We start from the raw sequence: 57,671 nt of genomic DNA on the forward strand, positions 1-57,671 counted from the left end.
GTCGCGCTGGCCCTGGCGATGAACAGCATCATCTCCCTCAAGGTCCGCTCCACGTTCCAGTCCATCGTGTACCTCCCCCACTTCTTCTCGTGGGTCCTCGTCGTCACCGTCTTCGTCCAGGTCCTCGGCGCCGACGGCCTCGTCTCGAACTGGATCATGGACGGCGGCGGGGAACGGCTCGACTTCACCTCCAACCCCGACACCTTCACCTTCCTGGTGTGGATGCAGTGGGCGTGGAAGGACGCCGGCTGGGGCATGATCATCTTCCTGGCCGCCTTGGCGTCGATCAACCCGAGCCTCTACGAGGCCGCGGCCTCCGACGGCGCGAACCGGTGGCGCAGGATGTGGCACATCACCCTGCCCGGTATCCGGCCGGTCATCATCCTGCTGCTCATCCTCCAGATCGGCGGCATCCTCTCGGTCGGCTTCGAGCAGTACCAGCTGCAGCGCCAGGCCGTGGGCTACCAGGCCACGGAAGTGCTCGACACCTACGTGTACTACCAGAGCATCGTCGGCAGCCAGGGCGAGTCCTTCGGCACCGCGGCGGGCCTGTTCAAGGGCGTGATCGGACTGATCCTCATCCTCGTCGCCAACAACATCGCGCACCGCCTCGGAGAGCAAGGGATCTACCAGAAGTCATGACCGCCACCGCGATTCGCCAACCCCGCCGCAGCAAGCGCCCCGTCTGGGACGAGGAGCCCTCGCTCGCCGGCAAGGCCGTCAAAGCCCTGTTCCTCATCTGCTACGGCGCGGCCATCGTCCTGCCGCTCTGGGCCGTCGTGGCCACCAGCTTCGCGAGCGAGGACGCCCTCAACCGCGCGGGCGGCAACCTGCTGATCCTGCCCACCGAAGTGAGCTTCCAGGCCTACCAGGAGATCTTCTCCGGCGGCGCGCTCACCGACTCGCTGGTCCTGACCACCACCCTCACCATCGGCGGCACCGCGATCAGCATGGTCCTCACCATCTGCGGGGCGTACGCGCTGTCGCGGACCGGCTCGCTGCTGCACCGCCCGATCCTGTGGTTCATCCTGCTCACGTTCCTGTTCGGACCGGGTATGTTCCCCAGCTTCCTGGTGGTGCAGAAACTCGGCCTGTTCAACTCGTACTGGTCGCTCATCCTGCCCGGGGCCGTGCAGACCTTCAACATCATCATCCTGCGCGCGTTCTTCATGAACTCGATCCCCGGCGAGCTCATCGACGCCGCCAAGATCGACGGCGCCGGCGAGTTCCGCACCCTGTTCCGGATCGTGCTGCCGATGTCCAAGGCGATCCTCGCCGTCATCGCGCTGTTCTATGCGGTCGGCTACTGGAACATGTACTTCGCGGCGGTGCTCTACACGCCGGGCCTGGAAGTCCAGCCGATCCAGGTGGTGCTGCAGCGGATGCTCATGTCCACCCAGGGGCTCCCCGAAGGCGCCCAGGCCGCCGCCCAGTACCGGGACCAGGGCGAATCGGCGCCGACCGCCGCACTCAAGATGGCCGTGGTCGTCTGCACGATCATCCCGATCGTGATCATGTACCCGTTCATCCAGAAGCACTTCACGAAAGCCGTGATCACCGGCGCCGTGAAGGGTTGACCCGCGGTCTGTGAGGGTTCCGCAGGGGGAGGGCGTCCGGATCTGTGCAGGGTCCGGACGCCCGTGCTCCTCTTCCCCACGCAGACAACGCATTCGCCCCGATTGCGCGGCAGCGTCAGCGCGCCGCCCCAACGACTCCGACCTCTCACTATCAGTCCATAAGGAGAACACCGTGCGACGACGCACTTTCGCCACCTCCCTCGGCGCGGCCGCGGTCGCGGCCGGCGCCCTGCCGACTTCGGCCTTCGCCGCGCCCAGTACGCAATGCGAGGACGCCTACACCTGGAAGAACGCCGCGATCAACGGCGGCGGGTTCGTGCCGGGCATCGTCTTCAACGAGACCGAGGCCAATCTCATCTACGCCCGCACCGACATCGGCGGATGCTACCGCTGGCAGGAGGACTCGCGGACCTGGAAGCCGCTCCTGGACTGGGTCGGCCGCGACAAGTGGGGCTACACCGGCGTGGTCTCGATGGCCACCGACCCGGTCGACACGAACCGCGTCTACGCCGCCGTCGGGACTTACACCACGGACTGGGACACCAACAACGGCGCGATCCTCTACTCCGACGACAAGGGCGACACCTGGGGCGTCGCCGAGCTCCCGTTCAAGCAGGGCGGCAACATGCCCGGCCGCGGCATGGGCGAACGCTTGGTCGTCAACCCGGCCGACAACGCCGAACTGTACCTGGGCACTCCCAGCGGCAACGGCCTGTGGCGCTCGAAGGACTACGGCCGCACCTGGGCGAAGGTCGAGGAGTTCCCGAACCCCGGCAACTTCGTCATCGACCCCGCGAATCCTTACAACGCGGACAACCAGGGCGTGATCTGGATCGACTTCGACCAGATCGGCGGCAAGATCTATGTCGGCGTCGCCGACCCGGCCGACCCGCTGTACGTCTCCGAAGACGGCGGCGCGACCTGGCAGGCCGTCCCCGGCGCAGCCGAAGCCCTCGGTTCGGTCGACGGCAACCGCACCATCCCCAAACAGTCCGCAGTGGACAACACGAACGGGTTCCTGTACGTCATCACCAGCCACGACCCCGGCCCGTACAACGGCGGCACTGCTTCCGGCCGCGGCGGTAAGATCTCCCGGCTGGCGACCGAGACCGGCGAATGGACCGACGTCACCCCCGGGTACAACCCCGGCCGCTCGATCCCCGGCTTCGGCGGGATCACCGTCGACCGTCAGAACCCTGGCACCCTAATGGCATCCACCTGCAACAACTGGTGGCCCGACGAGATCCTCTTCCGCTCCACCGACTCCGGCGCTACCTGGCAGACCAGTTGGGACTACGCCGAGGGCCAGGACCGCCACGACCGGTTCGACATGGACAAGTCCGGCAGCCCGTGGTTGTCGTGGAACGGCGAGGACCAGGGGCCCGCGTACGCGGTCAAGCACGGGTGGATGATCGAGGCCTTCGCGATCGACCCGCACAATTCCGACCGCCTCATGTGGGGCACCGGCGCGACCATCTGGGGCACCGACGAACTGACCCAGTGGGACTCGCAGGGCGAACTCATCGGCGAGAACGAAGCCGGTCAGCGCGTCGCCCTGCCGATCGAGAAGTTCACCGTCGGCGTGCGCGCCGAGGGCGTCGAGGAGTGCGCGACCCTCGACCTCGCCGCGATCGGCGGGACGCTCCTCTCGGCCGTCGGCGACGTCGCCGGGTTCGTCCACACCGACCTCGACCGGGCCGAGACGATGATCAACCTCGGCTATTCGACGGGCACCTGCGTGGACTTCGCCCAGTCGAAACCGGACCTCCTCGTCGCCACCGGCAACGTGCACGGCAACGAGAAGGGCCACGTGGGGGTTTCGACCGACCGCGGCAAGACCTGGGCGAACACGACGCGGGTCGAAAGCGTCCCCGGCGACGGCCACGGCGGCACCGTGGCGGTCAACGCCGACGGGTCCGCGATCCTGTGGTCCCCCGACGGCACCGAGGTCACCCCGGTGTACAGCAACGACCTGGGGAAGACCTGGAACCCGGTCGAAGGACTCCCGGCGGGGGCGAAGGTCCGCTCCGACCGCGTCAAGGCCTCGGTCCTGTACGCCTTCTCTGGCGGCGTGTTCTACCGCAGCACCGACGGCGGCAAGACCTTCGCCGACACGGGTGCGACCGGCCTGCCCCCGGGGGCCGTCGAGGACTTCGGGGCCGTTCCCGGCCACAAGAACCACGTCTGGCTCGCCGGGCGCGGCGACGAGAAGGAAGGCATCGGCGGGGGCATGTGGCGCTCCAAGGACGGCGGCACCACCTGGAAGAAGATCACGGTGTTCGAGACGGCGGAGTCCGTCGGTTTCGGCAAGGCCGCCAAGTCATCCGGATACCCGGCGATTTACACCTCCGCAGTGATCGGCGGCAAGGCCGCGATCTACCGCTCGACCGACGGCGGCTCCAAGTGGTCCCGCATCAACGACGACGACCACCAGTGGGGCTGGTCGGGATCCGCCATCACCGGTGACCCGCTCGTCTACGGCCGTGTCTACCTCACCACGAACGGCCGCGGCATCATCTACGGCGACATCGCCTGACAAGACGAGAGCCGCCCCGCCGAGAGGCGGGGCGGCCCCCGAGACCCACCCCTCGCAACCAACACGAAGGAGAAAACATCGTGCGACGACGCACATTTGCCGCCTCCGTCGGCGCGGCCGCAGCCGCGACAGCAGTGGCGGTCGGCACCCTGCCGGCCTGGGCTCGAAACAACGACAGGCCGAAGCAGGCCGACACCTACACCTGGAAGAACGTCGCGATCAACGGCGGCGGGTTCGTGCCGGGCATCGTCTTCAACGAGACCGAGCCGGGCCTGATCTACGCCCGCACCGACATCGGCGGGTGCTACCGGTGGCAGGAGGACTCCCGCACCTGGAAGCCGCTCCTGGACTGGGTCGGCCGCGACAAGTGGGGCTATTCCGGCGTGGTCTCGATGGCCACCGACCCGGTCGACACGAATCGGGTCTACGCCGCGGTCGGCACCTACACGATCGACTGGGACCCCAACAACGGCGCGATCCTCTACTCCGACGACAAGGGCGACACCTGGGGCATCGCCGAGCTGCCGTTCAAGCAGGGCGGCAACATGCCCGGGCGCGGCATGGGCGAACGCCTCGCCGTCAACCCGGTGCACAACTACGAGCTGTACCTGGGCGCACCCAGCGGGAACGGCCTCTGGCGCTCGCACGACTTCGGCCGCACCTGGGCGAAGGTCGAGAACTTCCCCAACCCCGGCGACTTCGTGGTCGACCCGTCGAATCCGACGCTCGCCGACAACCAGGGCGTGATCTGGATCGACTTCGATCAGATCGGCGGCAAGATCTATGTTGGCGTGGCCGACCCGGCCGACCCGCTGTACGTGTCCGAGGACGCCGGCGCAACCTGGCAGGCCGTCCCCGGCGCCGCCGCGGCGCTCGGCGATGCCGACGGGAACCGCACCATCCCCAAGCAGTCCGCAGTGGACAACACGAACGGCTACCTGTACGTCATCACCAGCTGGGATCCCGGCCCCTACAACGGCGGCCCCTCCTCCGGCACAGGCGGTCGGATCCAGCGCCTGTCGACCCAGACCGGCGAATGGACCGACGTCACCCCGCCCTACAACCCCGGCCGCCCGATCCCAGGCTTCGGCGGCATCACGGTCGACCAGCAGAACCCCGGCACTCTGATGGCGTCCACCTGCAACAACTGGGGTCCCGACGAGATCCTGTTCCGCTCCACCGACTCCGGCGCGACCTGGTCGCTGAGCTGGGACTACGCCGAAGGAGAGGACCGCCACGACCGCTTCGACATGGACAGCTCGGGCAGCCCGTGGCTGTCGTGGAACGGCGAGAACCAGGGACCGCAGTACGCGGTCAAGCACGGGTGGATGATCGAGGGCCTGGCCATCGACCCGCACAACTCCGACCGGATCATGTGGGGCACCGGCGCGACCATCTGGGGCACCGAGGAACTGACCCGATGGGACGCCCAAGGCGACCTCATCGGCGAGAACGAGGCCGGCCAGCGCGTCCCGCTGCCGATCGACAAGTTCACCGTCGGCGTCCGCGCCGAGGGCGTCGAAGAGACCGCCTCCCTCGACCTCGCGGCACTCGGCGGGACGCTCGTCTCGGCCGTCGGCGACATCGCCGGGTTCGTCCACACCGACCTCGGCCGGGCCGAACCCATGATCGACACCGACTGGTCCACGGGCACCAGCGTCGACTTCGCCCAGTCCGACCCGGACGTCGTCGTCGGCGCCGGCAACGTGCACGGCAACGAGAAGGGCCACGTCGGCGTCTCCACCGACCGCGGCAAGACCTGGAGGAACGCCGCACGCGTCGAAGGCGTCCCCGGCGACGGCCACGGCGGCACCGTCGCGGTCACCGCCGACGGGTCCAGGATCCTCTGGTCGCCGAGCGACACGGAGATCACTCCGGTCTACAGCACCGACCTCGGCGCGACCTGGAACCCGGTCCAAGGACTCCCGGCGGGGGCGAAGATCCGGTCCGACCGCGTCGAGCCGTCGGTCCTGTACTCGTTCTCCGGCGGCACGTTCTACCGCAGCACCGACGGCGGCGCGACGTTCACCAGCACGGGAGCGACCGGCCTGCCGACCGCGGGGGTCGAAGACTTCCGTGCCGTCCCGGGCCACAAGAACCACGTCTGGCTCGCCGGGCGCGGCGACGACACCAGTGGCGCCGCGGGCGGCATGTGGCAATCCACGGACGGCGGTACCCGCTGGACCCGCATCGCCGCCTTCGACACGGCCGAATCCGTCGGTTTCGGCAAGGCCGCCAGCCAATCCGGTTACCCGGCGATCTTCACCTCGGCCGTGAAGGACGGCAAGGCCGCGATCTACCGCTCGACCGACGGCGGCGCCACCTGGACCCGCATCAACGACGACGTCCACCAGTGGGCCTACTCCGGGTCCGCCATCACGGGCGACCCGCTCGTCTACGGCCGCGTCTACCTCACCACCAACGGCCGCGGCATCATCTACGGCGACATCGCCGCCTGAGGCCGACCCGTTCCACTCCACCGATCCGGGGTGTCCGGACTCCCCTCCGGGCACCCCGGATCCCCCTCATCCGCACAGTCCACCTACAAGGAAGTAGCAAGGCATGTCAACAGTCATGCAATGGCGCCGCGGCACGGCGGCGGTCTTCGCGATCGCGCTCGCGCTGGCCTCCGCGCTGATGGTCTTCATGTCCCCCAAGGCTGCGCAGGCCGCCCAGCTCACGCAGATCACGAACTTCGGGAACAACCCCGGCAACCTCCAGATGTACGTGTACGTGCCCGACAACGTCGGGCCGAACCCGGCGATCGTGGTCGCCTCCCACTTCTGCACCGGGTCCGCGCAGGCGATGTTCGACGGCACCCAGTTCGACGAGCTGGCCGGCCAGTACGGCTACATCGTCGTCTACCCGTCCGTGACCCGCGAGAGCAAGTGCTTCGACGTCGCGTCGCAGGTCTCCCTCTCGGGCACCGGCGGCGACTCGGTCAGCATCAAGTCGATGGTCGACTACGCACTCGCCAACTACGGCGCCGACCCGAACCGGATCTTCGCCACCGGCATCTCCTCGGGCTCGATGATGACCAACGTCCTGCTCGGGGTCTACCCCGAGGTGTTCAAGGCCGGATCGTCGTATGCCGGTGTGCCTTTCACCTGTTTCGCCGGCAGCGGCGAGTGGAGCACCGCCTGCGCGACCGGGACGATCAACCGCACCCCGCAGCAGTGGGGCGATGCGGTCAGGAACGCCAACCCCGGCTACAACGGCCCGTGGCCGCGCATGCAGATCTTCCACGGCACCGAGGACGAGGCGCTCTACTACCCGAACTTCCAAGAGCAGATCGACCAGTGGACCAACGTCAACGGCACCGACCTGACGCCCGAGTACACCGACCACCCGCAGTCGAACTGGACCCGCACCCGCTACGGCAGCACGGGCGGCCAAGCCCTGGTCGAGGCCATCAGCATGCAGGGCGTCAACCACGGCCTGCCGCACCAGCCTCTCGAGACGCTCCGCTTCTTCGGCCTCGCGCCGGCGAGCAGCGGTCTGATCGTCGGCACGGCCTCGAGCCGCTGCGTGGACGTCCCGAACTCGCCGGCGGCGAACGGGACGCAAGCGGTGCTGTGGGACTGCAACGGCGGCGTCAACCAGACGTTCACCCGCACCTCCGCCGGCGAGCTGCGGGTCGGCGACAAGTGCCTCGAAGCGCAGGGCTGGGGCACGGCCAACGGCACCAATGCCGTGGTCTGGGACTGCACGGGCGGCGCGAACCAGCGCTGGAACGTCAATGCCAACGGCACGTTCACCAACGTCCACAACGGACTGTGCTTGGACGCCAGCGGCGGTGCGACCGCCAACGGCACCAAGCTCATCCTCTGGCCCTGCAGCGGCACCTCCAACCAGCAGTGGAGGCTCGGCTAGCGACGACCACAGCCCGGGGCGGTCGAGCGACCGCCCCGGGCTGTGCTGTATCTGCAGGATGGTGAAAACCGACCACTGGTCGGTGAATGCGGACCTTCCCGCGGCCCGTCTCTGCTTCTAGGCTCGGCTGCGGCGGCCCGGGGGCCGCGATCGAAAGGACGGCATGCTCACCTACAAGCTCATCCACCCTCCGCTCCTCGCCGCGCTCGCAGCGGCCGGGCACGGCTCGCGGATCCTCATCGCCGACGGCCACTTCCCGTGCTCGACTCATACGAACCCGGCGGCGGCGATGATCCATCTCAACCTGCGCCCCGGCCTGCTCGACGTCGACCAGGTCCTCGAGACCCTGCTCGACGCCGTGCCGATCGAGCACGCGGCCGTCATGGCCTCGGACGGCGCGCACGTCCCCGCCCATGACGGCTACCGCGCCGCGCTCGGCGACGTGGTCCCGTTCGAGCAGGTCGAGCGGTTCGCGTTCTACGACCTCGCCCGGACAAGCGACGTCGCCGTCGTCATCGCCACCGGCGACCAGCGCCAGTGGGCGAACCTGCTGCTGACCGTCGGCGTCGCCGGCGTGACACCTCGAAAGGAACACTGAACCATGACCGGTAAGCACCGCGAGAACCTTCCCGAATGGGCGCGTGAGGCCAGCCTCGGCATCTTCATCCACTGGGGAGCGTACGCGGTCCCCGCCTGGGCCGAGCCGGAGCACATTGCGGGCGAAGCGGAACCCGAAGGCGGGTGGTTCAAGCACAGCTCCTATGCCGAGTGGTACGCGAACACCATCCGCATCGACGGGTCGCCTGCCGCCTCGTACCACGCGGAGGTCTACGGATCGGCGCCCTACGAGGACTTCCTCGACCAGTGGCGGGCCGAGAACTACGACCCCGCCGCATGGGCGCGGCTGTTCAGCGCGCTCGGTGCGGACTACGTCGTGCCCGTCACCAAGCACCACGACGGAGTGACGCTGTGGGACGCCCCGGGCAGCAAAGGGTGGAACACCGTCGACCGCGGCCCGAAGCGCGACCTGCTCGGCCCGCTCGCCGAAGCCGTACGCGCAGAAGGCATGCGCTTCGGCGTCTACTACTCCGGCGGCCTCGACTGGTCGATCACCGACTTCCCGCCGATCAGGGACGCCGAGGATCTCTTCCACCGGTATCGCCCCAACGACGCGGCCTACGCGGCTTACGCCACCGCGCACGTCCGGGACCTGATCGACCGCTACGCGCCGTCGGTGCTCTGGAACGACATCGAATGGCCCGAGGCCGGCAAGGAGGACGGCTCGCTCGCCGAGCTGATCGCCCACTACCGCGACGCCGTCCCCGACGGGATCGTGAACGACCGCTGGGGCGCCGACGTCTGGGACTACCGCACGAGCGAGTACTCGATGGCCGCGGAGCACGAGACCGGGATCGGCTGGGAGCACAACCGCGGGCTCGGATCCTCCTTCGGCTACAACCACGTCGAGGACGAATCACTCACCTTGAGCCCGCGCGCGCTGGCGAAGCACTACGCGGACGTGGTCTCGCGGGGCGGGCGGCTGCTGCTCAACGTCGGCCCCGACGCGTCCGGCCGCATCCCCGAGGTCCAGCTGCGCACGCTCACCGGTGTGGCCGAATGGATGTCCTCGATCAAGCCGTACACCGCCGACCGGAGCTTCCCCGAGGTCGCCGTGTCCGCCGAGGCCGACAACTGGTGCCGCACTTGGGTGAGCGGCGACCGGCTCGTCGTCGTCGCCGACCGGCCCGAGGACGTGAAGGTCACCGCGCCCGGCTACGAGACCGTCGCGATCGCGCTCCCTGCATAGTCGTCACGGCGGGCCGGGGCGCGGTGCCCCGGCCCGTTCGCGTCACTGGTGCAGCCGCCGGTAAGCGGCGGGAGGCATGCCGCACTCGGCCCTGAACGCGGCGTAGAAGCGGCTCACCGAGCTGAAGCCCGACTCGGCGGCCACGTCGGCGATCGGCAGGTCGGTCGTGATGAGCAGCCGGCGGCCCTCGGCGAGGCGGCATCCGGTGAGGTAGTCCCAGATCGTCGTGCGCACGATCTTGCGGAAGTGGGCCATCGCGTAGTTGGGGTGGAGATTCGCCGCCGCGGCGACATCGGCGACCGTCAGCGGTTCGCGGAAGTGCTCAGCGAGGTGGCGGACCATGGCGACGACGTGGCGCAGCGCCGGGTCGCCGCCGGTGTACGGCGGTACGGGCTCCCCCGGGGCGTCCAGCGCGAGGCGGCGCACCCGCGCCTCGACCTCGAGGAGCAGGATGCGGCGCCGCTCGGGCTGCGCGCCGTCCAGGTCGGCGGCCCACTGCGTGAAGTTCGCCGGGTCCGAGGCCATCGCGGCCGAGGGCGGGGCGATGAGCGGCTTCCCGGACAGCAGGCGGCCGACCAGCGCGGTCGGCAGCCCCCAGCCCAGGAACGTCGCGAACGGGACGTGCACCCAGTGGGCCCTGGTGGCGGCGTTGGCGACGAGCTGGTGGGGCACGGCCGCCCAGAAGGCGGCCACGGAGCCCGGGCCGATCTCGACGGGCTCGCCGCCGAAGAGGTAGAGCATCGTGCCGCCCTCGGCGACGAAGTTGATCTCCAGGTCGTCGTGCTGGTGGGCGGTGTCCATCAGGACGGGCCGCCCGGCCCACCCGACCAGCTCTGAGGGCTGGACCGCGATCTGAGTATCCAAGAAACACTCGCTCGTATCGATGAAGACTTCTCGGATCAAAACTAATACGTTCATGGAGGCGTCCGGCACCGGCCGTTCGGCCATCGACCTACGACCAAGGAGTCCAACCGTGTTCGCTATCGGTATCGTCGGGGCCGGCCAGTTCGCCGGCGGTTTCGCGAAGCTGTTCGACGCCCACCCCGGCGTCTCCCGCGTCACCGTCACCGACGTGATCGCCGACCGGGCCTCGACCCTCGTCGCCGAGCTCGGCCTGGCCGGCGCGGAGGACGACTTCGACGCCATGCTCGCCTCCGATGTGGACGCCGTCGCGATCTTCACGCAGCGGTGGACCCACGGCCCGCTCGTCGTCAAGGCGCTGCGCGCGGGCAAGCACGTCTACTCCGCGGTGCCGATGGCGTTCACCGTCGAGGAGATCGGCGCGATCATCGACGCCGTCAAGGAGACCGGCCTCACCTACATGATGGGCGAGACCAGCCAGTACAACCCCACCACGGTGCTCGCCCGGCAGAAGGCCTCCGAAGGCGCGTTCGGCCGCCTCTTCTACGCCGAGGGCGACTACGTGCACGACATGGACCACGGCTTCTACGCCGCGTACCAGTACAGCGGCGGCGCGGACTGGAAGCGCACGGCCAGCTTCCCGCCCATGAAGTACCCGACCCACGCCATCGGCGGCGTCCTCGGCGCCTGGGACACCCACGCCGTCAGTGTGAGCGCGATCGGCGTGCCCGACCAGCGCGGGGACGGCGTCTTCGACAAGTCCGTGAGCATGTTCGACAACGACTTCTCGAACGCCACCGCGCTGTTCGAGACGGCCGACGGCGCCAGCTTCCGCACCAACGAGTTCCGGCGCGTCGGCCTCGCCCACTGGATCCCCGAGTCCCGCTTCAACTTCTACGGCACCGAGGGCATCCTCGAGCAGAACTCCCGCGCCACCTTCTGGCACAACCGGTCCAAGGAGCTGGAGGACGTGACCGAGCTGGTGCAGCCGGGCTGGGCGACCGGCGCGGACGACCCGATCCTCGCGAAGGTCGACCCGGCGCTGCACGACTCGTTCATCTCCGGGCACGCGCCGGTGCACGACACCTCGGCGCTCCCGGTCGAGTTCAAGGGACTCGGCAACGGGCACATGGGCAGCCACCACCTGCTCGTGCACGACTTCGTGACCGCCGTCAACGAGCGGACCCTGCCGACCGTCAACGCCTGGGTCGCGGCGCGGTACACGCTCCCCGGCATCATGGCCCACGAGTCCGCGCTGCGCGGCGGCGAGCGGCTGCGCATCGACGACTTCGGCGACGCGCCGCAGTAGCGTCCCGCTGATGTGAACGCCCGGAGGCGACTCCGGGCGTTCGCCGTGTCAGGCGCGCGGCGGCGCGGTCGACTCCCGGACCACCAGCTGCGGCTTGACCACTGAGGACTTCAGGTCGGTCTTGCCTTGGAGCCGCTGCGACAGCAGGTTGAATGCGCGCGCTCCCAGATCCTCGAAGTCCTGCTCCACGGTCGTCAGGGAAGGGCGCCAGAGGGACACGAGCGGCTGTCCGTCGAAGCCGGCGATGGAGACGTCCCCCGGGACGTCGATGCCGCGGTCGGCCAGCGCCCGCATGACGCCGAGCGCGATCTCGTCGTTGCCGCAGAACACGGCGGTCACGTCGTCGCGTCCGGCGATGCGCTCGCCCCAGCGGTAGCCGGAGACGGCGTCCCATTCGGAGTTCATGACCGGCGGGACCTCGGCGCCCGCGTCCTGGAGGGCGGCGCGCCAGCCCTCGGTGCGGCCGGAGACCTTGCCGCCGGTGGGCCCTTCGATGTGGTGGACGGTCCGGTGCCCTTGGCGCAGCAGGTATTCGGTGACCTGGCGGCCGCCCGCGGCCTCGTCGATGAGCGCGGCCACCGGGCCGCCCGGCGGGCGCGACGCGCCTCCGGCTGCGACGACCGGCAGGGACTCGGGCAGCGCCCGCGCGACCTTCATGCCGGCGGCGCGGAATTCGAGGACGATCGCTCCCCCGATGGGCTGGGAGAGGGCGAGGTCCACTGCGCGCGCCACCGCTTCGTCCTCGTCTGAGGAGAGGATGGTGATCGAGATGGACATGCCCGCCTGCTGCGCCGCGGTCTCGATGCCGCGCAGGGTGTTGGCGTAGCCGTAGCTCGAGGTCGTGGCCTCCGCGATGATCGAGATGAGGTTCGACTGGCTCAGCCGCAGGGAGCGGGCGGCGCTGTTGGGCCGGTAGCCGAGCTCCTTCACCGCAGCGTTGACGCGCGCGACCAGATCCGGGGCGACGTTCTTGGTCCCGTTGAGCACGCGGGAGACGGTGGGGACCGAGACGCCCGCCGCCTTGGCGACGTCGGCGAGGACAGGGGCGCGGTACGACTTCGAGGAGGCCATGGCATTGAGGATACGAGACGTTCCGGGCGTTCCGCGCACGGGATCCCTCGTCGAGATAATCGTTATCTCAGATATCGAGCCGAGCCAAGATCATTTCCGAGGCTTCCTCAGGCGTAACATGATCCGATCTACCTGGTCATTCGTTGCTGCTTCGGGCTGCTCCTATCGAGACATAGAAAGCCCTTTCCATCCTGATCATTGACCGCCATCGATCGTGTTGATAACCTTCTCTCGACGCTGGGCAACGAAGGCCGACCCTTCCGGCACCACGGGCCTTCCTCCCATCCGTCGAACCAGAGTCATCAAACCTCAGGGACATCAGTAGGAGGACCCCTCTCATGGTCGAATTCTCTCGCCGCAACTTCCTCGGTGCCGCAGGCGCGGCAGCCGCGGCGACCGCCGTCGGCGCCACCGCCGCGGGCTGCTCGGACAACGCCGGCACCGCGGCCGGCGGCGACTACGACATGCCGACGTACCAGCCCGCGCCCGAACTGGACGTGCAGCCGTACTACGAGACCGACACGCCGGGCATGCAGAACATCTACACCGAGCAGGTGCAGACGTACTTCAAGTCGGTCGAGCGCGAGCCCGCCTCCGGCGGCAAGGTCAGCTGCTTCCAGCTCACCTGGGGCGACCCCTCGAAGCCCCTGGACGAGAACCCGTACTGGCAGGAGCTCAACGAGCGCCTCGGCGTCAGCTACGAGCCGCAGTTCGTGCCCCAGCCGGTCTTCTACCAGAAGTTCGCGACGATGCTCGCCTCCGGCGACGTGCCCGACCTGGTCTTTCTCGACGACCAGAACGCGACCTGTCTCCAGGGCGTCCGGGACGGCGCGTTCGCCGACCTCTCCACCGTCTTCTCGGGCGACAACATCCTCAAGTGGCCCAACCTGGCCGCGCGCAAAGAGGAGATCTGGCAGGCCAGCCTCAAGGACGGCCGCATCTTTCAGGTGCCCTCGGTCGGCTGGGCGCTCACCAACATCCCGACGATGCGCACCGACCTGGTCGACCAGACCTCGATCGGCCGCGCCCCCAAGGACGCCGACGAGCTGTTCACCATGCTCAAGGAGGTCTCTGCCCTCGGCACCGGCCCCGGCGGGCAGAAGGTCTACGGCCTCAACAAGTTCGACCCCCACCCGGGCACCGCCTCGATGTTCCAGCGCCTGTTCAAGGTCGGCCCCGAATGGCAGCTCAACGCCGACGGCGACCTGGTCCACATGACCCAGACCGAGAACTACAAGGCCATGCTCGAATGGCTCGCCCGCGCCTGGGCCGAAGACATCTTCGACCCGGTCTCCATGTCCCCCACCCCGACCGACATCGTCTCCGGGGCCGCCATCCGCTACGACGCGATCGGCGCCGCGATCAGCGCCACCGGCTTCTCGCAGTGGGAGGCCGACCTGCCGGGCGCGAAGTACGACTTCTTCGACATGCCCGGCTTCGACGGCTCCGAGCAACTGGTCGTCCGCAACATCCCCTACGGCAAGTCGACCTGCGTCTCCGCCGCCGTGGCCGAGGACGAGAAGCGGCTCACCGAGGTGCTCAACGTCCTCGACTACTTCTGCGCCCCGTACGGCTCCGAAGAGAACCTGTTCGTCAACTCCGGTATCGAAGGACGCAACTTCGACTTCGACGAGCACGGCATCCCCATCCCGAACCCGGAGTACGCGACCGAGATGGGCGTCCAGTACGTGGGCGTCCCCGGCGGCGACAACGGGTACCGGGTGCACCCGAATGCGGCTGCATGGGTCGACTCGTTCGTCGCCGTCATGGAACCCCTGGCCCAGAACTCGATCGACCGGCCGCTGACCGGCCTCGAAAGCGCGTCGCAGACCTTCATCACCAAGGGCGCGCAGCTCAAGCAGTTGTGGACCGACTTCGAGAACGGGGTCATCACCGGCCGCGAGAGCATCGACGGCCTCCAGTCCTTCGTGGACAACTACATGTCGCAGGGCGGCACGCAGGTCAAGGACGAGTACACCCAGGCACTCAAGGACGCCGGCAAGTGAGCGTCAAGACCGCTGCGAACCCCGGGACCCGCACTGAGCGGGCCCCGGGGCCGAACCCGTCTATGAAGCGCCGCAAGCCCTCGCTGGGCCAACGCATCTGGCGCGAGCGCTGGTCCTACACGTTCATCGTCCCCGGGGCGCTCTTCTTCCTGGTCTTCGCGTACGTGCCGATGCTCGGCAACGTCGTCGCGTTCCAGCAGTACTCGCCGTTCCGGGGCATCGAGGGCTCCCCCTGGGTGGGGTTCGCGAACTTCAACGCGATCTGGGCCGACCCCGAAGTGCTCACCGCGCTGCGCAACACGCTCATCATCGCGGTGTTGCAACTGGTGCTCGCGTTCCCGGCGCCGATCGCGCTCGCACTGCTGCTCAACTCGCTGATCTCCGACCGGATCAAGCGCATGGTGCAGACCGTGGTGTACCTGCCGTACTTCCTGTCCTGGGTCATCGTGATCTCGGTGTGGCAGCAGGTGCTCGGCGGCGGCGGCCTCGTGGCAGGGCTGCTCGACGGCTTTGGGGTCTCGGGGTTCGACGCGATGTCCAACGCCGACACGTTCAAGCTCCTCGTTGTCGCCCAGGGGATCTGGAAGGACTGCGGCTGGGGCACCATCATCTTCTTCGCGGCCATCGCCGGCATTCCGAACGACCGGTACGAGGCGGCCGCGATCGACGGCGCGACGCCGTGGCAGCGCACCTGGCACATCACGCTCCCCGCGCTGGTCCCGGTGGCGACGCTGCTGCTCATCCTGAACATCGGGTCGATCCTGACCGTGGGCTTCGAGCAGTTGCTGCTCCAGCAGCCGATGGTCGGTGCCGATGCGGCCCAAGTGATCGACACGTTCGTGTACTTCAGAGGCGTGCTCGGCGGCCAGTGGGGCATCGCCACAGCGGCGGGCCTGCTCAAGGGCGTCATCGGCACGATCCTGGTGCTGTCCGCGAACCGGGTCGCCAAGCGCCTCGGCGGAGAGGGGATCTTCTAATGGCAACGGCTGCAGCACTTCCCATTCGACGCAAGCAGGGCACCGCGCCCTGGATGAAACCGCCTTCGGTATGGGTGCGAGGGATCAAGGCGCTGGTCATCGCGCTGATCGTGATCACCATGATCTACCCGCTCGTGTACGTGATCGCGATGAGCTTCGCCGCCCCGTCCCAGGCGCGCGCGGGGGTCATCTTCCCGACCGAGTTCTCCCTCGACGCCTACCGAGCGATCTTCAACGGCGGCACCGTGACGCAGGGCCTCACCAACTCGCTGTTCATCACGGTCGTCGGAACGATCCTGTCGCTGGCGGCGACCTCGATGCTCGCGTGGGGCCTGGCCCGGACCCGGCAGGTCCCCGGCGCGAAGGCCGTGCTCGTCCTGATCCTCGCGACCATGTTCTTCAGCGCGGGCATCATCCCGAACTTCATGCTCATCAAGTACCTCGGCCTCCTGGACTCCACCTGGTCGCTCATCATCCCGGGCTTGATCTCGGCGTTCAACATGATCGTGATCAGGAACTTCTTCCAAGGCCTGCCCGAGGAACTCATCGAAGCGGCCCGCATCGACGGCGCGGGCGAATGGCGGATCTTCCTCCAGATCGTCCTGCCGCTGTCGAAGCCGGTGCTCGCGGTCATGGGCCTGTTCTACGCGGTCGGTTACTGGAACACCTACTTCAACGCGCTGCTGTACATCAACGACAGCGAGAAGTGGCCCATCCAGGTCGTCCTGCAGCAGTACGTGCTCGCCGGCGTGCAGATCCCCGGCGCGATGGTCTCGCCGGACGCCCCGCCCCCGCCTGGCATCACGCTGCAGATGGCGGTCATCGTCCTCGCCACCGTCCCGATCCTCGTCGTCTACCCGTTCCTCCAGCGCTACTTCACCTCCGGCGTCCTCACCGGCGCCATCAAGGGCTGATTTACGGCTCGCAAGCTTCGCCGAGACCGGCTGATTTACGGCTCGCAAACATCGCCGAGGCGGGCTGAACGACGCGACATGAAAGGGCCGAGCGAAACCGCTCGGCCCCTTCGCGTTCCACCGCGTCAGACTCGGATCAGCCGCCACCGCTGCGGCACGGAGCCCTTGTTCGGCCACTGGATCGCGACGTCGCCGTCGGCCTCCTTGTTGCCGTTGTCCAGCAGCATGCCGGAGCGTTCGCAGGTGAGCGTGACCGCGCCGCCGCCCACGTCGGTGATCTTCCACCGCTGGGTGGATCCGCCGTTGTCGGTCCACTGCTTGACCTGTGCGCCCTCGGTCGTGGCGTTGCCGTTGTCGAGGGCCTTGCCCGACTGCTCGCAGACGAGCTTGTAATAGCCGCTCCCGACGTCGGTGATCTTCCAGCGCTGCTGGGTGCCGCCGTTCTCGGCCCACTGGAGGACCGCGTGGCCGTCGACCGTGGAGCGGCCGTTCTCGAGGAACTTCCCGGAGCGCTCGCACATGAGGGAGTAGGTGGCGCCGGACGCGACCGCCGGGGTGGACCGCATGTGCGCGAGGGTGCCCCAGCCGAGGGCGTCGAACCCGCCGGAGTTGCCGCCGTAGTCGCCGCCGCCGCCTTCGGGGCGGGCGAGGGCGGCCATGCGCGCAGTGTAGGGCATGCGCAGGCCCTTCCTGGCGCTGTAGTGGTTGTAGACCAGCTCCCAGACGGGCCTGATCTGCCCGCGCGAGCCCTCGGAGATCACGGTCTGGTTGCTGTTCTCGCAGTTGTTGTACGTCGTGTACGGCACGTCGTAGCCGAGGTTGTAGCGGGCGACGTACTCGCAGGCCTTCGCGAAGGCGTTGTCGCGCGCGGAGTAGAGGTCGATGCCCTGGCTCCAGGCCATCTCCATGAAGGCGCCCATGAGGCCGATGCCCATGATGGAGTGCGCCTGGTCGCGGCCGGACTCCTGCCATTGGGCGAGGCCCTCGTCCTCGTAGACGAACGGGATCGCGTTGTTGATCGACCCTGCTCCGGCGCCGTTGTGGAAGTAGTCCACCGCTTCGTCGATCTTGGCCTGGTCGTCGCAGAGAATGCCGATGGCCATGATCGAGGCCATGTTGCAGAGGTCCCAGTTCGCCCAGTAGTGGGTGTCGCAGGTGCCGTTGTGCCGCACCAGGAAATCGGTGTTGAGGGCGTAGAAGACGTCCTTCATCATCTGCTGGAACCGGCCGAGTTCGAAACCGGGGGCGCCGCGGATGAGCTCGCCGGCGTTCGCGAACTGGTAGCCGTAGATGCCCGAGGCGAGGCGCGAGTCCGAGGGGGGCCAGTAGATGGACTTCAGGGTCGCGGACCACGCGTTGCAGATCCGCACGGCCGCGTCGCGGTGCGCGGTGTCGCCGCTGATGTGCCAGCGCAGGGCGTTCTGGTAGGCGGCGTGCGCGTCGTTGTAGAGCAGCCAGTAGTTCTGGGGCTTGTCGGTGCTGCCGCGCACGATCTCTTCGACCGGCTGGGGTGTCCAGGTGCTCTGGGAGTGCGAGTTGGCGACGAGCTTGTCCCAGCCCGCCTTCCACGGCTGGGCGCCGGCGTTGACTTTGGCCTTCATGCGGTCGATGTCGGCCTGGGTGTGGAGCGCGCCGGGGTGCGCGAGTGCGAGCGCGTTGATCGGGTCGGTGCTTTCCTGCGCGTGCGCGATGACGAGGCCGCCGGCCCCGGTGGCGGCCAGGGCGCCCGCGGCGGCCGCGCCCCGGAAGAGGCTTCGCCGCCGCAGGCCTGGTCGTGGACGACCGGTTCGGTTGTCGGACATGGTGCTCCTTCGCTGTCGTAGAGAGGCGCTGTGGAGGGGTTTGGCCGACGGGAGTGGATAACGTTATCCCGTACTTCTCAAGATAAGGTTATCATCCATACATGTCAATACTTTTGAGCTTCAATCGGCTGCGAATCAGCATGAGAATGCTCGTAGACATGCCTGATACAGGCGGTGAACACCGCAGTGCGATCTCGACAATCCGCAGCGGAGGCTCTATCCTAGATATCGTTATCCCTCAGACCTGGCAAGGAACTCCCGCATGACCGACCGCCTCCCGGCCCTGTTCGCGCTGGACCCCGTCTACCTCCCGAAGCTCTTCCCGGAGCCGAACCTGCGCCGCCTCCAGGCCGTACTCGACATCGATCCGGACCATGTCGTGCGCGACTTCGGCGACCCGCGCGCGGCCGAAGCGCTCGCCGAGACCGAAGTGCTCGTCACCGGCTGGGGCGCTCCGCCTCTCGACCCGGAGACGCTCGCGCGCGCCGGCAAGCTCCGCGCGATCCTCCACTCCGCGGGCAGCGTCCAGTGGGTCGACCGCGCCGTGCATGAGCGCGGCATCGCCGTCTCCTCCGCCGCCGACGCCAACGCCGTCCCCGTCGCCGAGTACACGCTCGGGACGATCCTCTTGGCGGGCAAGAACCTCTTCGGCCTGCGCGACCGCTTCCGCGCCGAACGGGGCTTCGTCATCGGGCAGGACCACACGGACTCAGGCAACTACGGCCGCACCATCGGCCTGATCGGTGCTTCAAGGATCGGACGCCGCGTCATCGAACTGCTGCGCCACTTCGACTTCGAGGTCCTGCTGGCCGACCCGCACGTCGCACCAGAAGAGGCCGACCGCCTCGGCGTGCGCCTCGTGGGCCTCGACAAGCTGTTCGCCGCCTCCGACATCGTCTCGGTCCACGCGCCCGACCTGCCCGAGACCCGCCGCCTCGTCAACGCCGAACGCCTGGCCGCCATGAAGGACGGCGCGGTCCTCATCAACACGGCCCGCGGCGCCCTGGTCGACACGGACGCGCTCGTCGCCGAGCTGGCCACCGGGCGGATCTCGGCGATCATCGACGTCACCGACCCCGAACCGCTCCCGCCCGCGTCGCCGCTGTTCGACCTCCCGAACCTGTTCCTGACGCCGCACGTGGCAGGCTCGCAGGGCAACGAACTGGCCCGCATGGGCCGCTTCATCATCGAGGAGGCCGAACGGCTCGCGGCCGGCGAACCGCTCGTCCACGCCGTCGACCCCCGGCTCCTCTCGATCCAAGCCTGAAACCACACCGCCCCGCCGCGCAGTGAGTGCGCGGCGGGGCGGGCGGCCGAGACGGTCTGTGTCAGGCGAGGTCCCCGTAGAACTCCACTTCGGCGAGGTTGCCGCTCCAGGCTCCCGCGTTGTAGATGCGGAAGTACCGGTAGTGGTCGTCTCCCGTGGCATTGCGCTGGATCCACTTGCCGGTGGTCGCACCGCTGAGCGCCGCGGTCAGGTCGGTCCAGGTCGCGCCGTCGTCCGAGCCCTGCACCACGGTGCCGTTGGCCCGGGCGGGATGGGAGGCTCGCGGCAGGCAGTAGACCTCGTCGAGGTGCGCCTCGGCTCCTTCGCCGAAGTCGATCGTGTAGTAGGAGCCGGTACTGGTGTTGAGGTCCCCGTAGGTGGCCCCGTCGCCGTCGAAGAGCAGGTAGCCCACTTCCGCGGCGCTGAGTCCGTTGCCGGGCCACTGCTTGGCGGAGGCCGTCACTGTGGCGATTTCGGCGATGTCGAGCTGCCGGTCGCGGTCGCCGCCGACATAGAGCGCCGTGCCGTCGGTGACGCCGGCGAACGTCGGGCCGGGCCGGCCGTCGGCATCGGTGTAGTCGACGGCGAGCGAGACGGTGCCCGGTGCGACGCCGTCGAGCGGCACGGAGGCCGTCCAGGTGACGCCGTCCTCTGAGGACGCCTCCGCGGTGATGCCGGCGACGGTCGCGGTGACGGCGGACAGCGGGGATTTCGCCGTGACGGTGACATCGACGGTGTCGCCTACCGCGATCTTTCCGGCGATCGCCTGATCGGAGGCGATCGAGGTGGCGGCGATGCGGTTGTCGACCTCGTGGCGCTCCCCGTAGATGTGGAACTCGGTCATCTCGAACACGCCGCGGACGATGCCGTAGAGCACGTCCGGCAACTGCTCGATCATCTGGACCTTGATGTACCGGAACTGGTCGTCCCGGAACTCCGGTGCCACTTCGAGCTTGTTGAAGTCCTGGGTGAACTCCGTGGCCCCCGGCGTGATCCTGGTCCAGTTGACGCCGTCGTTGGAGCCGTACACCGTCGAGTTCGCGATGCGGTCCGCGAAGATGTTGCTCTGGAACCCGAACTCGCGGGCCGAGACCCGGAAGTCGGGCCCGAAGTCGAAGGTGTGCGACATGTTCACGGCCTGCGGATAGGACGTGCCGGTCTGGTTGTCGCCGTCGAGGAGGAGCGGGGTGCGCTCCTTCGTCGTGGAGGCGTGCAGGAGGTTCGTGTAGTCGAGGCTGCCGTCCACGTCCGACTTCGGAGAGATGAGTCGCAGGCCGTCGGCCGCGGTGACCATGCCCGCCAAGGCGGTCGCGTAGGCCGCATCGGTGCCGTCCTCGAGCGCTGCCTCGGCGTTGTCGCGTGCGGTGTTGAAGGCGGCCTCAGTCGCGGACTCGTACCCGTCCTCGGGCTCGAAGTCCTCCAATGCCAGTTCCAGCGCCTCTTCGCGGTCGGCCGCGGCGTCGAGGACGACGGTCCGCGCGGCGACGCTCGTGCCGTCGTCGGCGTCGACGGTGATGGTCCCCGAGTCCGCTCCGGTCCACGTGAGCTTCCCGGTGGCGGAGTCGATCTCGGCCCCGTCGGGGAGTCCGGTGGCGCTGTAGATGATGCCCTCGGGACCGGTGGCGGCGAGGTCGACCGTGAGGTCGGCGCCGGACCAGCCGATGACGCGGCTGGGCGCGGTCTCCGGGAAGACCGGGCCGTCGAGTTCGGCCTGGGCGTTGATGTTGATGTGGTCGATGTCGACCGTGGCGCCCTCGGTCTCGATGTACAGGATGTTGTCCATGGCCCGGGTGACCGTGACGTAACGCCATTCGCCGCCGGTGTCCGGCAAGGTGACGGTGGTGTCCCGCCTGACCGTGTTGCTGTGGCTCACGCCGCCGAGGTGCATCACGGCCGCGCCTTCGGTGCGGATGCGGAAGGCCTGCTCCGGCTTGTTGTTCGCGCCGCTGAGGTAGGCGATCTTCGCGCCGTCGCCCATGCTCACGTAGCCGTCGCCGTCCTGGACGTCGCCCGCCAGGTTCGTGTAGCGCTGCTCGACCTCGAGGAGGTTCGGGTTCTCCGGCAGCGGCGGGTTCGCCTCGCCGGACGCTTCGGCGGGCGCGAACAGCCACGAGTCGCCGCCGCCGTCGTGGCCGTCCCAGCCGATGGAGGCGGAACCGGGGCGCTTGGAATAGGCCTCAGCGAAGTACGGTGCCATCGCCTCGACGTCCTCGCCGCGCGTGAACTTGTAGTAGTAGTAGATCTCCCAGAAGCTCGCGGTGCCGTAGCGGCCGCGGTAGCCGTCGGCGATGTGGTCGTACGTGTCGCGGATCGTGCCGTCGGGCGAGATCGCGTACGCCACCGGGGTCCACTCGGGATCGCGGCCGGACATGAACTGCCAGAAGTAATCGGCGGCGTGCAGGATCCGGTCGTCCAGGAACTCGTAGGGGCCGACCGCGTCGTCCGCGGTCGAGACCGTGCCGTCGACCGGGTCGACCTTGGTGCCCTGGGCGAGCATCATGCGGGCGAGGGCCGCGAAGTTGGTGATGTTGCCGCCGCCGTGGGCCTGGTCGCGGCCCATCTCGACGAGCTGCACGTGCGGGTCGGCGATGGGCTCGCCGGTCTTGTCGTTCGTGTCGACCCAGCGGGCCAGGCGGGCGATGGAGCCGTTGAAGCCCTCGTCCTTCGCGCTCTCGTTGACGGTGAACCACTCGACCTTCTCGGCGTACAGGTCGGCGTCGTCCATGAAGATCGACCCGGCCATCGAGCCGAGGAGCGGGTAGTTGTGCTGGTTCATGAATCGGTCCGGGGAGGACATGAACGTCGCGATGGCGGGCCTGATCAGGTTCGTGCTGAAGGCCTCGGTGTCGGCGTCGGTCCACGCGAGGGTGTCACTGCCGGCGCAGCTCGTGTAGCGCAGCAGCTCGGCGGCGGAGGCCATGCGGAACAGCGGGACGCCGTTGTGGATGTGCGAGTCGGTGTAGTACTCGAACTTGGAGGGGTCCATCTGCTCCCAGTTGCGGATGATCGCCAGGGCGTTCTGCCGGTGGACCTCCTTCCCGGTGAGCACGTACATGACCGCTTGGGTGTAGGACTTCAGGCCGTCCGCCTCGAACAGGCCTCGGGTGCCCGAGTTGAACGCGGTCGTGCGCGGCTTCGTCGGGTCCGAGCCGGCGTTGGAGGGCTTGACGCCCTCTCCGGCCGCGGAGGACTTCTTCAGCGCCTCGAACCCGGAGGCCCACGGCTCGGCGCCGGCCGCGATCTGGTCGATGGCGTTCTGCAGCACGGGCTCCGTGAGCCCGATGCCGGGGTGGCTGAAGCCGGCTTCGCTCTTCGTGGAGTCGAACTGCACGTCGCAGGTGCCGAGGTCTTGGGCCGCAACGGGTTCGGCGGCGCCTGGCACGAGTTGACAGAGCCCGATGGAGAGCAGGAGTGCCGCCGTCAACGCGAGGGCACGCCTGAGGAGGGCGGCGCGGTCGCGGACAGCGGCCAGTGAGGGACGCATGAGAGGTGACTCCTCTGTTCGAGAGATCGTTTTCAATCGATGGATAACGATATCTCATCGTCTCCCGATGATCAAGGCCACCGGTATCATTAACGAATCACCAGTTCAGAGCCGTAATGATGACACGATCATCCCATGATGAGTTCACTTGCGCCCCAGTCGCGAAGCTCGCACAGCGATGCATCGACGCGACTTAGATATCGTTATCTCAATTGGGAGGCCATGGCACGCGCTATCAGCAGCGATCGAGTGCCGTTGCCGCCCAACGGCGGCGGGCCTCGCTAAGCGTCGAGGAACTGTCGTAGGACGTACGGCATGATGCCGCCTCGGTGCCCGCCCGGTCGCGGTCCCCGGGGTCTGAGCCGCTCCATCCTTGGGCGCGAGGCGGTTTCGCGCCGATGCGCCTCAGGTCCGCGGTTTGACCAGGCCCGTGTCGTAGGCGGCGATGACCGCTTGGATGCGGTCGCGGGCGCCGATCTTCGCGAGGACCCTGCCCACGTGCTTCTTCACCGTGGACTCGGAGAGCACGAGCCGCGCGGTGATCTCGGCGTTGGACAGGCCCTGCCCGATGAGGACCAGCACCTCGAGTTCGCGCTCGCTCAGGTCGCGCAGGCGCGGGTCGGCGGGGGCCTCGGTGGCCGGTGAGAGCACTTGGTGCGCATAGGCGTCGAGCAGTCGCCGGGTCAGGCTCGGGGCGACGACGGCGTCTCCGGAGGCGACGGCGCGGATGCCCGCCACCAGTTCCTCGGGGCGGGCGTCCTTGAGCAGGAACCCGCTCGCGCCGGCCCGGAGGCCGTCGTACGCGTACTCGTCGAGGTCGAAGGTGGTGAGGATGATGATCCTGGTGCGGCCGCCTGAGGCGACGATGCGGCGCGTCGCCTCGAGCCCGTCCATGCCGGGCATGCGGATGTCCATCAGCGCCACGTCGGGCCGGAGCCGGGCCGCCAGCCGCACGGCCTCGGAGCCGTTCGCGGCCTCGCCGATCATCTCGAGCCCGTCGGTGCCCTGCATGAGCATGGTCAGGCCGAGGCGCTGCATCGGCTGGTCGTCGGCGACGATCACGGTGGTCATGTCGAGGAGTCTCCCTTGCCGTGCAGTGCGGCGGTCCGTTCCAGCACCACGTCGACGACCCAGCCGCTGCCGCTCCCGTTGGGGCCGATCGTGGCCGTGCCGCCGTAGAGGGCGGCCCGCTCGCGGATGCCGATGAGGCCGCGGCCGGTCTCGCGTCGCCTGCCGCCGGGCGGGGCCGTGTCGCCGCCGCTGTCGACGACTCTGATGTGGACCTGGCCGTCGTCCACGGCCAGGGTCACCGCGGCGGCCGCCGGGCCGCCCGCGTGTTTGAGCGTGTTCGTCAAGGCCTCCTGGATGATCCGGTACACCGTCAACTGGACGCCGGAGCCGAGGTGGCCGAGCCGCCCCGAGGTGCGGCAGGTGACGATGAGGCCGGCCGCGCGGACGCGCTCGAACAGCGATTCGAGGTCGTCCACGCCCGGTTGCGGGCTGAGCGAGCGCGGATCGCGCTCGTCGGCGTGCAGAACCCCGAGCACGCGCCGGAGCTCGTCCATCGCCTCGCGGCCGGTGTCGCCGAGCATCCGCAGCGCCCCGGCGGACTCCTCGCCGCGCTTGCCCGCGAGGGTCGCGGCCCCGTCCGCGAGCGTGACCATGACCGAGAGGTTGTGGCCGAGGATGTCGTGCATCTCCCGGGCGATGCGCGAGCGCTCGGCCGCGGCGATGAGCCTTTCGCGTTGCTCGCGTTCGATCTCGAGCCTCCTGGCGCGGTCTTCGAGGGCCGCGGTGTACATGCGGTGGACGCGGACGGTGAGGCCGAGCGCGCCCGCGGCGGTCACCGTGCCGAGGATGAGGAGCAGGCTCAGCGCCGGCTGGTCGATGTCCTCGAGGACCAGCACCATGAGGACCATCTCGACGGCGATCACCGCTGCGCCCCAGGCGAACAGCCGCAGCGAGCCGATCGACGCGAGGGTGTGGAACGCGAGGAGCGTGCAGAAGGCGAAGAGAACGCTCACGCGCGAGGGCAGCCACAGGCCGATCACCGACTGCGCGAAGACGATCGTGGAGAGGACGAAGAAGACCGCGGCCGGGTACCGGCGGCGCCACCACAGCGCGAGCGCCATCGCCGCCGTGAACGCGTACGGCGCGAACGCGGGGAAGCCGTCCGCTCCCGGTCGGCCGCCGTCGCCGAACAGGAAGTCGGACAAGGCGACCAGCGCGACGGCCGCCGCCACGACCGCGTCGAGCACCCGCGGGTGCCGCCGGTCGAACTCGCGCGCCCGCCGCCGGAGCCGCATCACGCGGTCCAGCAGCGGGTGCGCCGGCTCGGCCCCCGGCAGCGGCGGCGCCGGCTCCCGGGGTCCGGCCGCGGGTTCGGGACTCATGGCCCTCATTCTCCCGGGAGACTACTTCGCCGCGCCGACGAACGCCGTCTCGTCCTCCGCGCCGTCCTCGGCGAGGCGCTTTTGCAGCCGCTCCCCCTCGACGTCGACGTTCGGGAGGATCCGGTTCAGCCACTTCGGGATCCACCACGAGCCGCGGCCGATGAGGGCCATGACCGCCGGGATGACCGCCATGCGGACCACGACCGCGTCGAAGACGACGGCCATCGTCAGGCCGAAGCCCATCGAGGCGATGAAGGCCTGGTCGGCGAGGATGAACGCGCCGAACACGCTGATCATGATGAGCGCGGCCGCGACCACGACCCGCGACGAATGGCCGTAGCCCTCCACGATGGCCCGTCTCGGGTCCGCGCCGAGAACATGGGCTTCACGCACACGGGTAACCAGGAAGATCTGGTAGTCCATGGCGAGTCCGAAGACGAGGCCGATCATGAGGATCGGCATCATCGACATGATCGGGCCGCGGTCCTCGACGCCGAACAGCCCTGCGCCCCAACCCCATTGGAAGACCGCGACGAGTGCGCCCAGGGCCGCGCCGACACTGAGCACGAACCCGAGGGTCGCCATGAGCGGCACCAGGATCGAGCGGAACACGAGCATCAGGATGAGCGCCGCGAGGACGACCACGAGCGCCAGGTACGGGATGAGCGCGTCGCTGAGGCGGTCGGAGATGTCGATGCTCATCGCGGTCGAACCGGTGACGGACCAGGCCGCGTCCGGGTCGGCGGCGAGGGCGTCGCGGATGGCGTGGACGAGGTCCGTGGTGGCGGCGTCGGCGGGCCCGGTCTCGGGGATGACCGCGATCAGGACGGTGTCGCCCGCTTCGTTCGGGAGGGCCCGGCCGACCGCTGCGATGCCGTCGACCCCGCCGAGTTCATCGGTGACGGATTGGATGGCGGCCATCGGGTCGGCGCCGTCGGCGAGGTCGCCGACGATGAGGAGCTGCCCGTTGTAGCCGTCGCCGAAGCCCTCGGCGATGAGGTCGGCGGCGCGGCCCGCGGTCGTGTCCGAGGCCGGGCCGGTGACGAGGCTCAGTTCGAGATCGGCTGCGGGGACGGCGATGAGGCCCAGCCCCGCGATCCCGACCAGGCCGACGAGGACGGGGTGGCGGGTGACGAACCCGGCCCATCGCCTGCCGCCGTTGGGTTTCGACTCTTGGACGTCCTCGGCGATGCGCCGGCGCTGCCGCCGCGAGAAGACCTTCGCGCCGAGCACGCCGCCCATGGCGGGCAGCAGGGTCACGGCGATGACCACCGCGAGGGCGACGCTGACGGCCGCGGCGGTCGCCATCTGCGTCAGGAACGGGATGTTCACGACGGCCAGGCCGAGCAGGGCGACGACCACTGTGAGCCCCGCGAAGACCACGGCGGAACCGGCGGTGCCGACCGCGCGTCCCATCGCCTCGGCCCGCGCTTCGCGGTCGGCGACGCGGCCGTCCTTGGCGAGTTCGCTGCGGTAGCGCGAGAGGATGAACAGCGCGTAGTCGATGCCCACGGCGAGGCCGATCATGATCGCGAGGATGCCGGTGGAGTCGTTGACGTCCAGGAACGCGGTCGCGGCCGAGATGCCGAACGCGGTGATGAGGATGCCCAGGAGCGCGGTGAGGATCGGCAGCCCGGCGCTCAGGAACGCACCGAACGTGAGCACCAGGACGATCAGCGCGACGCCGACGCCGATCACCTCGGTCGCGGGCGGCCCGCCGGATTCCTCGAGCACGTCCCCGCCGACCTCGATCTGCACGCCCTGGCCCTCGGCGTCGGCGACCGCGTCCTCGAGGTAGTCGATCGTGGCTTCGTCGAGGTCCTTGGCGGGCACGGTGTACGACACCTGGAGGACGCCGATGCCCGGGTCCTCGGCCGAGAGCATCCCGACCGGCTCGCCGTTCGGGCCTGTCGCGAAAGGACTGTTGACGGCGGCGACCTGCGGCGAGTCCGCCATGGCCGCGGCCAGCTCCTCGACGAGCGCGGTGTGGTCCGCGGCCGTCAGGGGCGCGCCGTCCTCGGCGGCGAAGACGATCTTGGCGGAGGCCCCGTCGGCGCTCATCCCTGGGAAGCGGTCGTCGAGCAGGTCGAACGCCTCCTGGGACTCGGTGCCGGGCAGGACGAACTCGGGGTCGGTCTCCTGCTGCATCGCGGTCGCGGCGACGCCGGCGCCCGCGGCGATGAGGACCCACACCGCGAGGACGAGCCAGCGCAGGCGCAGGGACCCCCTGCCGAGCCGGTAGAGGAAAGTGGCCATGAACGGGTGCTCCCATCGAATGGATCGGTCGCGCGCCGTGAGGCGGCGTATGCGACCGAACCTACGAGCGGATGCGCCCGCTCCCGTGGGACCGGAGTGGCATCTTCAGGGCCCCTATGGGACCGCGGTACCAGCGCGTCAGGCGCTCATCGCGCCCGCGCCGATCGCGCGCATCGCCCGCTCGACGGTCTCCTCGTTCTCGCCGTACGGCGCGACGTAGTCGACGACCGCCCGGGCGGCGTCCTCGCCGAGCGTCCTGGTGATGGTCCATGCCGCCAGGTACTGCGAGGCCAGGCAGCCGCCGGCGGTGGCGATGTTCCCTTCGGCGTGGAACGGCACGTCGAGTGCCTTGACGCCCTTGGCCTCCAGGAACGGCCGGGTCTTCGCATCGGTGCAGGCGGGCATGTCGCCCAGCGTCCCGAGCGCGGCCAGCACGAGCGCGCCCGAGCACTGCGAGCCGATCAACTGGCGCGACGGATCGAGCGGCAGCCGGGCCAGCATCGCGTCGTCGGCCGAGATCTCCCGGGCTTTGACGCCGCTCCCGATGAGCACGACGTCGGCCTCAGCGACGAAGTCCATCGGCCGCTGGCCGGTCACCTCCACGCCGTTCATCGAGGTGACCACCGGCGTCGGCGTCGTGATGAACGCTTCGAGCCCGTCCTTGCGGCACCGGTTGATCAACGCCGACGCGATGAAGCTGTCGAGCTCGTTGAACCCGTCGAACGTGACCACTGCGACCTGCGGCATCAGCACACCTCCTGCATCGAGCCCCCACCCTACGGCGACACACGCCGGGCCGCGACCCCGATTCTCGGTCGACTGGACCGGAGCACGGATCCGGCGAACGTGCGTTCGGCAGGCATGGCTTTCGGGTGTTCGACGCGACCGCACACGGCGTCAGCGAGGCCCGATAGGTATGGGTCCCAACGCGAACGACCGCGCGCCGACGGTCAGGCCCCGGTCGCCGTCAGTTCTCGGAGTGCTCCCGCCGCCGGCAGACCGCTGCCGTCAGCCAGTCGGAGGGCGCGGCGCCAGTAGGTGCGGGCGCGGGCGCGGCGCTGCATGGCCCAGGCGGCGTGGCCGAGGCCGGCGAGGGTGTGGACCTGGCCGGCGCGGTCGCCGGTCTCGCGGTAGATGAGCAGCGCACGGTTGAACTCGGTTGCGGCGGCGTCGAACTCGTCCCGAGCGAGGGCGGTCTCGGCCAGGCCGCGCAGCGCGTCCGCTTCGCCGGCGATATCGCCGATCCGGCGGCAGCGGTCAAGGACGCGTGAGTGGAGCCGTTCGGAGCGTTCGAGATCGCCCTCGCGCAGTGCAACACGCGCCAACCCGCACAGGGCATATGCCGCACCCCGGCGGTTGCCGATGCGTTCGCAGATGGCCTGCGCCTGCCGGTACCGCTGCGTCGCGGTGGCGAGGTCGCCCTGTTCGGCGGCGACGTCGGCCATGGCCCGCAGGCCGTACGCCTCCCCGATGTCGTTGCCGATGCGGTTGCAGATCGCGGTGACCTCGGCGGCGTGCGCCGCGGCAGTGGCGAGATCGCCTGCGGACAAGGCGATCTCGGCCAGTCCCCAGAGCGATTCGGCCTCGCCGACGGCGTTGTCGAGCCGGCGGTGGATCGCCAGCGCGTCCCGGTACCGCGCCCGCGCGACCGGGTAGTCGTCATTGGACGCCGTCTGGGCGAGGCCGCGCAGCGCGTGGGCCTCGCCGGCGTTGTCGCCGAGCCGCCGACGCAACCGCAGCGCCCGTTCGAAGCCCACGGCGGCGGCGGCGAACCTGCCGGTCAGGCGGTCGATCTCCGCGATGCCCGCGAGTGCGTCGGCCTCCCAGTCGATCCGGCCCGCGCGGCGGGCGATCCGCAGGAGCTGCTGGTTGCAGATCCTGGCCTCGTCGTAGTGGCCGAGCAGGCGCAGCCAGCGGTTCAGCGGGACCGCCAGGGCGGCGGCGGCCTCGTCGTGGTCGTTGACGTGGAGGCAGGCGAGGAGGCTCGCACGGTCGGCGCTCAACCAGGCGCCGTCACCGGTGTCCTCCAGTCGCAGCCGGTAGTGGCGCAGCAGTCTCCCCACGGCCGCATGCTGTCCGCTGGCCGGGTCCTCGCGGTGCGCGAGCTCGGTGGCGAGGGCCCGCACGGAGTCGTGGAACTCGTAGGAGCCTTCGGCGCGGCGCAGCAGCAGGCTCTCGTCGTAGAGCCGCGCCAGGAGCGACTGCGCTTCGGCTGCGGGGGTTTCGAGGAGCGCCCCGACGTCCTCGGCTGCGAACCGGCGGCCGGGATGGATCGCGAGGAACCGGAACAGGCGCTGCACGGGAACGGGCAGGCCGTCGTAGGAGGAGACCAGCACCGGTCCACTGTGCTCGTGCGGGGGTATCCGGCGCAGGCGCTCGAGGTGGTCGCCGATCCCCCAGTCGGGCTTGGCCTCCAGTTGCCGTCCGACGGCCACCAGCTCGAGCGGGAGTGCCCGGCACAGCTCGACGAGGGCCATCGCGTCCTCGGGTACGGCGTCGAGGCGGCTGGCCGGGTCGTGGTGGCGCAGGATCTCCAGGGCGTCGCGGGCGGCGACGGTGCCGAGCGGCAGCCGGGTGGCGTCCTTGAGGCCGGTGAGCCGCCGGCGGCTCGTCACGAGGACCACCGCGCCCGGTCTCTGCGGCAGCAACGGTTCGAGTTGCGCCTCGTCGGAGGCGTTGTCCAGCACGATGAGTGCACGGCGGGACGCCAGTTCGCGGTGCAGCAGCGCCGCCCGCGCCGGCGGTGTCAGGGCGTCGATCCGGCGGCCTGGGACGCCGAGGTGGGCGAGGAAGCCGCGCACGACGGCGTCGGCGGCGGCGGGCGGTTCGAGCTGGTCGTAGCCGCGGAGGTCGGCGAACAGGCGCGTGTCGCCGCCCAGTCCGGCGTCGACGAGGTCCTGCGCAGCCCGGTTGGCGAGCTCGGTCTTGCCGATCCCGGCCATGCCCTCGATGACGATCACGGCAGGGCGGTCCGCATCCCGGGCGGCTGCCGCGAGCGCGGCGATCCGGTCGCGTTCGGCGCGGCGTCCGGTGAAGGTCGCGGTGGGGGCCGGGACGGCGTCGCGGGTCGCGATGATGAGCGAGCGGTTGACGCGGTCGAGCACGCGGTGGCAGGCCTGTTCGAGCGAGCGGAGCGCCGCGCCGTCGAGCCCGAGGGCGCGGGCGATGTCGAGCACGGTGCCGGGGTTCATGCGCGTGCGACCGTTCTGGAAGTACCCGTGGATAGTCGCCAGCGACGGCGGTTCATCGAGAAGGGATTGTGCCTTGTAGAAGGCCCGGATCTCGGTGTGTATGCGGCGGAAGGGCGTCCCGCCCGCGAGCGATCGCAGATCACGGAGGAAGGCGGCCAGGTCGTCGAGGGTCTGGACCGTCCGCGTATCCGGTTTCCGCTGCTCCACAGCGCCTCCTCAACAGCGCCTCCTCCACAGCGCCTCCCGCGCGTTGCGGCCGGACGGCACTGATCGAGTGCATGGTAGCCCGCGCCCGCTACCGCTCCGGCGTTCGGTTTCGTTCGGAAACCGCGCAAGGCGCGTTCGTTCACAGAGGATCAGGGGTCAGGTGCCGCAGGAACCCCTGCCGGCATAAGGGAAGGGAATACAGATGAGCATTCGACTGCGAACCGGCCTGACGGCCGCGGGCGCGCTGGCGTTCGTCCTGGTCGCCGCGGCCCCGGCGGCCGCGAGCACCGATTGGACCGCCGAGCCCGACGGGTTCACGCCGCCGTACGCCAGCGTGCGGATCACCGACGCCGACAACCGCGACTTCAGCGCCCGGATCACGAGTGATGACGACAGCGTCCGCATTACGACGTTCCCGGGCGCGGACAACCGCGACTTCACCGCCCGGATCACGAGCGATGACGACAGCGTCCGCATTACGACGTTCCCGGGCACGGACAACCGCGAGTTCAGCGTGGCCCCGGCCAACCGGGACTTCTGAGCCCGGGGCTTCTGAGAATCGGCCGACGCGCAGGCAGGGCCCCGGGCGGAACACCAGGGGCGCGCGATCGGGCGTGACCGCTCCATGCGGAGCCACCGGTGACGGCACCGGAGGCGGGACGCGTTCGGGGGCGTTCGGCACCGCGCCGGACGCCCCCGACGTGGAGGCGACAAAGCGGGCGGCGCTCTCCGGGCGGCGGACGCGATCCGGGCAACCCGAGGTGCGAAACGGCATAAGATCAGCCGTAAGCAGCACTGCAGGGGGGAGTCGCGATGGCCACCGACCCTGCCGCCGGACGCCCGATCGGGGACTACGCGCTGCTCTCGGACCGCCGCTGCGCGGCGCTCGTCTCCCCCGACGGCTCCATCGACTGGTTCTGCCGCCCCCGCTTCGACAGCCCCGCCGTCTACGGCCGCCTCCTCGACCCCGACGCCGGCCACTGGTCCATCCACCCCGCGGGCGAGTACCGCAGCGAACGCGCCTACATCGGCGACACCTTCGTCCTCCGCACCGTCTTCAACACGCCCACCGGCACCGCCCACCTCATCGACGCCCTCGCGCTGGGCCCGTCGATCGAGGCCGAGACCGGCGTGCGGCTCCGGCTCGCCTCCCGCGCCCCCAGGGCCACCCTGCGCGTCCTCGAATGCACCGAAGGGGAGGTGACGATCGACTTCGAGTTCCGGCCCCGCCCCGAGTACGGGCTGGTCAGCCCCGTCTTCACGAACGTCCCCGGCGGCATCCTCGCCACCGGGGGGCCCGTGCGCTTCGTGCTCACCTGCCCCGTGCCGCTCGACTTCAGCGGCGACGGCACCACCGCCCGCTTCGTCCTCCACCAGGGCGAGAAGCTGCGCTTCGCGACCCAGTCCGCCGGGCTCGCCGACGATCCGCCCACGGCCTGGACGCCCGAGGCCGTGGACGCCGCGCTCGAGGAGACCCTGATCGGTTGGCAGACCTGGTCCGACGCGCACCCGCTCTGGGACGGGCCGCTCCCCCACCTCGTGCGCCGCTCCGTCCTCGTCCTCGAGGCCCTCCGCTACCAGCCAACGGGCGCGATCGTCGCCGCGCCCACGACGTCGCTGCCGGAGGCGATCGGGGCGGGCCGCAACTGGGACTACCGGTACGTGTGGATCCGCGACGCCAGCTTCACGATCCAGGCGCTGGCCGCCGCCGGATCCACGGACGAGGCCATCAAGTTCTTCGAGTTCATCACCCGCGCCGCCGCCCAGTACCACCCGCAGAACCCGCTGCAGATCATGTTCGGCGTGGGCGGCGAGCACGAGCTCTCCGAACGCGAGCTCGCGCACCTGCGCGGCTGGCGCGGTTCGCGTCCCGTGCGCATCGGCAACGCCGCCTGGCTCCAGCCGCAGCTCGACGTCTACGGCGAACTCCTCGACGCCGCCTGGCAGGTCTGGCCGCACCTGACCCACCTGGACGCGGCCGCCCGGCGGTTCCTCACCGGCGTCGCGGACGCGGCCGCGGACCAGTGGGGCCGGCCCGACCAGGGGATCTGGGAGATGCGCGGCCCGCCGCGCCACTACACGTACTCCAAGCTCATGTGCTGGGTCGCGCTCGACCGCGCCGTGAAGCACGCCGAGGTCATCGAGGTCGAGCAGCGCGACGCCATGATCTTCGGCCCGGACATCTTCGCGTCGAGGGAGCTGGCGCCCGAGGACTTCTCGCCCGTGAAGCTGATCCCGGGCTGGGCCGCCGCGCGCGACCGCATCCGCGAGGCGATCGAGGAGCACGCCTGGAAGCCCGGCATCGGCGCGTTCGGGGCCGCGTTCGACGGCGAGGACCTGGACGCGTCCCTGCTCCTCCTGCCGGCCGTGGGCTTCCTCCCCGGCGACGACCCGCGGGTCATCTCCACTGTGGATGTGATCGCGGAGCGGCTGCGCGACGACCGCGGCCTGATCCTGCGCTACGAGCCGGGGCTCGACGGCCTCGACGGCGAGGAGGGGTCGTTCGTCATGTGCACCTTCTGGCTCGCCCAGGCCTTCGCCCTCACGGGCCGCCCGGACCTGGCCCTGAAGGCGTTCCACGAGGCCGCCGCCTGCGCCAACGACCTCGGCCTCATGTCCGAGGAGATCGACACCGCCACCGGCGAGATGCTCGGCAACTACCCGCAGGCGTTCAGCCATATCGGACTCATCAACGCGGCCGTCGCGATCCGCGACGCCGCACGGTGAAAGCGCGATGCCATGAGCGCCTTTGAAACCGCGCGAACGACCGCCGAGGAACTGCTCGCCCCGACGCTGCCGAGGCGCTGGCGGCGGGCGCAGGCGGTCGGCGCGAAGGCCGCGCTCATCGGCGCGGAGATCTTCTCGCGGGACGAGGGCGGCGTGCTCGCGACGGCCGCGATGCTCATCGACATCGGCCACGCCCCGGCGGCGGCCGAGACCGGCTTCTCCCAGCTCGACGGCGCCCGGTGGCTGCGCGCGCGGGACTGGGACGAGCGGATCACCGGGCTCGTGGCGCACTGCTCGTTCGCGATCGTCGAGGCGGAGCTGCGCGGGTGCCGCGAGGAGCTGGAGGCTGAGTTCCCCGATGAGGACTCCGCGGTGACCCAGGCGCTCTGCTACTGCGACATGACGACCGGCCCGGACGGCGAGAGCCTGAACGTCGAGAGCCGCATCGCCGAGGCCGCCACCCGCTACGGCCCCAACCATGTCGTCACGAAGTTCCTGGAGCGGGCCCATCCGGCGATCCTCGAAGCGGTCGGCCAGACCGAGCGGGCCCTCGCGTTCTAGCTTTCCACCGGAACGGTAACCGGTCGGTGACCGTTCGTCCGACGCGCGGACGGCGGACCGGGTGCGACCATGGCAAGTGGAGTCACGTTGGCGGCCAAGCGGAGCCGGCGCATCCCTTCGATCGGCGCACCGTTGCCCGCGGGCGTCGCCCCCCTCGCTCCCAGAGATGAGACATCATGGCCGAGCCCGCCAAGAAGCGCCGTGTCACCGTCGACCGCATCCGCCTGGTGTTCGATGCCGTCATGACCTTGACCGCGGTCGTCTCGATCGTCTTCGCCGTCATGAAGGACCGGGAGGCCGACGAGAAGGCCGAGGACCTCGCACTTTCGCAGGAGCAGGAGCAGAGCCTCTCGGTGGAGATCACCAACCTCGTCCAGGAGGTGGACGAGGGCGACGCCGAGGTCGAGGCGCTGCAGTCCCAGCTCGACGAGCTCCAGGCGACGGACGCGCCGACCGGCGACCCGGTCTCCGGGGAAGCCAGCGGCTTCGTCGTCGAGGACACCGCCGTCGACAGCGAGCCCTGCGACAACTTCGGCTACGGAGACTGGGTCGAGCAGGCCGTCCAGTACGGCGGCGAGCCGTACTCGCGCGGGTTCAACTGCGGCATGGCCAAAGGCTCCTCGACCGACACGGGCGGCGGCTCGATCGACTTCCTCGTGCCCGCCGGCTCCACGAGCCTGTCCGGGCTCGCCGGGATCGACCAGAACTCCGACGCGACCGAGATGCGGGTGGCCTTCGCGATCTACTCGGTCCCCGACACGACCGACCCGATCTGGAGCGCCGAGCTCGGTTACGGCGACGTCGAATCGTTCGATGTGGACCTCGCCGGGGTCTCGCGGGTGCGTTTCGAGGTGACGATGCTCGACGCCGAGGAGGACGAGCGTTTCCAGGCCGGGTACGCGGACGTGCAGTTCACGGCGTGAGCGCCCTCGGCTCGCCGTGCCGGGCGGGCCTCGCGTCACGCGTGATTTGTTCAAGCCGAGCGGGTGCCGCGGCCGATAGCGTCAGGCCAGGTCCGGTGGTCCGGGCCCGACCGTCTCGAATGGAGGCGGGCGTACGTCTATCGCGGAGGTGTTGGGAATGCGTGAGATCACGACGTTCCTGTGGTTCGACGGCAAGGCCCTCGAGGCGGCCGAGCACTACACGTCGATCTTCGAGGACGGCAAGATCCTCGAGGTGGTCGAGAACGGCTCGGCCGGCCCGGGCGAGGCCGGGACGGTGCTCACGGTCGATTTCGAACTGGCGGGCCGCCGGTACATCGCGTTGAACGGCGGTTCCGGCGACACGTTCAACACGTCGGTGTCGCTCATGGTCCACTGCGAGACGGCCGAGGAGGTCGACTACTACTGGGCCCGGCTCTCCGAAGGCGGCGAGGAGGGCCCGTGCGGGTGGCTCAAGGACAAGTTCGGACTGTCGTGGCAGGTCACGCCGACGCTCATGTTCGAGCTCCAGAAGGACCCGAACCAGGTCAAGGCCCAGGCCGTGGTCGCGGCGATGCTGCGGATGGGCAAGCTCGACCCGGCCGAGCTCCAGGCGGCCTTCGACAACGCCTGAATCGGCAATGCCTGACGTGTGAGGGCCGCCCCCGAGCGGGGGCGGCCCTCACGGCTGCCGTGAATTCGCCAGGGGCGGTCTTCACACCGACTGCGGGAAGTCGAAGCACCGGTCGGGGTCGTAGGCGCGCTTGACCGCTTGGAGGCGGGCGAGGTTGGGGCCGTGGTACGCGGACTCCCATTCGCGCAGTTGCGGATCGGGGAAGTTCGGGTACACGCGCTGCGAGCTCTCGGCGTACGCGGCCTCCCAGGTCCGGTCGAGCCACGGGTCCCCGGCCGAGGCGGCGAGCTGGAGCAGGAACCGCTCGCCGCGGTGGGCGAACGCGGTCGCCGCCTCGGGAACGCGGTTGTACGCGCCGCCCATGGCCGTGAGATGGCACCGCCGCCGCGGCGCAGCGGCGAGGTCCGCGGCCAGCGCCTTGATCGTGTCGGGCCGCGCGGCCTGTGCGAAGAACATCGAGCGGGAGCGCAGGATCCCTTCGCTCGGCGCCGAGTCGAGCGCTTCGAACGAGCGCTTCAGTCGGTGGTAGGCCATGCCGCCGCGCACGTCCGTTTCGGGCATGACCCCGATCGAGTCGCAGAACCCTTGCAGCAGTTCGCGTGTCGGGGCCTCTCCAAGGAGCGAGGCGCCGAACAGCACGGCCTCCTCCCCCGCGGTGAGGTCGGCGGTGACCGCGTCGGGGAGGTCGGGGGCCCAGTCCTGCCAGGCCGCGAGGAGGTCCGCGACGGGCGGGCGCCGCCAGCGCAGTTCGAAGCGGGTGGCGACGGGTTCGGGCACGGTGTCGAAGGTCAGCGAGACGACGACGCCGAACTGGCCGCCGCCCGCTCCGCGCAGGGCCCAGAACAGGTCGGGTTCGCGCTCGGCGTCGCAGTCGACGGTCCGGCCGTCGGCGAGGACGACGCGGGCGCCGGTGAGCCGGTCGGCGGTGAGGCCGTGGACGCGGCCGAGGAGGCCGATGCCGCCGCCGAGTGCCAGGCCCGCGATGCCGACGGTGGCGCCGCATCCGGCCGGGATCGTGCGGCCGTGGGCGTGGAGCGCGGTGTAGACCTCGGCGAGGCGCGCGCCGGCGCCGATCACGGCGCAACTGCCGCTCACGGCAATGCCGTCGAGCGCGGCGAGGTCGAGCACGATGCCGCTGGTCGAGGACCGGCCGGCGAAGCAGTGGCCGCCGCCGCGCGGGACGACCGTCGTGCCGGTGCGGCGGGCGTGCTCGATGCCGAGGGCGACGTCGGTCTCGGAGCGGCAGCGGATGACCAGTGCGGGGCGCGCGTCCTGGTAGAGGGGGTCGGCGGGACGGCGGACGGTGTCGTATTCGGGATGGTCGGGGGTGACGAGGTCGCCGTCGAGTCGGGCGCGGAGCCGCGCGAGGTCGTTCATGCGCTGACGTTATCGGGCGCGGGACGGTCGGGTCTTGAACGATTCGTGCGTCCTCACCGCCGCGGCGGCATGAGGGCCCGGCCGGCGAGGAACGGGCGGTAGGAGGCCGCGTGGTCGTGCCCGCAGCCGCACCGGTCGACGCCGCCGTGGAGCAGCCGGCTGGGGCTGACGCCGGTGAGGCGCACGCATTCGCGGGCGAGGTGGGCGTGGTCGGCGTAGCCGGTGTCGGCCGCGAGGCCCGCGATGCCGTCGGCGTCGCGGCGGCCGCTCGGCGCGGCCCCGGCCTGCGCGAGGGCGAGGAACCCCTGGAACCGGAGGGTGCGCTGGAGTGCCTTGGGGCTCATGCCGACCGCGTGGAGGCAGCGGCGCCGGAGCTGGCTGGGCGAGATCGCGAGCCGGTCGGCGAGAGCGCCGACCGGAACCGGGCTCCAGGGCATCAGCCGCCGCACGGCCTCGCGCATGAGCGGGTCGAGGACGGTGGAGGCGCGGAAGGCCCGGATGAGGTGCGCCTGCACGCGGGCGAGGGCCGCTTCGGCGCCGACGGCGCCGGCGATCTCCTCGGCGAGGCGGTCGGCCGTGCCGCCCCACAGGGATCCGAGGTCGATGCGCTGGTCCACGAGATCGTCGAGGACCTCGGGGAGCGGCGGGGCGGTGCCGGGGTGGAAGCGCACGCCGACCAGGACGGTGTGCGGCGGCAGGACCTCGAGGCTGGGGCCGGTGAGCGGCCCGAGGAGGCGGGGGCGGCCGCCGATGGGGAAATGCAGTTCGACGCCGCCCGTGGGCAGGTGCCGCTGGGCGTAGGCGAGGGCCCCGGTGCGCTGGATCCAGACGGTGCGGACCACCGCGGCCAGTGCGGGGTCGGGGGCCCGTTCGACGTACGACTCGTCCACGTTCGGAGGCTACACCTGGGCGTCCTTCCGTTTGACACCGGTAGCTCAATTGAGCTACTGTCAGCTTATGCAAGCTGAAAAGAGCTCGATTGAGCCACCGGTGAACGCGCTGACCGTGACCGAGGCGGCGCGGCGCACGCAGATCGTCGCCGCCGCGATCGCGACCGTCGCGGAACTGGGCTACGCCCGCGCCTCCTTCGCCAAGATCGCCGACCGCGCGGGCCTGAGCAGCACCAGCCGCATCTCCTACCACTTCGCCGGCAAGGACGACCTCCTGCGCGCCTGCGTCGAGGAGATCACCCGCATCGCGACCGAGTACATGCGGCCGCGCATCGACGCGGCCGAGGGGTACGCGGCGAAACTCCGCGCCTCCATCGAATCCAACCTGGAACTCCTGGTCGAGCGCCCCGCCGAGCTGCGGGCGCTCGTGGAGATCCTCCGCAACGTCCGCGACGCCGAAGGCGGTCTCGGCGACGCCGGACTGACCGCCCGCACACGGCGGTACGCCGACCATTTCCGGGACGGCCAGCGCGCCGGGGAGTTCGGGGCGTTCGACCCCGAGGTGATCGCGCTGGCGCTCACCGGCGCGATCGACGCGTTCGTGGGCGCCGGTCCCGAGGGCGTCGACATGCGCCGCGCCGCAACCGAACTCGCCGACGCGTTCGAGCGGATCACCCGGCCCGGCACGGAAGGAGCACGGTCGTGAACAGTGTGCGAGACGAACCCGGCGTGAAGGACGGCATGCGGGCGCTCCTCCGCCGCAACGCGGCCACGGTCCTGTTCGACCTGGTGCTGCCGATGGCCGTCTACTACGGGCTGCGCGCCGCAGGGGTCGGCCAGTGGTGGGCCATGATGGCCGGCATCCTGGTGGTCGTTCCCCGTGTGGCCCATCAGCTCTTGACCCGCCGCCGCTTCGACGTGATGGCGGTCTTCACGCTCAGCGTGATCGTGTTCAGCCTCGTCATCGGGCTGCTCACCGACGACCCGCGCGCCCTCGCGGTCCGCGAAGGCTGGGTCGGTTCGCTGCTGGGCCTGTTCGGCGCGTGGATGATCGTGAGCGTCGGGATCGGACGCCCGGCACTGATGGTCCTCGGCCGGGGCATCGCCGAGACCAAGACCGGCGAGGCCGGGGCCGCGAAATGGGCGGCGCGGTGGGACCACGACCGCGCCTTCCGCCACGGCATCCGCGTGCTCACGGCGGTGTGGGGCGTCCTGCTCCTGGCCGCCGCCGCGGTGAACCTCGTGCTCATCTACACGCTGCCGGTGGACCTCATCGCCGCGGTCTCGAACGGCGCGTACTGGGCGATCCTCGCCGCAGCGCTGGCGTTCCACCTGTACTACACGAAGAAGGTCGATCTCCGTGCCTGAGTACCGCGCGGACGTCCTGGTCGTCGGCGCGGGCCCGACGGGCCTGGCCGCCGCCGCCGAACTCGCGCTCGCCGGGGTCGGCGCGGTCGTGATCGACGCGCTCCCGGGGCGCTCGGGGCAGTCGAAGGCGCTCGCGCTGCAGCCGCGCTCGGCGGAACTGCTTGACGCGCGGGGGTGGCTGGAGCCGCTGCGCCCGCACGTCCACGCGCGGCTTCCCAAGGGGCACTTCGCAGGTCTGCCGCTCGACTACGCGGCGCTGGAGACGCGCTTCCCGCATCAGATCGCGGTCGAGCAGGCCCGGATCGAGGAGGTGCTGGAGGAGCGGGTCGCCGCGGCGGGGTCGCCCGTGCGGTGGTCGCACGCGTGCACCGCCGTCCGCCAGGACGATGACGAGGTCACGGTCGCGGTCGAGACCCCCACGGGCCCAATCGAGTTCACCGCGCGGTACCTGGTGGCCGCGGACGGCGCGCACAGCGCGGTGCGCCGCGCGCTCGGCGTGCCGTTCCCGGGCCGGGCGGCGCGGATGCGCATGGCCGTCGCGGACATCGTGCTGGCGCGCCGGCCGCCCGGGCTCGCCGACGAGTGGGCGCCGCCCGAGTTCGGCGGCGGCGGGTTCGGGTACCTGCTGCCGCTCGGCGGCGGCGTCCACCGGGTCCTGTTCGGCGGCGAGGAGCAGCAGTCGCTCGACCGGTCCGAGCCGGTGACCGCCGCGGAGGTGCAGCGCGCGCTCGAAGCGGTGCACGGCGACGGCGTCGAGGTCGGTGAGGTGCGGTGGGGTTCGCGGTTCAGTGACGCGTCGCGGCAGGTCGAGCGCTACCGGCACGGGCGGGTCCTGTTCGCCGGGGACGCCGCGCACCTCCACCTTCCCGCGGGAGGACAGGGCCTCAACCTGGGTCTGCAGGACGCGTTCAACCTCGGCTGGAAGCTGGCCTCGGTGGTGCGCGGCCGCGCCTGGACCTCGCTGCTGGACACGTATCACGACGAGCGGCATCCGGTCGCGGCCCGCGTCCTGGTCAACACCCGGGCGCAGGGCGTGCTCACCGTCCCCGACCCGGACCTGCTGGCCGTGCGGGAGGTCCTGGGCGACCTCCTCGCCGATCCGGCCGCGAACCGGCGCGTCGCCGGGGAGATCTCCGGCATCGACGTCCGGTACCCCGGCGCGGATCCGCTGCAGGGCAGGCGGCTCCCCGACGACCTCGCCGAGCAGGCCCGCGCGTCGCTGCTTGCCGCCCGCCCGGTCCTCATCGGACCCGAGGTCCTCCGCGAGATCGCGGAGCCCTGGGGCGACCGGGTCGACTTCGCTTCCGCGTCAGCGACGGGAATCCTGGTCCGGCCGGACGCCTACATCGGCTGGGCCGCTTCAGGACCGCACGATATCGATGGCCTCACCGGAGCCCTCGCGCACTGGCTCGGGGCGCCGGTCCCCCACTCGACGCTCCGCTGACCTGGTGCATGCGAACGGCCCCCGCCGCAAAGGCGGGGGCCGTCGCACTCGCTTTAGGACTCGCTGTCGGCCTTCAGGGCCTCCCACACCGGCTCGGTGTCGAGGTCGGCCGCGAGGCCCACGATCTGCTCGACGGTCACGTCGACCTCGTCGCCGTCCATGTCGCCCCACCACACGTTGGCGACGGAGCCGTCAGGGAAGAACGCGGCCGCCTCGATGTAGGTCGAGTCGGTCGTCCACGCGACCACGGTGCCGTCCTCGAGCTCGTTCTCACCGCACTCGGTGTCGGTGTCGCGGCAGTGGAGGAGGTAGTGCATGTCGAACTCGGCGCCGTCGGACACGTCCTGGACGCCGGTCGAGATCCCGCCCGGCACGTACAGCGCGGTCTCGAGGCCCTCGCCGGTCTGGTCGACGTAGAAGTCGGCGCGGAACTTGCGCTGCACCGGCGTCTCGTTCTGGCCGTCGATGAAGTAGTTCTGGAGGCGCTTCATCTCGAGGGAGGAGTCGAAGGTCCAGTCCTCGAAGTGCTCGGTCAGGGCCTCGACGGTCTCGGCGTGGGCCTCCTCGGTGAACTCGTCCTGGACGAAGTCCCACTGCTCGGAGTACTCCCAGCCTTCGGCGGGGATCTCCGGGTCGCCCGCGGCGGCGGCCGTCGCGGGGAGCAGGATCGCGGCGGCGGAGGCCACGACTACAGCGGATTTCTTGATCGATGACATGAAAGTCGCCTTCCAGTAGGTTCAGCGGGTTCCTCCTGATTAGATGCGCGTTCCCGACCGAAACGTTGCCCCGAGGGCAGAAGTTTCCTTCGCGCGTGTTGCCGCGGCGTTGCCGTTCCCGTTGACGCCCGCGCAACGGCCGGTGGGGTGGACTGGCCCCCTCGGGCCGGGTCCCTGCCGGCCGCTGTGAAAGGACGGACCCTGATGGACACCTTCAAGAAGACGGCCAAGTGGGCGATCATCGTCGTCACCGGGCTGCTCGGGATCATCCTGCTCGGCGGCGGCAAGATCCAGTCCGGGACGCTCATGGTCTTCGCGGCCTTCGCCCTCGCAGTGCCGAACCGGCACCGGCTGCCCGTGTGGGTCCGCCTCGGGCTGCTGTGCGCGCTGTACGCGCTGGTGACGTGGAACGTCTCCACGACCGATCTCCCGAACGACGCGAACGACATGTGGGGCTCGTGCGAGCCGGAGGTCGCGGGCTTCTACGCGCCCACCGGGATCGGCCTCCTGGACCGGGCCTTCTACATCTTCGGCGTCTTCGTCGCCCAGGCCGCGCCGTCCTAGGCCTCCCGGCCGCCCCGGGCACTTCGCTCGGGGCGCGCCCGTTGATCGGATGATTCTCGGGCCCCGTGCCGCCGAAGTTGATCTTCGCGGTGCAATATCGACATACTTGACTTAATAGATCCAACCTTTATAGACTGTCGTCGATATCCGCTGCCGCGCTCGCGGCCACCCCCCGGAGGATCGACATGGCAGCGCTGCGGCGACGACAGGTGTTCGCGTACGGGGCCGCGGGAGCGCTCGCAGGCTCACTCCAGTGGGCGGGCCAGGACGCGGCCGCGGTGCCCGCGGCCGTGCGGGCCGCAGGCGACCTCGCGCTCTGGTACGACGAGCCCGCGGGCACGGACTGGCTGCGTGCCCTCCCCGTGGGCAACGGGCGGCTCGGCGCGATGGTCTTCGGCGGCACCGCATCGGAACGGCTGCAGCTCAACGAGGACACCGTCTGGGCCGGCGGCCCGCACGACTACAGCAACACCGCCGGCGCGAACTCGCTGCAGCAGATCCGGCAGCTCGTCTTCGCCGACCAGTGGGGCCAGGCCCAGAACCTCATCAACCAGACCATGCTCGGCAAGCCCGCAGGCCAGCTCGCCTACCAGCCCGTCGGCGACCTCAACCTCACCTTCCCCGGCATCGGCACCACGTCCGAGTACGAGCGGTGGCTCGACCTCACGAACGCCACCGCCGGCGTCGGCTACGTCGCGAACGGCGTGCGCTACCAACGCGAGATCATCGCCACCGCCGCGGACCAGGTCATCGCCGTGCGCCTCACTGCCGACGCGGGCGGCAAGATCGCGTTCACCGCCACGTTCGCCACCCCGCAGCGGGGCACGAAGTCCAGCCCGGACGCGCGGACCGTCGCCCTCGACGGCCGGTCGGGCGACCAGCGCGGCATCGCGGGCGCGGTCAAGTTCCTCGCGCTGGCACGGGCGGTCGTCCAAGGCGGCAGCACGAGCTCGTCCGGCGGCACGCTCACCGTGTCCGGCGCGGACGCGGTGACGCTGCTGATCTCGATCGGGACGAGCTACGTCGACTACCGGAACGCGAACGGCGACTACCAGGGGATCGCCTGGGGCCACCTCAACGCCGCGACGGCGCGGACCTACGACGACCTGCGGGCGCGGCACGTCGCGGACTACCGGGAGCTGTTCGGCCGCACCACGATCGACCTCGGCCGGACGGCCGCGGCCGACGAGACCACTGACGTGCGCGTCTCCCGGCACGGCTCGGTCAGCGACCCGCAGTTCTCGGCGCTGCTGTTCCAGTACGGCCGGTACCTGCTCATCTCCTCGTCGCGGCCGGGCACCCAGCCGGCCAACCTGCAGGGCATCTGGAACGAGTCGCTGACCCCGTCCTGGGAGTCGAAGTACACGCTCAACGCCAACCTCCCGATGAACTACTGGCCGGCCGACACGACGAACCTGCCCGAGTGCTTCGAGCCGGTCTTCGACATGATCGACGACCTGACGGTCACGGGCGCGCGCACCGCCGACGTCCAATACGGGGCCGGGGGCTGGGTCGCGCACCACAACACCGACGGCTGGCGGGGGTCCTCAGTGGTCGACGACGCCCGGTGGGGCATGTGGCCCACCGGCGGCGCGTGGCTGGCGACCATGATCTGGGACCACTACCGGTTCACCGGGGACCGCGCCTTCCTGGAGGACCGCTACCCCGCGATGAAGGGCGCCGCCGAGTTCTTCCTGGAGACCCTGGTCGAGCACCCGAGCCTGGGCTGGCTGGTGACCAACCCGTCGAACTCGCCGGAGCTGCTCCACCACAACGACGCCACGGTGTGCGCCGGGCCCACGATGGACAACCAGATCCTGCGGGACCTCTTCGACGGCTGCGCCCGCGCGGCCGAGGCCCTCGGCGTCGACGCGGACTTCCGGAGCCAGGTGCTCGCCGCCCGGAACCGGCTGGCCCCCATGCGGGTCGGCTCGCGCGGCAACATCCAGGAGTACCTGCACGACTGGATCGAGACCGACCCGCAGCACCGGCACATCTCCCACCTGTACGGCCTGCACCCGAGCAACCAGATCACCAGGCGCGGCACCCCGGAGCTGTTCACGGCCGCCCGCCGGACCCTCGAGCTGCGGGGCGACGCGGGCACCGGCTGGTCCCTGGCGTGGAAGATCAACTACTGGGCGCGGATGGAGGAGGGCACCCGGGCGCACGACCTCATCCGCCAGCTCGTCACCCCGGACCGGTTGGCGCCCAACATGTTCGACCTGCATCCGCCGTTCCAGATCGACGGGAACTTCGGCGCGGCGTCGGGGATCGCCGAGATGCTGATGCAGAGCCACAACGGCGAGCTGCACGTGCTGCCCGCGCTGCCTTCGGCGTGGCCGGCCGGCAGCGTCGCGGGCCTGCGCGGCCGCGGCGGCTACACCGTCGGCGCGACCTGGAGCAACGGGGCCGTCGGCACGCTCACCGTCAAGCCCGATCGGGTTGGGACCGTGAAGATCCGCAGCCGCATGTTCACCGGCGAGTACGCCCTCGTGGACGAGTCGAACGGCGCGGCGGTCGTGCCGAGCAAGCCCGAGAGCGACGTGATCGAGTTCCGGGCCGAGGCCGGCCGCACCTACCGCGCGACCTCGCTCGGCCCCGCGCCGCTGGTCCAGCCCGGCGTGAACTACCGGCTGGTGGCCCAGCACAGCGGCAAAGCCGCGGACGTCAACGGCGCCTCCACCGCCGCCGGAGCGACCCTCATCCAATGGGCGGTCACCAGCGGCGGCAACCAGCAGTTCGACTTCGTCGACGCCGGCGGCGGCTACTGGCGGATCCGCGCGCGCCACTCCGGACTGGTCCTCCAGGTCGCCGGTACCGCCACGGGAGCGGACATCACGCAGCAGCCCACGTCCACCGCGACGAGCCAGCAGTGGCAGGTCGTCGACCAGGGCGGCGGCACCGCCAGTCTGGTCAACCGCGCCAGCGGCCTCGCCATGGACGTCTGGTCCGCCTCGACCGCCGACGGCGCCCGCATCTCCCAATGGAACCGCACCGGCGCCGCCAACCAGCGCTTCGAACTCCGGCGCGCCTGAACCGGCGCACCGACAACGCAGAGGAGTCCCACATGTCCACCGAACCCGGCAGGCGCGCCCGCGCGCGCCGCCGCACCGTCATCGGCAGCGGCCTCGCCGCGATTGGGAGCGCTTCCCTCCCGGTCGCGGCCGAACCCGCAGCGGCCCAAGAGGAAACGGGCACCGGTGAGGTCAGCGCGGCCGCCTGGACCGACCCGCCCAACGGCTATCCCGAGTGGAACAACAACATCGGGATCTTCCAGGTCGGCGCCGAGCCCGCCCACGCCACGTTCATGCCCTACGCCGACCTCTCCCAGGCCCTCAAGGCCGACCGCACCGCCTCCCCCTACCGCCTCGGCCTCAACGGCGACTGGCGGTTCCAGCACGCCGACCGCCCCGCCGACCGCGCGCTCGACTTCTACCGCACCGATCTCGACGACAGCGGCTGGGACACCATGCCGGTGCCCGCCAACTGGCAGCCCGAGGGCTACGACTTCCCCATCTACCTCAACTTCACCTACCCCTGGTGGGGCGCCAACGGCCAGAACGAGAACGCCCAGCCGCCCTACGCGCCCACCCGGTTCAACCCCGTCGGCCAGTACCGCCGCTCCTTCGACCTGCCGGCCGCCTGGCAGGGCCGGCGCGTCCACCTCCACTTCGAAGGCGTCAAATCCGGGTTCTACCTGTGGGTCAACGGCACCAAGGTCGGCTACCGCGAAGGCTCCTACACACCGTCCGAATTCGACATCACCGACCACGTGCGCCCCGGCGCCAACCAGATCGCCGTCGAGGTCTACCGCTTCCCCGACGGCGACTGGCTCGAAGACCAGGACATGATCCGCCTCTCCGGCATCTTCCGCCCCGTCCTCCTCTACTCGCTCCCCGCAGTCCACCTGCGCGACTTCAAGATCGACACCCCGCTGCGGGACAACTACACCAACGCCGACCTCGCCGTCGCCGTCGCCGTCCGCAACCGCGGCACCCAGCAGACCGCGACCTACACGGTCGAGACCCAGCTCTACGACGCCGCCGGCCAACCCGTCTGGCCCGAACCACTCACGACCCAGGTCGCCATCGGCTCCGTCCAACCAGGACAGGACGCGACCGGCAAGGGCACCAGAGCCGTCCAGGGCCCGAAGCTCTGGTCGGCCGAGCACCCCAACCTCTACACCGCCGTCCTGCGCCTGCGCGACCCCTCCGGCGCCGTCACCCAGACCGTCTCCGCCCGCGTCGGCTTCCGCGAGTTCGCCATCCGCGACGGCCTCATGCGCATCAACGGCAGACCCGTCTCCCTGCGCGGCGTCAACCGCCACGAGATGGACCCCGACCACGCCGCCGCGCTCACCCGCGCGGACATGATCCGCGACATCGCGGTCATGAAGCGCCTCAACATCAACGCGATGCGCACCTCCCACTACCCCAACCACCCCGACTGGTACGACCTCGCCGACGAGTACGGCATGTACGTCATGGACGAGGCCAACCTCGAGACCCACGGCGTCCGCGACAACTACCCCGCGTCCAACTCCGCCTGGACCTCGGCCGTCGTCGACCGCGCCGCCCAGATGGTCCACCGCGACAAGAACCACCCCTCGGTCATCATGTGGTCCCTCGGCAACGAAGCGGGCGGCGGCTCCAACTTCGTCGCCATGCGCGACTGGATCAAGGCCGCCGACCCGACCCGGATCGTCCAGTACGAAGGCGACAACCGGCCCGCCGTCAGCGACATCCGCTCCCAGATGTACAACACCGCCGCCGGCATCCGCGACCGCGCCCTCGACACCGGCGACACCCGGCCCTACATCCTCGTCGAGTACTCCCACGCCATGGGCAACTCCAACGGCGGCTTCAAGGAGTACTGGGACGTCATCCGCCAGTACCCCGTCCTGCAGGGCGGCTACATCTGGGACTTCACCGACCAGGGCCTGCGCTGGCCCGTTCCCCTCGGCGGCGGCGCGACCTACCTCGCCTACGGGGGCGACTGGGGCGACAGCCCCAACGACGGCAACTTCTGCGCCAACGGCATCGTCTCCGCCGAGCGCAAACCCTCCGGCAAGGCCGCCGAGGTCAAACGGGTCTACCAGGCGCTCAACACGACCGCCGGAACCGACCTCCCCGCCGGGGACGTGCGCATCACCAACGAGTACGCCTTCACCAACGCCAACGAGTTCGACGGCAAATGGGCGCTCGTCGCCGACGACAAAGTGATCCAGAGCGGCAACCTCACCGCGACGCAGCTCGACATCGCCCCGCTCACCAACAAGGCGATCCGCGTGCCGATCCAGCGCCCCGCCTCACCCGCGCCCGGCGCCGAGTATTTCCTCGAACTGTCGTTCACGCTCAAAACCGCGACCGCCTGGGCCGACGCCGGATACGAGATCGCCGCCCAGCAGCTCGCGGTCGACTTCAACAGCCCGCCCGTCGTCCCGGTCCCGATCGCGGACGTGCCCGCGCTGACCGACACCGAAGCGAGCGACCGCATCACCGTCACCGGCGACGGCTTCAGCGTCACCGTCTCCAAGACCACCGGCGAGATCACCGCCTACGAGGCGATGGGCATGCGGCTCATCAACTCCGGGCCCGTCCCCAACTTCTGGCGGGCGCCCACCGACAACGACCGCGGCAACGGCCACCCGACCCGCAACGGCACCTGGCGGGCCGCCGGACGCAACCGCACGGTCACCGGCGTCACCGTCACCAGGCCCTCCAACAAGTCCCGGCAGATCACCGTGCGCGGCACCCTCCCGACGAGCACCCAGTCCACCTACTCCACCACGTACACCGTCTACGGCAACGGCGAGATCAAAGTGGACAACACGCTCCACCCCGGCGCGTCGAACCTGCCCTACATCCCCGAGGTCGGCACGATCCTCTACCTGCCCGCCGCGCTCGAGCAGATGCACTACTACGGCCGCGGCCCCGAAGAGAACCACTGGGACCGCCACACCGGCACCGACATCGGCCTCTACTCCTCCACAGTGTCCGGACAATGGACCGGCTACATCCGCCCGCAGGAGAACGGCAACAAGACCGACGTCCGCTGGGTCGCCCTCGTCGACGGCAGCGGACGCGGCCTCCTCGCCGCCGCCGAACCGCTCCTCGAGGTCAACGCCTCCCACTACACCCCGGAAGACCTCTCCGGCAGCGCCCGCCACGACTACCAGCTCACCCCGCGCCAAGACGTCGTGCTGCGCCTCAACCACCGCCAGACCGGCGTGGGCGGCGACAACAGCTGGGGCGCACAACCACTCGACCAGTACAAGCTCTTCCCCAACCGCGACTACACCTACACCTACCGCCTCAAACCGCTGCCCGCCGTCGACCAGGCCACCACGCTCGCCCGCCGCCCCACCGAGACCGGCGGCGGCGGCACCGGACCCGTCGAACCCGGCGTGAACTACCGCATGGTCGCCCAGCACAGCGGCAAAGCCGCCGACATCAGCGGCGCCTCCACCGCCGCCGGGGCCGCACTCGTCCAATGGACGATCAACAACGGCGCCAACCAGCAGTTCGACTTCGTCGACGCCGGCAGCGGCTACTGGAGGATCCGCGCCCGCCACTCCGGCCTCGTCCTCCAGGTCTCGGGGACCGGCACCGGCGCGGACATCACCCAGCAGCCCTCGTCCACCGCCACCACCCAGCAGTGGAAGGTCACCGACCACGGCGGCGGCACCGTCAGCCTGGTCAACCGCGCCAGCGGCCTCGCCATGGACGTCTGGAGCCAGGCCACGACGGACGGCGCCCGCATCTCCCAGTGGAACTACACCGGCGCCGCCAACCAGCGCTTCAACCTCCAACGCGCCTGACCCGGAAGGCCAACGCGCCGATCGAAGCGCGCCGGCCGCACCGGTCAGCCGAGCTCCGCGTCCTCCGGCTCGGTCACGAGCGCCCCCGTCATCGCCGCGACCAGATCGTCGGTCGTGACGTCCGCCGCCTTGAACCGGGCGGTACGCCTGCCCAACCGCATGACCTCCACACGGTCGGCGATCTCCAGCACCTGCGGCATGTTGTGGCTCACCAGCACCACGGACATGCCCTCCTCCCGGGCGCGCGCCACGACCTCCAGCACCCGCGCGGTCTGCACCACCCCGAGCGCCGCGGTCGGCTCGTCCAGGATGACCACATTGGACGCCCAGATGACGGCACGGGCTACGGCCACGCACTGGCGCTGGCCGCCCGAGAGCATCGCGATCGGCGTGGTGACCCGGGGGATGCGCACGCCGAGTTCGGCGAGCGCTTCGGCCGCGCCGCGGCGCATCGCGCGCTTGTCGAGCAGGCCGAGCCGCCCGAGCGGGCCGCCGAGCGGGATCTCGCGGCCGAGGTAGAGGTTCGCGGCCACGCTGAGGTCGTCCGCGACGGCGAGGTCCTGGTAGACGGTCTCGACGCCTGCGCGCCGCGCGTCGAGCGGGCTGGCGAACCGGATCTCGCGGCCGTCCACGAGGACCGCGCCCTCGTCGTGCGGCTGGGCGCCGGCGAGGACCTTCACGAGCGTGCTCTTGCCCGCGCCGTTGTCGCCGATGAGCGCGGTGACCTCGCCTTTGCGGGCGGTGAAGTCCGCGCCGCGCAACGCCTCGACGTGCCCGAACCGCTTGACGACGCCGTGCGCCTCGAGCACCGGCGGCGGCTCTGCTGCTTCGCTCACTGGTCCACCGGCGGGTTGTCGCAGCTCGGTTCCAGCACCGCGCGGACCTCTTCGGACGCCATGTTCTCGGCGGTCACGAAGGTGACGCCGGTGTCGGCCGAGGCCATCGGGGTGCCTTCGCGCAGGTGCTCGATCATGCTCTGGACGCCGAGGAAGCCCATGTTGAAGGGGTTCTGCACGACGAGCGCGTGGATCTGGCCCGCTTCGAGCGCGGCGACCTCGTCGGGTGCGGCGTCCCAGCCGATGACGGTGACCTCACCGGTCTTCCCGGCGGACTCGATCGCCTGGATCGCGCCGAGGACGCTCGGTTCGTTGGCGGCGAAGATGCCGTCGAGCTCGGGGTTGGCGGTGAGGATGTCCTCGGTGACGCGCCGCGCCTCGTTCACGTCGGAGTGGCTGGGCTGCTGGGCGACCAGTTCGAGGTTCGCGTGAGCGGCGAGGCCTTCGGTGAACCCTTCGGCGCGTTCGGTGTTCGTCTGCGAGCCGGGCTGGAACTCGATGAGCGCGACCTCGTGGTCGCCCTCCCCGAGCGCGTCGGCGAGCAGGTTCGCCGCCTCGACGGCCCCGGCGCGGTTGTCGGTGGCGTACAACGGCACTTCTGAGGGCTGCGGGTCGGTACCGGAGTCGATCATGGCGACCGGGACGCCCGCGTCGAGGGCGGACTGGGTCGCGGGCGCGAGCGCCGCGGAGTCGGTGGCGGCGTATACGATCCCGTCGACCCCGCTGGTGACGAAGTTCTGGATGAGGTTCACCTGGCCTTCGATGTCCGTCTCGGCGGCGACGCCGTCCCAAGTGACGGTGACGTCCTCGGCGAGTCCGGCGGCGCATTCGGCGCCGGCCTTCACGGTGTTCCAGAACTCGTGGCCCACGGCCTTGGGCGCCACGGCGATCTCCAGTGGACCGTCGACCGGCCCGGTCTCCTCACCGCCGCCGCCGTCGCGGACTTCCACGCAGGCGCTCAATGCGAATGTCGCGGCCGCCGCGAGCAGTGCGATCGTCCAGCGGCTCCGAAATCGTGGGCTCATGGGTCGGGGTCCTTCCGTTCGAGGGGCGCTTCAGCCGCGGGCTTCGAGACGCCTGCGGCGGAACTGGTCGAAGGCGACGGCGGCCCAGATGATGAGGCCGACGATCACCTGCTGGTAGTGGATGCTGATGCCCAGGAGCACGGAGCCGTTGCGCACCAGGGCGATGAGGAACGCCCCGATGAGGGTTCCGGCGATCCGGCCCTGACCGCCGAAGAGGCTCGCGCCGCCGATGACCGCGGCGGCGATGGCGTCCAGTTCGAGCCCGATCCCGTAGTTGGGCTGCCCGGAGTTGACCCGGGACGCGGCGATCACGCCGCCGAGGCCGACGAGCGCGCCCGCGAGGACGTACACCGCGGTGAGCTTGCGCCGCACCGCGATCCCGGCTCGCCTGGCGGCTTCGAGGTTGGAGCCCATGGCGTACACGTGCTGCCCGAACCGCGACTGCGACAGCAGGTAGCCGACCGCGAGGGCCACAAGCGCGGTGACGACGATCGCGAAGGGGACGCCGCCGATCTGGCCGTTGCCGAGCAGCTGGAACGACTCGGGCAGGCTGTAGACGCCGACTGCGCCGGTGACGATGAAGACGAGGCCCCGCCCGGCCGACATCGTGCCGAGCGTGGCGATGAACGGCGGCAGCCGGACCACGGACACGAGCAGCCCGTTGACGAGGCCGCAGGCCGCGCCGACGGCGATGGCGACGAGCGCGGCCGTCCAGACGGAGACCCCGAGGTCGCGGACCACGATGGCGGCCATGACGCCCGCGAGCGCGGCCGTCGATCCGACGGAGAGGTCGATGCCCTTCGTGATGATGACCATCGTCTGGGCCACCGCGATGATCGCGATGACCGCCGTCTGCGAGCCGATGTTGAAGAGGTTGTCCGCGGTGAGGAAGTTCGGGCTGGCCAGGCTGAGCGCGACGAACAGGACGACGAGGGCCGCGGCGGCGGTGAACTCGGAGACGGCGACGGAGACGCGCTCGCTCACCCAGGCGCCGAGCCGCCCTTGGACTCCGGCGTCCCGTTCAAGGGCCGTCACGGGCGCCTCGCGGTGAAGGCGGCGGAGGGCATCCGTGATCGCATGGGCGTGCTCCAAACACTGCGAGACCCGTTGCGGGCGAACCGACTAAGAATCGAAGTTGATCGATAACTCGGTCACTCTGCACGCTAACGGGTCCACCGGACGCCCGTCAAGACGTGATCACCGAATCTCCGCTGTGGAGGTCAGATCTTTGCCCGGTCCACGCCGGCGATCTGCGGGGATGCTCACGGATTGAGTTCTGGATAGATCGGATCTCTTCGCGCTTGCGGGCGCCGAACCGGAACGGTTCGGCGCCCTTCCCCGTCCTCCGGCGATCCCTGCGGTCCAATGAGAGCAAATGTATCGATGTCGATATATATTCCTCGCCGACCTGATTTCATCCGCCCTCGACGGACCGCGATGCGGCCGCCTCGATCGCCGAGCGTCCTAGGACAAGCGGACGCCCTTGCGGCCTGGTCCCACGGCCGAATTGAACGGGACGGTGTCAGCTCGGCAGCGACCAGGCCTGTACGTCTTGATAGGACGGAACATCGGCGGATGGGGCGCCGCCGTCGCGGATCGTGGTGGCGGCCTCGACCGCCGCGCCGATGGCGGTGCGGTACAGGAGGGAACCGGTGCTGATGCGGGCGACGCCGAGCGCGGCGAGGTCGTCCAGGCGGTGCCGCCCGGGCACGAAGAACAGGTTGAGCGGCGCGTCGATCTGCTCCACAAGGGTCCGCACGTCGGCATCCGGGATCGCGCCGGGGACGAACACGCCGTCGGCGCCCGCGGCGGTGTAGCGGGCGGCCCGTTCGAGCGAGCGTTCCAGGGGATCGTCGAGGCCGATCCAGTACGCGTCGGTGCGGGCGTTGACGAACAGGTGCGGGCAACGCTCCTTGATCGCCGCGATGACGACGGCCTGCGCCTCGGGGTCGGCCAGGGTGCCGCCGGCGCGGCCGTCCTCGATGTTGACGCCGACGATGCCCAGGTCGGCGAGGTCGCGCGCGGTCCGGGCCACGGTCTCGGGGTCGTCGCTGAACCCGTTCTCGATGTCGACCGTGACCAGGCCGGGCATGGCGGCCATCCGCCGGGCGAGGTCGAGGGTCGCGTCCCGGGTCGCGCCCTCGCCGTCGGGCAGGCCGTTCGACGCGGCCACGCCGAGACTGGTGGTCCCGACCGCCGCGAATCCGGCTGCGAACAGCGCCGCGGCCGAGGCCGGGTCCCAGGCGTTCGGGAGCACGAGCGGCCGCGGACCACGGTGAGCGGCAAGAAATTCGGCGAATCGCGCCTCATGGGAGTCCATGCCGGTGACGGTACCGGCGGCGGCATCCACCGTCCACTGAACGGGGCGGTTCGGCGACCGGCACGACAGGATTCACGAGAAGGCCGCTCCGCGCTCCGTGAGTCGGAGCGGCCCTTCGATTTCCGGTCAGCGGTATCCGGTGGTGTCGGCCGGCTTCCCGGCGCCTTGGACCTCGTCGAGGTAGCGCCAGCAGTCAGGGCGGGAGCCGTCGAGGTCGTTGAAGCCGTAGGCGATCGCGAGCGCGCCGCTGGAGGTGGACTCGCCGTTCCAGCGGGCCCGGTCGGGGTCGGCGGCCAGCGCCGCGACGGCGCGGCCGATGAAGCGGGGCGTTTCGGAGATGGCGAAGTGCGGTTCGCGGGTGAGGGCGTCGCGCCAGGTGTCCTCGGTGACGCCGAACTGCTCGAGCATGATCTCGGACCGCATCCAGCCGGGCGTCAGCGACAGCGAGGTCGCGCCGTGGGGCGCGAGGTCTTTGGCGTGCGCCCAGGCCATGCGGTTGACGGCGACTTTGGCGAGGTCGTAGAAGGGGGAGAGGCGGTAGTTGCGGGCGTTGTACTCGGCGGTGCCGTCGGTGATCTCGACGAGGAGGCCGCCGGGGCGTTCGATGAGCAGCGGCAGTGCGTGGTGCGCGGTGATGAGGTGGGTGTCGATGGCGAGGTGGAGGAGGCGGAGGCCGCCGTCGAGGTCGTGCTCCCAGACGGGCTTGCCCCACTCGGCGAGCAGTTCGCCGCCCCAGATGTCGTTGACGAGGACGTCGAGGCGTCCCTGTTCGGTCCTGATGCGGTCGACGAGCGCTCGGACCTGTTCGGGGTCGAGGTGGTCGACGGGGACGGCGATGCCGGTGCCGCCTGCGGCGGTGACGAGTTCGGCGGTGTCCTCGATGGTCTCGGGGCGGCCGTACTCGGACTGGCGTTCGCGCGTGGTGCGGCCGGTGACGTAGACCGTGGCGCCGGCCGCGCCGAGTTCGACGGCGATGCCGCGGCCGGCGCCGCGGGTGGCTCCGGCCACGAGGGCCACTGTGCCTGCGAGCGTCATGCTGGACTCCAATCGTTTATAAACGAACGGTAGGTTACTATACTGGCATGCCTCGACCGAAGACACGCTCCGATGAGTCCGTGCTCGACGCCGCCCTCGCGTTCATGCATGAGCGCGGCATCGAGCAGCTCAGCTTCGCCGCGGTCGCCGAGCGCTGCGGGCTCTCCCCCGCCACGCTCGTGCAGCGATTCGGCACCAAGCAGCAACTGCGACTCCGAGTCCTATTGCGAGCGTGGGACCACCTCGACACGCAGACCGCCGCCCTCGCGGCGTCGGCGCCGAAGACGCCCGACGGCGCGATCGGCCTCCTCATCGGCCTGAGCGGCGGCTTCGGGAGTATCGACAACTACGCCGACAGCCTGCTCCTGCTGCGCGAGGACCTGCGCGATCCGGTGCTGCGCCGACGCGGCGCCCACTGGGAGGGCGAGCTCGTGGCCGCCCTCGCAGCGTGCTTCGGAAAGGACGCGCCGCCGCAGCTCGGGCACGCCCTCGCCTCGCACTGGCAGGGCGCGATGACGTGGTGGGCGTTCCGCCCCGACCGCCCGATCGAGGACTACCTGCGGGAGAGCTTGACCGGATTCCTCGCGATGCTCGGGATCCCCGCGCCCCCTACGATGCGGCGATGAAGGCACACTTCGAATGCATCGTCCTCGACTGCGCCGATCCCCCGGCGCTGGCCGAGTTCTACCGGTCCGTCCTCGGCGGCGAGGTCGACCGGCCCGACGAGCGCTGGTCGCTCGCGGACGGTGGCGCGACCCTCCATCTCGACACCGGGTTCGCGCTCCTCTTCCAGCCGGTCGAGGACTACCGCCCGCCCCAGTGGCCCGATCCCGCGCACCCGCAGCAGATGCACTTGGACTTCGCCGTCCCCGACCTCGACGAGGCCGAGGCGGAAGTCCTCGCCAACGGTGCGACCCTCCTCGACGACCAGATCGGCTGGCGCGTCTACGCCGACCCAGCCGGCCATCCCTTCTGCCTGGTCCGGGATTGGTGGTCCGCCAAGCGCGACGACGACGGGGCCTAGCGGCGCGACCGGGTTCCACGGCGGGCACTCGTGTCAGAATGAGGCGATTTCACTCCATTGTGGAAGATTCATACGGATATCGGAGTAGCTTGACCAGGAGTTGAAGCGCCTGGCGAGGCTCGGCGATTCTGGAACCGAGACCATCGGCAGGCCTGGAGAAGGGTGATGCCCATGGGCAGCCTCAAGTCCCGAAATCCGTTCCGTTATCTCACCGCCGCCGTGGCCGCGGCCGGGGTCGGCATCGCGCTCGCCGCCTCGCCGGTCCACGCGCGCACCGCCGACGTCCTCGACGCCGGCAGCCCGAACGCGATCCCAGGCGAGTACATCGTGGCCTTCAAGGAGGCCACCGAGGCCGCCGAGGCCGCCGAGGCCGCCGACGCGCTGGTGCGCCGGTTCGACGGCCGGGTCGACACCCGGCTCGAGTCGATCAACGCCGTCGCCGTCCACATGGACGCGGCGGACGCCGCGCGGCTCGCCGCCGACCCGGCGGTGGACTATGTGGAGCAGAACCTCCGCGTCGAGACCGCCGCCACGCAGCTCAACCCGCCGGGCTGGGGCGCGGACCGGGTCGACCAGCGCACGCTGCCGCTCAACGGCTCCTACACGTACCCGAACGCCGGGACGGACGTGCACGCGTACATCATCGACACCGGGATCTGGCTCGATCACCCGGACTTCGCGGGCCGGCTCGATCCCGGCTACAGCGCGATCGTCCCGGACGGCAACTCCCGCGACTGCCACGGGCATGGCACCCACATCGCCGGGACGCTCGGCGGCACGCTCTACGGCATCGCGAAGCAGGTCCGGCTGGTGCCCGTCCAGGTGTTCAACTGCTCCGGCACCGGCGACTCCGTCTCGGTCATCGCCGGCGTCGAGTGGGTCACCCAGAACGCGGTCAAGCCCGCCGTCGCGACCATGAGCCTCACGGCGACCGCGAGCCAGGCGATCGACGCGGCCGTGGAGACGTCCCTCGCGTCGGGCGTCTCGTACTCGGTGGCGGCGGGCAACTTCGACGCCGACGCGTGCGGCTACTCCCCCGCCCGGGTGCCGGGGGTGCTCACCGTGGCGGCCGCCGACTCGACCGACACGCGCGTCTCGTTCTCGAACTGGGGCACCTGCGTCGACATGTTCGCGCCCGGCGTGAACGTCCGGTCGGACTACCTGTTCAACGTCACCACGCGGCTGTCCGGCACCTCGATCGCGGTGCCGCACGTCGCCGGGGCGGCCGCGATCTATCTGTCGGCCAACCCGACAGCGAGCCCGGCGACCGTGGCGTCCGCGTTGATCGGGAACTCGACGGCCAATGTGGTCATCGACCCGGCGGGCAGTCCCAACCGGACGCTGTTCATCAGCTTAGGTGAGGATGCGGGCCCGGTCGTTCCGACCGGGCCCGCACTCGTGCCGCATCAGGCGTGCTTGCGGGCCTTGCGGATCCTGCGGCCGAGCAGGAAGGCACCGGCGGCGACGGCCGCCGCGGCCACGGCCGCCGCCCACCACCACCAGACGCTGGCCTCGGGCTCCGGGTCGAGCAGTGCCGCTTGGTCGCTGGCGCAGCCGAGGACCGTGCCGTGGTCGGCGGCGGACACGCAGACGGTAGTCGTGAACGCCGTGCCGGTGCCCGTCTCGGTCGGCTGGTCCGGCTGCTCGACGACGACGAGCTGCCCCTGCTCGATCTGGTCGCCAGTGCCCGCGACGACGCTCTCGGCGATGTCGATGCGCTCCCCCGGGTCGAGCGAGACGGTCCAGCCGGGCCGACCGCCCGCGCTGTCGGGAGCCGGGTCGGCGTCGCGCAGTGTGAAACCGGCGGGCAGCAGGTGCGCGACCCGAAGGTCCACGTAGGACTCATCCCCGGTGTTCTCCACACTGATCGCGTAGGCGA

At 70.2% G+C, this 57,671-nt stretch carries 43 protein-coding genes; 26 read left to right on the forward strand and 17 right to left on the reverse strand.

Features of this window, described 5'->3' with window-relative positions; all coding sequences use genetic code 11:
• The 7 genes from O2L01_RS13035 to O2L01_RS13065 all read left to right on the forward strand — a co-directional run.
• A partial coding sequence (locus O2L01_RS13035) for an ABC transporter permease subunit (RefSeq protein WP_270122374.1) occupies window positions 1-642 on the forward strand: 642 nt, incomplete at its 5' end.
• Entirely contained in the window at window positions 639-1,577 is a 939-nt protein-coding gene (locus O2L01_RS13040; RefSeq protein ID WP_270122375.1) for a carbohydrate ABC transporter permease, read from the forward strand. The genes O2L01_RS13035 and O2L01_RS13040, both read left to right, overlap by 4 nt.
• Before the next feature lie 172 nt (window positions 1,578-1,749).
• Window positions 1,750-4,113: a sialidase family protein gene (locus O2L01_RS13045; RefSeq protein ID WP_270122376.1), complete on the forward strand. Its 2,364-nt coding sequence runs from the start codon at window positions 1,750-1,752 to the stop codon at window positions 4,111-4,113.
• 80 nt (window positions 4,114-4,193) lie between these two features.
• The gene (locus O2L01_RS13050; protein WP_270122377.1) at window positions 4,194-6,572 is read left to right on the forward strand and encodes a sialidase family protein; all 2,379 of its coding nucleotides are present in this window, start codon (window positions 4,194-4,196) and stop codon (window positions 6,570-6,572) included.
• A gap of 103 nt (window positions 6,573-6,675) precedes the next feature.
• A complete protein-coding gene (locus O2L01_RS13055) occupies window positions 6,676-7,986 on the forward strand; it encodes an extracellular catalytic domain type 1 short-chain-length polyhydroxyalkanoate depolymerase (protein WP_270122378.1) in 1,311 nt (436 codons plus the stop codon).
• 163 nt (window positions 7,987-8,149) lie between these two features.
• The gene (locus O2L01_RS13060) at window positions 8,150-8,584 is read left to right on the forward strand and encodes an RbsD/FucU family protein (protein ID WP_270122379.1); all 435 of its coding nucleotides are present in this window, start codon (window positions 8,150-8,152) and stop codon (window positions 8,582-8,584) included.
• Window positions 8,585-8,587: 3 nt separating this feature from the next.
• Window positions 8,588-9,793 carry an alpha-L-fucosidase gene (locus O2L01_RS13065; protein WP_270122380.1) on the forward strand — a complete coding sequence of 402 codons (1,206 nt, stop codon included), beginning with the start codon at window positions 8,588-8,590 and terminating at the stop codon, window positions 9,791-9,793.
• Between the two features lie 42 nt (window positions 9,794-9,835).
• On the opposite strand, the gene O2L01_RS13070 is transcribed toward O2L01_RS13065, so the two are convergent.
• The gene (locus O2L01_RS13070) at window positions 9,836-10,657 is read right to left on the reverse strand and encodes a helix-turn-helix domain-containing protein (protein ID WP_270122381.1); all 822 of its coding nucleotides are present in this window, start codon (window positions 10,655-10,657) and stop codon (window positions 9,836-9,838) included.
• A 109-nt stretch (window positions 10,658-10,766) separates the two neighbouring features.
• On the opposite strand from O2L01_RS13070, the gene O2L01_RS13075 reads away from it, so the two are divergent.
• Complete coding sequence (locus O2L01_RS13075) at window positions 10,767-11,963, forward strand: Gfo/Idh/MocA family protein (protein ID WP_270122382.1); 1,197 nt, start codon at window positions 10,767-10,769, stop codon at window positions 11,961-11,963.
• A gap of 48 nt (window positions 11,964-12,011) precedes the next feature.
• Here the strand turns inward: O2L01_RS13075 and O2L01_RS13080 are convergent, their stop codons facing one another.
• Window positions 12,012-13,034, reverse strand: coding sequence for a LacI family DNA-binding transcriptional regulator (locus tag O2L01_RS13080; protein ID WP_270122383.1), 1,023 nt, complete (start codon window positions 13,032-13,034; stop codon window positions 12,012-12,014).
• Between the two features lie 338 nt (window positions 13,035-13,372).
• On the opposite strand from O2L01_RS13080, the gene O2L01_RS13085 reads away from it, so the two are divergent.
• Genes O2L01_RS13085 through O2L01_RS13095 form a run of 3 tightly spaced genes read left to right on the forward strand, consistent with a single transcriptional unit; the run spans window position 13,373 to window position 16,931 of the window.
• A complete protein-coding gene (locus tag O2L01_RS13085; RefSeq protein WP_270122384.1) occupies window positions 13,373-15,040 on the forward strand; it encodes an extracellular solute-binding protein in 1,668 nt (555 codons plus the stop codon).
• A complete protein-coding gene (locus tag O2L01_RS13090; RefSeq protein ID WP_270122385.1) occupies window positions 15,037-16,017 on the forward strand; it encodes an ABC transporter permease in 981 nt (326 codons plus the stop codon). Before O2L01_RS13085 ends, O2L01_RS13090 begins: the two co-directional genes overlap by 4 nt.
• A complete protein-coding gene (locus O2L01_RS13095; RefSeq protein WP_270122386.1) occupies window positions 16,017-16,931 on the forward strand; it encodes a carbohydrate ABC transporter permease in 915 nt (304 codons plus the stop codon). The genes O2L01_RS13090 and O2L01_RS13095 overlap by 1 nt, the downstream gene beginning before the upstream one ends.
• Window positions 16,932-17,056: 125 nt before the next feature.
• Here the strand turns inward: O2L01_RS13095 and O2L01_RS13100 are convergent, their stop codons facing one another.
• Window positions 17,057-18,733 (reverse strand): RICIN domain-containing protein, encoded by a 1,677-nt coding sequence (locus tag O2L01_RS13100; protein ID WP_270122388.1) that lies wholly within the window; start codon window positions 18,731-18,733, stop codon window positions 17,057-17,059.
• A 262-nt stretch (window positions 18,734-18,995) separates the two neighbouring features.
• Between O2L01_RS13100 and O2L01_RS13105 the strand changes: the two genes are divergently transcribed.
• Window positions 18,996-20,000, forward strand: coding sequence for a hydroxyacid dehydrogenase (locus tag O2L01_RS13105; RefSeq protein WP_270122389.1), 1,005 nt, complete (start codon window positions 18,996-18,998; stop codon window positions 19,998-20,000).
• 61 nt (window positions 20,001-20,061) lie between these two features.
• Here O2L01_RS13105 and O2L01_RS13110 read toward each other — a convergent pair whose 3' ends face one another.
• The 6 genes from O2L01_RS13110 to O2L01_RS13135 form a co-directional block, all read right to left on the reverse strand.
• A complete protein-coding gene (locus O2L01_RS13110) occupies window positions 20,062-23,484 on the reverse strand; it encodes a hypothetical protein (RefSeq protein ID WP_270122390.1) in 3,423 nt (1,140 codons plus the stop codon).
• Window positions 23,485-23,889: 405 nt separating this feature from the next.
• Window positions 23,890-24,555, reverse strand: a complete 666-nt coding sequence (locus O2L01_RS13115) for a response regulator (protein WP_270122391.1) — start codon at window positions 24,553-24,555, stop codon at window positions 23,890-23,892.
• Window positions 24,552-25,877, reverse strand: coding sequence for a sensor histidine kinase (locus O2L01_RS13120; protein ID WP_270122392.1), 1,326 nt, complete (start codon window positions 25,875-25,877; stop codon window positions 24,552-24,554). Before O2L01_RS13120 ends, O2L01_RS13115 begins: the two co-directional genes overlap by 4 nt.
• A 21-nt stretch (window positions 25,878-25,898) precedes the next feature.
• The gene (locus O2L01_RS13125) at window positions 25,899-28,133 is read right to left on the reverse strand and encodes an MMPL family transporter (protein ID WP_270122393.1); all 2,235 of its coding nucleotides are present in this window, start codon (window positions 28,131-28,133) and stop codon (window positions 25,899-25,901) included.
• Window positions 28,134-28,271: 138 nt separating this feature from the next.
• Window positions 28,272-28,880, reverse strand: a complete 609-nt coding sequence (locus O2L01_RS13130; RefSeq protein ID WP_270122394.1) for a type 1 glutamine amidotransferase family protein — start codon at window positions 28,878-28,880, stop codon at window positions 28,272-28,274.
• 203 nt (window positions 28,881-29,083) lie between these two features.
• Entirely contained in the window at window positions 29,084-31,531 is a 2,448-nt protein-coding gene (locus tag O2L01_RS13135; RefSeq protein WP_270122395.1) for a tetratricopeptide repeat protein, read from the reverse strand.
• A gap of 202 nt (window positions 31,532-31,733) precedes the next feature.
• Between O2L01_RS13135 and O2L01_RS13140 the strand changes: the two genes are divergently transcribed.
• From O2L01_RS13140 to O2L01_RS13160, 5 genes are all read left to right on the forward strand, one after another.
• Window positions 31,734-32,072, forward strand: a complete 339-nt coding sequence (locus O2L01_RS13140; protein ID WP_270122396.1) for a hypothetical protein — start codon at window positions 31,734-31,736, stop codon at window positions 32,070-32,072.
• A gap of 272 nt (window positions 32,073-32,344) precedes the next feature.
• Entirely contained in the window at window positions 32,345-34,258 is a 1,914-nt protein-coding gene (locus tag O2L01_RS13145) for a glycoside hydrolase family 15 protein (RefSeq protein WP_270122397.1), read from the forward strand.
• 12 nt (window positions 34,259-34,270) lie between these two features.
• A complete protein-coding gene (locus tag O2L01_RS13150) occupies window positions 34,271-34,819 on the forward strand; it encodes a phosphohydrolase (protein WP_270122398.1) in 549 nt (182 codons plus the stop codon).
• Window positions 34,820-34,995: 176 nt separating this feature from the next.
• Complete coding sequence (locus tag O2L01_RS13155) at window positions 34,996-35,742, forward strand: hypothetical protein (protein ID WP_270122399.1); 747 nt, start codon at window positions 34,996-34,998, stop codon at window positions 35,740-35,742.
• Window positions 35,743-35,899: 157 nt separating this feature from the next.
• On the forward strand, window positions 35,900-36,373 hold the full coding sequence (locus tag O2L01_RS13160) for a VOC family protein (RefSeq protein WP_270122400.1): 474 nt from the start codon (window positions 35,900-35,902) through the stop codon (window positions 36,371-36,373).
• Window positions 36,374-36,454: 81 nt separating this feature from the next.
• Here the strand turns inward: O2L01_RS13160 and O2L01_RS13165 are convergent, their stop codons facing one another.
• Both O2L01_RS13165 and O2L01_RS13170 read right to left on the reverse strand, forming a co-directional pair.
• Complete coding sequence (locus O2L01_RS13165) at window positions 36,455-37,750, reverse strand: FAD-binding oxidoreductase (RefSeq protein ID WP_270122401.1); 1,296 nt, start codon at window positions 37,748-37,750, stop codon at window positions 36,455-36,457.
• Between the two features lie 53 nt (window positions 37,751-37,803).
• Complete coding sequence (locus O2L01_RS13170) at window positions 37,804-38,640, reverse strand: helix-turn-helix domain-containing protein (protein ID WP_270122402.1); 837 nt, start codon at window positions 38,638-38,640, stop codon at window positions 37,804-37,806.
• Between the two features lie 100 nt (window positions 38,641-38,740).
• On the opposite strand from O2L01_RS13170, the gene O2L01_RS13175 reads away from it, so the two are divergent.
• Genes O2L01_RS13175 through O2L01_RS13185 form a run of 3 tightly spaced genes read left to right on the forward strand, consistent with a single transcriptional unit; the run spans window position 38,741 to window position 41,452 of the window.
• Window positions 38,741-39,346, forward strand: a complete 606-nt coding sequence (locus O2L01_RS13175) for a TetR/AcrR family transcriptional regulator (protein WP_270122403.1) — start codon at window positions 38,741-38,743, stop codon at window positions 39,344-39,346.
• Window positions 39,343-40,008, forward strand: coding sequence for a VC0807 family protein (locus O2L01_RS13180; protein WP_270122404.1), 666 nt, complete (start codon window positions 39,343-39,345; stop codon window positions 40,006-40,008). Before O2L01_RS13175 ends, O2L01_RS13180 begins: the two co-directional genes overlap by 4 nt.
• Complete coding sequence (locus O2L01_RS13185; protein ID WP_270122405.1) at window positions 40,001-41,452, forward strand: FAD-dependent monooxygenase; 1,452 nt, start codon at window positions 40,001-40,003, stop codon at window positions 41,450-41,452. Before O2L01_RS13180 ends, O2L01_RS13185 begins: the two co-directional genes overlap by 8 nt.
• Window positions 41,453-41,505: 53 nt before the next feature.
• Here the strand turns inward: O2L01_RS13185 and O2L01_RS13190 are convergent, their stop codons facing one another.
• Window positions 41,506-42,168 (reverse strand): hypothetical protein, encoded by a 663-nt coding sequence (locus O2L01_RS13190; RefSeq protein ID WP_270122406.1) that lies wholly within the window; start codon window positions 42,166-42,168, stop codon window positions 41,506-41,508.
• A gap of 204 nt (window positions 42,169-42,372) precedes the next feature.
• Between O2L01_RS13190 and O2L01_RS13195 the strand changes: the two genes are divergently transcribed.
• From O2L01_RS13195 to lacZ, 3 genes are all read left to right on the forward strand, one after another.
• Entirely contained in the window at window positions 42,373-42,732 is a 360-nt protein-coding gene (locus O2L01_RS13195) for a hypothetical protein (RefSeq protein WP_270122407.1), read from the forward strand.
• A gap of 185 nt (window positions 42,733-42,917) precedes the next feature.
• Window positions 42,918-45,767, forward strand: coding sequence for a glycosyl hydrolase family 95 catalytic domain-containing protein (locus tag O2L01_RS13200; RefSeq protein WP_270122408.1), 2,850 nt, complete (start codon window positions 42,918-42,920; stop codon window positions 45,765-45,767).
• Between the two features lie 32 nt (window positions 45,768-45,799).
• Entirely contained in the window at window positions 45,800-49,552 is a 3,753-nt protein-coding gene (gene lacZ, locus O2L01_RS13205; RefSeq protein WP_270122409.1) for a beta-galactosidase, LacZ type, read from the forward strand.
• A gap of 44 nt (window positions 49,553-49,596) precedes the next feature.
• Here lacZ and O2L01_RS13210 read toward each other — a convergent pair whose 3' ends face one another.
• The 5 genes from O2L01_RS13210 to O2L01_RS13230 form a co-directional block, all read right to left on the reverse strand.
• Complete coding sequence (locus O2L01_RS13210) at window positions 49,597-50,388, reverse strand: ATP-binding cassette domain-containing protein (RefSeq protein WP_270122410.1); 792 nt, start codon at window positions 50,386-50,388, stop codon at window positions 49,597-49,599.
• Complete coding sequence (locus O2L01_RS13215) at window positions 50,385-51,413, reverse strand: ABC transporter substrate-binding protein (protein ID WP_270122411.1); 1,029 nt, start codon at window positions 51,411-51,413, stop codon at window positions 50,385-50,387. Before O2L01_RS13215 ends, O2L01_RS13210 begins: the two co-directional genes overlap by 4 nt.
• Before the next feature lie 30 nt (window positions 51,414-51,443).
• Entirely contained in the window at window positions 51,444-52,448 is a 1,005-nt protein-coding gene (locus O2L01_RS13220; RefSeq protein WP_270122412.1) for an ABC transporter permease, read from the reverse strand.
• Between the two features lie 487 nt (window positions 52,449-52,935).
• Window positions 52,936-53,733, reverse strand: a complete 798-nt coding sequence (locus O2L01_RS13225; protein WP_270122413.1) for an isocitrate lyase/PEP mutase family protein — start codon at window positions 53,731-53,733, stop codon at window positions 52,936-52,938.
• Window positions 53,734-53,859: 126 nt separating this feature from the next.
• Window positions 53,860-54,768, reverse strand: a complete 909-nt coding sequence (locus tag O2L01_RS13230) for an SDR family oxidoreductase (RefSeq protein WP_270122414.1) — start codon at window positions 54,766-54,768, stop codon at window positions 53,860-53,862.
• 47 nt (window positions 54,769-54,815) lie between these two features.
• Between O2L01_RS13230 and O2L01_RS13235 the strand changes: the two genes are divergently transcribed.
• The 3 genes from O2L01_RS13235 (at window position 54,816) to O2L01_RS13245 (ending at window position 57,631) form a co-directional block, all read left to right on the forward strand.
• Window positions 54,816-55,394 carry a TetR/AcrR family transcriptional regulator gene (locus O2L01_RS13235; protein WP_270122415.1) on the forward strand — a complete coding sequence of 193 codons (579 nt, stop codon included), beginning with the start codon at window positions 54,816-54,818 and terminating at the stop codon, window positions 55,392-55,394.
• Window positions 55,391-55,792, forward strand: a complete 402-nt coding sequence (locus O2L01_RS13240; protein WP_270122416.1) for a VOC family protein — start codon at window positions 55,391-55,393, stop codon at window positions 55,790-55,792. Before O2L01_RS13235 ends, O2L01_RS13240 begins: the two co-directional genes overlap by 4 nt.
• A gap of 171 nt (window positions 55,793-55,963) precedes the next feature.
• Window positions 55,964-57,631, forward strand: a complete 1,668-nt coding sequence (locus tag O2L01_RS13245) for a S8 family peptidase (RefSeq protein WP_270122417.1) — start codon at window positions 55,964-55,966, stop codon at window positions 57,629-57,631.
• The last annotated feature ends 40 nt before the right edge of the window (window positions 57,632-57,671 follow it).

Source organism: Glycomyces lechevalierae (assembly GCF_027622945.1).
Lineage (GTDB): Bacteria > Actinomycetota > Actinomycetes > Mycobacteriales > Micromonosporaceae > Glycomyces > Glycomyces rutgersensis.

Coding starts and splice junctions, on each gene's coding strand:
- O2L01_RS13105 (WP_270122389.1), top strand. CDS start 18,996: ATGACCGACCGCCTCCCGGCCCTGTTCGCGCTGGACCCCGTCTACCTC.
- O2L01_RS13200 (WP_270122408.1), top strand. CDS start 42,918: ATGGCAGCGCTGCGGCGACGACAGGTGTTCGCGTACGGGGCCGCGGGA.
- O2L01_RS13040 (WP_270122375.1), top strand. CDS start 639: ATGACCGCCACCGCGATTCGCCAACCCCGCCGCAGCAAGCGCCCCGTC.
- O2L01_RS13085 (WP_270122384.1), top strand. CDS start 13,373: ATGGTCGAATTCTCTCGCCGCAACTTCCTCGGTGCCGCAGGCGCGGCA.
- O2L01_RS13155 (WP_270122399.1), top strand. CDS start 34,996: ATGGCCGAGCCCGCCAAGAAGCGCCGTGTCACCGTCGACCGCATCCGC.
- O2L01_RS13230 (WP_270122414.1), bottom strand. CDS start 54,768: ATGACGCTCGCAGGCACAGTGGCCCTCGTGGCCGGAGCCACCCGCGGC.
- lacZ (WP_270122409.1), top strand. CDS start 45,800: ATGTCCACCGAACCCGGCAGGCGCGCCCGCGCGCGCCGCCGCACCGTC.
- O2L01_RS13130 (WP_270122394.1), bottom strand. CDS start 28,880: ATGCCGCAGGTCGCAGTGGTCACGTTCGACGGGTTCAACGAGCTCGAC.
- O2L01_RS13115 (WP_270122391.1), bottom strand. CDS start 24,555: ATGACCACCGTGATCGTCGCCGACGACCAGCCGATGCAGCGCCTCGGC.
- O2L01_RS13065 (WP_270122380.1), top strand. CDS start 8,588: ATGACCGGTAAGCACCGCGAGAACCTTCCCGAATGGGCGCGTGAGGCC.
- O2L01_RS13100 (WP_270122388.1), bottom strand. CDS start 18,733: ATGTCCGACAACCGAACCGGTCGTCCACGACCAGGCCTGCGGCGGCGA.
- O2L01_RS13160 (WP_270122400.1), top strand. CDS start 35,900: ATGCGTGAGATCACGACGTTCCTGTGGTTCGACGGCAAGGCCCTCGAG.
- O2L01_RS13140 (WP_270122396.1), top strand. CDS start 31,734: ATGAGCATTCGACTGCGAACCGGCCTGACGGCCGCGGGCGCGCTGGCG.
- O2L01_RS13110 (WP_270122390.1), bottom strand. CDS start 23,484: ATGCGTCCCTCACTGGCCGCTGTCCGCGACCGCGCCGCCCTCCTCAGG.
- O2L01_RS13240 (WP_270122416.1), top strand. CDS start 55,391: ATGAAGGCACACTTCGAATGCATCGTCCTCGACTGCGCCGATCCCCCG.
- O2L01_RS13225 (WP_270122413.1), bottom strand. CDS start 53,733: ATGGACTCCCATGAGGCGCGATTCGCCGAATTTCTTGCCGCTCACCGT.
- O2L01_RS13190 (WP_270122406.1), bottom strand. CDS start 42,168: ATGTCATCGATCAAGAAATCCGCTGTAGTCGTGGCCTCCGCCGCCGCG.
- O2L01_RS13235 (WP_270122415.1), top strand. CDS start 54,816: ATGCCTCGACCGAAGACACGCTCCGATGAGTCCGTGCTCGACGCCGCC.
- O2L01_RS13125 (WP_270122393.1), bottom strand. CDS start 28,133: ATGGCCACTTTCCTCTACCGGCTCGGCAGGGGGTCCCTGCGCCTGCGC.
- O2L01_RS13060 (WP_270122379.1), top strand. CDS start 8,150: ATGCTCACCTACAAGCTCATCCACCCTCCGCTCCTCGCCGCGCTCGCA.
- O2L01_RS13145 (WP_270122397.1), top strand. CDS start 32,345: ATGGCCACCGACCCTGCCGCCGGACGCCCGATCGGGGACTACGCGCTG.
- O2L01_RS13215 (WP_270122411.1), bottom strand. CDS start 51,413: ATGAGCCCACGATTTCGGAGCCGCTGGACGATCGCACTGCTCGCGGCG.
- O2L01_RS13165 (WP_270122401.1), bottom strand. CDS start 37,750: ATGAACGACCTCGCGCGGCTCCGCGCCCGACTCGACGGCGACCTCGTC.
- O2L01_RS13120 (WP_270122392.1), bottom strand. CDS start 25,877: ATGAGTCCCGAACCCGCGGCCGGACCCCGGGAGCCGGCGCCGCCGCTG.
- O2L01_RS13080 (WP_270122383.1), bottom strand. CDS start 13,034: ATGGCCTCCTCGAAGTCGTACCGCGCCCCTGTCCTCGCCGACGTCGCC.
- O2L01_RS13195 (WP_270122407.1), top strand. CDS start 42,373: ATGGACACCTTCAAGAAGACGGCCAAGTGGGCGATCATCGTCGTCACC.
- O2L01_RS13055 (WP_270122378.1), top strand. CDS start 6,676: ATGTCAACAGTCATGCAATGGCGCCGCGGCACGGCGGCGGTCTTCGCG.
- O2L01_RS13095 (WP_270122386.1), top strand. CDS start 16,017: ATGGCAACGGCTGCAGCACTTCCCATTCGACGCAAGCAGGGCACCGCG.
- O2L01_RS13150 (WP_270122398.1), top strand. CDS start 34,271: ATGAGCGCCTTTGAAACCGCGCGAACGACCGCCGAGGAACTGCTCGCC.
- O2L01_RS13245 (WP_270122417.1), top strand. CDS start 55,964: ATGGGCAGCCTCAAGTCCCGAAATCCGTTCCGTTATCTCACCGCCGCC.